This window comes from Neisseria sp. HMSC068C04 (assembly GCF_001810105.1).
Taxonomy (GTDB): Bacteria; Pseudomonadota; Gammaproteobacteria; order Burkholderiales; family Neisseriaceae; genus Neisseria; species Neisseria flavescens_B.
The window spans coordinates 1-56794 of sequence record NZ_KV799902.1; the positions used below are offsets into that span (position 1 = coordinate 1).

Below are 56794 nucleotides of genomic sequence, written 5' to 3' on the forward strand. Positions count from 1 at the left end.
TAGGGGATTTCGGGGAATTTTGCAAAGGTCTCAGTTTATGAGTATGTAAACGAGGGGGCTTTTTTATTTGGAAGGTGGTTGGGCATATCCGTTATCGGCTGGGAATGCGTCAGGTTCACTGGTTTTTTGTGTCGGATCGTACAGTTCAAAAATTGCTGTACCAATTACACCGGTGTTGTTGATGGAACCTTTATCCGAGTTTGCAGCGTAAGAGTCTTTTGGATTGCTGAATACAAAAGATGCTACAGCATCGTCACTTTTACGGAAGCCTTCGATTACCAGTGAATCATGTGGGTACAAAACATAGCCATCAGAGTATCTGCTGGCTGCTTGGCCTGAGACGACATCCAAGCCATCTACGCTGGCTACGATTTCCAAAGTTTTATTGCTATTGTTCTTATAAACCAAACGGTATGACTGACCATCTTTCCCTTGTAAAAAGTAGTTGCTGCCGTCGCGGAAGATTGGAAACAGGTCGCCATTGTCAGATTGCACGGATAATTCTACTTTACCTGCGGCTAATGAAATCGAGTTGATTTTTTTACCGCGATAATCTTTAGCAGAATAGTTCAATACGCCTTCTGCCAAAGGGTTTTTAGTAACACGGCGTAAATCTACGGAATGAACGGAAGACTGTACTTCATCTCCCCAACTGGTTCCTAGTTTTTCTGCTGTTTCTACGCTTTGGTTGGCCATTTCTGATTCGGCTGTGGCAGGAGCTTCGGACGAGGGGGATTGTTGAGAACAAGCAGCCAAAATTGCAGCCAACAGCATTGGCAGCCACAATTTAAATTTTATTTTGAACATAATCGCTCCTGAGATAATTTAATGGGTTAACAATTTGAATACGTTAGATAATATGAAAATTATCCGTATTCTATCCTATTAATCCAATTGGGTAGAAAGCCGGGCTGTAAAAACAAGATAAGTTATTTATAGTAATTAAAACATAATGGGATATCTCGAGCCGATTTGAAAATAAACCGGACTTAGATTTTATAAGTTTGTATAGCCGATTAATCTGTTTCCATATAAAAAGGCCGTCTGAAAAGTACTTTTCAGACGGCCTAAATATTTATGTTTTACAACAAAGGACTCATCAGGCGGACGGCATTTTCTACGAGGCCGCGGAGTTTGGAGCGTTGTTGCCATGATTTGATGGCAATGTAGCTGCTGTTTTTAAGGTAGCTGCGCTGTAGGTGGCAGATTTGTTTGGTGGTGTCGCGATCGTAGATGGCGAGGCTGATTTCTAGGTTGAGGAAAAAGCTGCGCATATCCATATTGACTGTGCCGAAGAGGGAGTAGTCTTCGTCAATGGTCATGGTTTTGGCATGTAGAAGACCGCCTTCAAACATGGCGATTTTAACACCGGCTTCCAGCAACATAGGGTAGTAGGCGCGTGAGGCGTAGCGAACCATCAGTGAATCGACTTTGGCAGGCAGTATCAGGGTTACTTTGACGCCGCGTTTGGCGGCAACGGTTAACGCCATGAGAAGCGGCTCGTCAGGGACAAAGTAGGGAGTGGTAATCGTGATTTGTTTGGTGGCGGCATAGATGGCGCTGATGATGGTTTCGTAGATAACGAAGCTGCCTTGCTCGGGAGCGGATGGAATAATTTGGGCAACAATATCACCTTGCTGCATTTTTTCAGGAAGGATTTGGGGCAGCAGGCTTTGGGCTTGGTTGAGGTATGTCTGTACGTTTTGGAGGTTTTCATCGGTTTCGACGGCGAGGTCGGCGAAGAAGACGGCAGACAGTTCCAAAACCATAGGACCTGTACAGCGCATCATGACATCGACCCATTCTCCGACGCCGGAGTTTTGTTTGAAATAGCGCGGGTCGACGAGGTTGAAGCTGCCGGTATAACCGATTTTGCTGTCGATAACGAGGATTTTGCGGTGGTTGCGCAGATCGGTGCGCGTGAATAGTGTACGCCAAATGCCGACAGGTAATGAGGTATGTACTTCAACGCCTGCTTGGCGCAGTATCTCTACCCAGTCACTTTCAAAAAAACTCCTGCTGCCGACGGCATCGGCCAGAATGGCGCAGTCAACGCCTCGATCTGCGGCGGCAAGAATTTCATTTAGAATTTCTTCGATGCGGCCTTTGGGCTCGATAATGTAAAAGGCCAGCAGGCATGAATGGGTTGCGGCGCGTATGTCTGCAAGCATGCTGTCGATGATGGCATCGGTGGTCGAGAGCAGGCTCATGGCGTTGCCTTTGGTTGCACCCAGCCCCGTTCCTTTTTCGGCAACTTTACTGATGCCGTGGTAACGTGATTTGACTTGGTCGGCAATGTCGAGATAGATATCGGCTAGATGGGTGGCGGCAAAGTTGCGGTAGAAGCGGTTCATTTCGCCGGTACGTTTGGCGCGGGCCGTGCCGAGACGAGGCTCGCCGATAAGGATGTAGGCGATGGTTCCGAATACGGGGAAAAGGAATAGGATAATCAGCCAGGCAAAGGTTGAGCCGATGTTTTTTTGTTTGTACAACACGCGCAGCATGCAAACGAGTGCGGCGCAGGTGTGGGCGAAGATGAAAATTTCGGTCCAGGTGATGTCTTTTAAAAAATTCATATTCGGTAGCGGGAGTAGATGTGTTTTTAAGTTTGAAGGTGTCGGCTGATAAGCTTCAGATATTAAGTATATAGAAAAACCGTCTGAAAACAAATTTACACGATAATCGTGTTTTGCTTTCAGACGGCCTTTTGAGTAGATAGTATTTTTACGTTAAACCACTAAAAGATAGAGCCAATAGGCAAATCCGCCCAGTGCCGCACCGGCAGGCAAGTCAATCAGGTAATGCTGTTTGGTAAACACGCAGGATAGTGCGATAAGGATAGGGAAAAGGAATGCAACAATGCCCAAAGATGGCAATGCGTGCAATGCGGTCAGCATGGCAACGGAAACATGCATGCTGGGGAAACAGTTGCTGGCTTGGTCGAACTTTTGCACAAATTTTAAAAACCATTCGGATGGTGTTTTACCGGGATTGATGCTGCGCCAATGCGGTGGGGTAGAAACAGGGAACAGCCAGAAGAACAACATTTGCATAAACAGCAACATCAGAAAGCTGAACGCCATCATGTTGAAATGGCGGTGGTTGGTGGCGATAAGGTTGAGATAGAGGATAGCCGGGTAGTAAAGAAAACTATATACCCACGACCAACGCGGGCGGAATGGGATTTTTTCATCTATTGGAGAATTCCAAACAATCTCTTTGCGTAAAGGATGGCGTTGGGTATAAAAGTAAAACTGATAAGCGCCGATAATCATCACGCCGCTTAATATCAGATTAACCAAATAGTCTTGAAAGGTCATGGTGTATGTTCCTAAAAATAGATTTTATTTGAAATGAGTGTGTGAACTTAAAAGAACGATATCATACCTATCTTTTGAAATATGTAAAATAAATTTCTCTATTTCTAAAAAAATAGGGTCGAGTAAAGAAGAATAATTGTTTTGCGGTTAACCCTGGCTAAAAGGCCGTCTGAAACCTGTTTGGGGAGTTTTCAGACGGCCTTTGAGTTGCTTTAATTAACGGTGATACTGACGGGACAATTCGTGTACGGTATCGACCAAAATTTTGGCGTGTTCCGGATCAGCGTGTTGGTTGATGCCGTGGCCGAGGTTGAATACATGGCCGCTGCCGTTACCGTAGTCGGCGAGGATGCGTGCGACCTCGGTGCGGATAGATTCCGGTGTACCGAAGAGGGCAAACGGGTCGAAGTTGCCTTGCAGGGCAACTTGTTCGCCGACGCGACGGCGGGCTTCGCCGATGTTGCAGGTCCAGTCCAAGCCCAATGCGTCTGCGCCGATTTCTGCCATGCTTTCCAGCCATAAGCCGCCGCCTTTGGCAAATACGATAACAGGCACGCGGCGGCCTTCGCTTTCGCGTTTGAGTCCGGCAACGATTTGTCGGATGTACTTCAGGCTGAATTCTTTAAATGCGGCATCGCTCAACACGCCACCCCAAGTGTCGAAAATTTGTACGGCTTGTGCGCCGGCATCGATTTGGGCGTTGAGATAAGAGGTAACGGCTTGGGCATTGGTGTCGAGGATTTTATGCAGCAAATCAGGGCGAGAATACATCATGGTTTTGATAGTGCGGAATTCTTTGCTGCTGCCGCCTTCAACCATGTAGCAGGCGAGTGTGAACGGGCTGCCGGAGAAGCCGATCAGCGGAACTCGGCCGTCCAGTGCTTTACGGATGGAAGTCACTGCATCAAACACGTATTGCAGTTTTTCCATGTCGGGAACTTGCAGTTTTGCAATGTCGGCTTCATGTTGCAAGGCGCGTTCAAATTTCGGGCCTTCGCCTTCGGCAAAATACAGGCCCAAACCCATGGCATCTGGAACGGTCAGAATATCGGAAAACAGAATTGCCGCGTCCAGATCAAAACGTTCTAAAGGCTGGATGGTGACTTCGGTTGCCAGCTCGGTGTTTTTGCACAAATCGAGAAAGCTGCCTGCGCGTGCGCGTGTGGCTTTGTATTCAGGCAGATAGCGTCCGGCTTGGCGCATCATCCAGATGGGAGTGTATTCGACAGGCTGTTTGAGCAGGGCGCGGAGGAAAGTGTCGTTTTTCAGAGCAGTCATGATAAATAGGCTTTCTGATTTGGTGTGTTGGACAAAGTTCAGACGGCCTTAGATATGTATTGAGGCCGTCTGAAATGATTAAATGGTTGGTTCTGTTGTAGATTTCATATTATCGCTTAATGCGAAATCAGCACATCAATTTAGCTGAGGAAGGGCTGCCGGATGTTCTTCTTCGGCTACGCTTTCCAAAACCAGATTGCGTTGTTCTTGCGCTTTTTGCGGTTGGCCGGTTTCATCAAACACGCGCGCTAGGACCAAATGTGCGGATACGCTGGGTTGCAGGGCGATGCTGGCTTCAAGGTAGCCTTGGGCTTTGCCCCAAAGTTTGCGGCCGTAGGCCAGTTGGCCAAGATACATCAACAGCGGTGCATTGTCTGGTTGTTCCTGCAGCCAAGAGTCTGCCAAATCGATGGCTTTTTGTTGCTCGCGCTCGCTTAGGAAACGTACGGATTCGACAAATGCTTCCAAAAGCTCGGGCTGGCGGGTTTGCGGATAATGGGTTTTAACCCATTTGACCGCATCGGCATACAAACCTAAACGCTCGTATTTTTCGGCAATCGCAACACACAATTCACCTGATTTCAAGCTTTCTGGAATGTGTTTCAAACAAGCTTTCAGACTGCGTGCATCGGTTACTTCGCTTAAGAGGCGGCGATATGCCCAATTTTGATACTGTTCGGCTTCGTAATCGTTGATGGCGCCGGCTTTGACCAGTTTTTCTGCTTTTGCCAAGACATCTGCAGCATCGCCGTGATCAAAGGCATAACGCAATTGCAGGCGGACCAGGCGGCTTAAGTTGCTATTGATTTTTGCTGCTGCTTCAAGGTTTTGTGCGGCAGTCGGATAATCGCGGCGGCTAAGTGCAGATTCAGCCAGCAAAAGATGACGGGAAAGCTGTTGTTTTTGTGGCAGCTGTTCGATTTCGTGCAGGTAGCGATCGCGCAATTCGAAGTTTTCAATTTGGTCGGCCGCGTGCGCGCCCAACATCAAAGCCAGGGTGCGGTTGTCGCCTGCTTCTTTGTTTTGCAAGACTTTGGCGGCTTCTTGTTCGGCTTTTTCAAAACGGCCTTCAAAATATGCCAGACCTGCGCTGTTCAAAGAGGCAGAAGCCTGACGACCTTTACGGGCAATGCCGAAGCGTTGCATACGCGCCGGAATGTTCAAGAGGCCGAACATGAATTTAATCAGGAAATACAAGACGAATACGCTCAACAGCAGGCCCAAAACAAAGGCATGCAGATTGATACGCAGCATGGTTTGTTCAACCACGACGTACACGTTGCCAGTATAAATGCCGGAAGCCAACGCTAAACCAACAGCGGCGGCAAACAGAATGACAATCCAAACGACGGTTTTCATGCTTGCTCTCCTTTAATTTTGGCAGCAGGCTTGGTTTGGTTTTGTGGTTTGGCAGCTTCGGTGGCCGGTTCTTTTTTGTTTTCAGACGGCAAAGCAGGTGCTTCCAGAGATTGAGGTGCAGAAGCGGCAGCCGGTGCGGCAGTCGTGGCTTGTTCGGTACCTGCAGCCGGAGCGGAAGCGGTTTGCTCGGCAGCTTGGGTTTGTGCGGCTTCTTCGGTCGTTATTTGTGTACGCAAACCTTCTTGATAAGCGCGAACGGCGCTCAAGCTGGCTTTCAGGCTGTCGTCTGAAATCATGCGGACATCAAGGACTTTGAGTTCGGCCAACTCTTTCAGCCATGACTGGGTAGCAGGGGATTTGCTGTCGAAGTATTGTTTTACAGTTGCTTCAACGTTGTTCAAATCGCTTTGATACACTTCGCCATTGTGTTGCAACAGGGCAATGCGCGCATCCAAAAGGCGCAGGCGCAGGTTTTCACGGATGAAGTAGGTTTGATCGGGTGAAATCAACATGGCGTCGTTGCTGTCCAGATGACGGACTTCAACCAAGCCTTTGAGGGCATTGAGGGATTTTTCCCATGTGTTTTCCCACCAAGTTCCTGAATTAGCAGCTTCGACAGGCGCGGCACCTGGTTTCAATACGCCGTCCAAAACCAAAGGTAGGCCGGAAATACCGGTTTCCAAACGGTCGATACGCAAGGCAGTAGCGGAAATATCGACATAAGGACGGTTTTTCAGTGCGGCCAAATCATTGCTGATGGCTTGCTTGATGGGGATAAGCTCAGGCTGTTCAAAACGGCTTAAGCGGCTGTCAATGTGTTCCAATACGCTGACCGCGCCTTGAAGGTTACCTGACAGCATCAATTGTTGCGAAGCAGTGTTCAACATGGATTCGGCTTCGTCGACCAGCCAGTTGATACGGCCTTTGAGTAACTCTTGATAAGCTTTCTGCATTTGCAGGATTTGATCGCTATTGCTTTTTTGACCGTTGTTCAGGCGGTCTAACTCGGCCTGAATAGCGGTTTGGCGGTTGAGGTTTTCTTTTAAAAGGCTGGCGTTTTCAGATTCGCCCAACGCAGCTTTGTCGATTTTTTGGTTGAATTCGAGCTCTTGGTTCTTTAAAACATTTTGACCCTGTACAAACAGGAATCCGCTCGCGCCTAGGCCAAGCAGTGCCAAGACGGTTGCACCTGCGGCCAAGGCTTTGCCGCCAGATTGTTTGATGATAACAGGGGCGTTGTTTTGTGGGAGATTGTTGGACTCGGGCATGCTCGCCTCCACTTGCTGAGGTTGGGTAGGTTTGATTTGTTCAGACGGCCTGGTGTTTTCAGAATGTTCAGGCGCCGGAGCTGCCGTATTGGCAACTTGTTGGGTATCTTTATTATCTTCGACTTGGTTCACTGCTTGGCTCCTTTGTGGCATGGATGAAAGTGCTGCGGATAAAGAAGTGACGGTTTCTACATGTTTGGCGCCGACAATGCGAAGCGCATCGGCAATGCGCGGATGATGGGTAAAGTATAGCAAGGATTCGAAGAATCGGGAAAATTGCGGCGGAATCTGATGGAAAAATTCGCGCGCGAGTTCGCCGGATGTGACGTAGGCGGCGGCGATGTCTTCGATTTTAAAGTTCTGCCAATCGATGGGATGTGGCCGTCTGAAATAGATTTCGGCGATGTCGATTTGGAAACCCAGTTCGGTCAGTTTGTCTGCCAGAAAATCACGGCCGCCATGGCCTCGAATAATTAAAACTCGGGAGTTGGGTGGCAGGTTTTTCCAAATAGGCATTCTCAAGACGGCTTCGCTGTCGTTGCCATCTTCGGGAGAGAAGACGGGATAGGGGGAGAATTGCGCCAAAGTATGTTGGCTGGTTTGACCTACGGTAATGTGTGCTTTGGGGCCGTCTGAAAAGTTCAGATGCGGCGCTGCGGTTTCAATAGCGGTGGGGCTGACCCAAAACAACACATCGGCTTGCTTGAATTGTTCGGGGAGTTTTTTTAGCGCCGAACGATCCGCCTCTATTTCAATCGGACTCAATACCCGAGCCTGCCAACCGGCTGCATGGCAGGTTTGGATATCTTGCTGTGGACGGTTGGACGGACGGATGATGAGTAGGGTAGGCATAATGTGGGATAATTTATTAAGGTTTAGGCCGTCTGAAAGAAGGGTTTCAGACGGCCTGTTGCTAACGTACGTTATTGATCGACGAATGCGCGCTCAATCAGGTAGTCGCCGCGAACGCCCGTTTTCGGAGAAACGGTCAGGCCGAATTCGTCCAAGACGCTACAGGTGTCTTTCAACATGGCAGGGCTACCGCACAGCATGGCGCGGTCGTCTTGCGGATTGATTTTAGGCAGGCCGATGTCTTCGAAGAGTTTGCCGCTGCGCATTAAATCGGTCAGACGGCCTTGGTGTACATATTCTTCGCGAGAAACGATCGGGTAGTAAATCAGTTTTTCTTTAACCAAGTCGCCCAAGTATTCGTGTTCGGGCAATTCTTTGGTGAAGCGGTCGTAGTATGCCAAGTCTTTTTTGTAGCGTACGCCGTGAACCAAGATGATTTTTTCGAATTGCTCGTAAACATCAGGGTCTTTGGTAATGCTCAAGAAAGGTGCAATGCCGGTACCGGTGCTCAAGAGGTAGAGATGTTTGCCCGGATTCAGGTCGCCGGCAACCAATGTGCCGGTCGGTTTTTTACTGATGAGGACATCGTCGCCGACTTTAAGGTGTTGCAGGCGGCTGGTCAATGGGCCGTCTTGTACTTTAATACTGAAAAATTCCAGATGCTCTTCCCAGTTGGCAGAAGCCACGCTGTATGCGCGCATCAGCGGTTTGCCGTCTACCATCAGGCCGACCATGACGAATTGGCCGTTTTCAAAGCGCAAAGATTCGTCACGGGTACAGGTGAAAGTGAAGTAAGCGTCGGTCCAGTGGTGTACGGACAAGACTTTCTGGGTGTTGAATGCTGCCATTGATATTTCCTGTCGGATAAGGCCGTCTGAAAAGGATAGGTCGGGGCGGCCGAGGTTAATAAAAAGAATGGAATATGGTATTCAGCTACTTGCTTGCCGGTTTGGCTGATTTTTCGCTGAGGCTGTGCAGGTCGGAATAGCGTCCGCCTGCGCTGATTAGTTCATGATGAGTGCCTTGTTCGACTACATTGCCTTCATGCATCACAACGATGTTGTCGGCTTTTTCGATGGTCGAAAGTCGGTGGGCAATCACCAATGTGGTACGGTTTTGCATCAGGTTTTCCAATGCAGTTTGTACCAAACGTTCGGATTCATTATCCAATGCACTGGTGGCTTCGTCCAAAATCAAAATCGGCGCATTTTTCAAAAGTGCACGCGCAATGGCGAGGCGTTGACGTTGGCCGCCGGACAGTTTTAAACCGTTTTCGCCGACTTCAGTGTGCAAGCCTTGCGGCATTTTTTGGATAAATTCCCAAGCATTCGCGGCTTTTGCAGCATTGATAATTTCTTCTTCGCTGAATTTATCAGCTTGAGCATAGGCAATGTTTTCAGCAATCGTACCATTAAACAGGACAACATTTTGGCTGACGAATGCCATGCGGCTGCGCAGGCTTTCGAGCGTATATTCATTGATGTTGACGCCGCCAATCAAAACCTTGCCTTCATCCGGATTAAGGAAGCGCGGCAACATATTGGCCAGGGTGGTTTTACCGCAGCCTGATGCGCCGACCAATGCGGTCACTTTGCCTTGCGGTACAAGCAGGTTAATGTGGTTCAAGCTGTTGCGTTCGGCTTCAGGATAGCGGTGTACAACATTGCAAAATTCGATATCGCCAGGGTTTGGGCTGAGAATTTGTTTGCCTTCGTTGCTTTCTTCAGGTTGATCCAAAAAGGTGAAGACACTTTCTGCCGCCGCCAAACCGCGTTGCAGGGATTGCATCACGCCGGTCATGCGTTTGATGGGGTCAAACATCATGATCATGCTCGACAAAAACGACATAAAATCGCCTGCACTGAAGCCGGAAAGCCCTGCTTGGCGGGCGGCTGCGTAAATAATCGCAGCCAGAGCAACCGAGGCCATTAATTGCGTAATGCCGGTACCCGCAGAGCTGGCGGAAACCTGTTTGAGCAGGTTGCGGCGCACATCGTCGGCAATACGGTTGAAGCGGCGGTTTTCATAATCTTGACCGCCGTAGATTTTTACAACGCGTTCACCATTAATGCTTTCGCCCAAGACCTGCATCAGCTGGCCAAGATAAATTTGGTTGTTGGCAGACAGTTTGCGCAGGCGTTTGCTGACTGTTTGGATACATACAGCAACAACCGGCAAGATGATAAAAGTAATCAGGGTCAAACGCCAGTTCAGATAAGTTAGCAAGCCCAATAGGCCGACTACGCTCACGCCGTCTTTAGCAATCACGGTAATGACGTTAAACCCTGCATCGGTAATTTGATTGACGTCGTTCAAGATACGAGACATCAAACGGCCGCCGGTATTGCTGCTGAAATACGAAGTCGGCAGGTGCATCATTTTGTTGAACATTTCACCGCGCAAGCGCTGCACCAAGTGGCTGGACAGATAAGTCGTGCAATATTCGTTAATGAAATTGAACAGGCCGCGAACGAAAAACAGCGCCACAATTGCCAGCGGCAACCATGACATGCTTTTCATGTTTTTATCGACAAAACCTTCATTAATCAAAGGTTTGAGCAAGTAACCGAAAGCTGGCATCGTACCGGCGACAATCAGCATGGCCACTACGGAGACGATAAACATCTTCCAATAGCTTTTTAAATATCCAAGCAAACGCTTGTACAGCTCCCAGTTGGATGTGGCTTGTGTTGTCTGCATATCAATCCAGATTTAGAGCAAACATGCAATTCTAAACGAAAATATCTGTCATTACAATGTTTGCAATTGAAAGTCAAAAGGAGTTGGTATTGTTTTAACGCATTGATTTTATATGATAACGACTGTAATGCGGTTGGATTGGCAATAACGCTGCCTACTTCATAAATACCAGTCGCGGCCGTCTGAAAAAGTTTCAGACGGCCTCTTCAGTCGTCAAAGACAGCCGGTTAAGCCAAAGCTTCCTTAATGATGTCTTTTACTGTCGTTGCGTTATTAGGGACAACACGGACACGTTGCGGCAGGTTTTCCAAGCCTTCCAATGCTGTCGGACGGGGGATGGCAACTTCGCCGACCGCTTCATGGATGGAGGCTTCAAATTTGGCAGCCAACGCGGTTTCGAGGCAGACAATGGTTTCGCCGGCTTCGCGGACTTCACGCGCTACTTTGATGCCATCGGCTGTATGTGGATCAATCAATTCATGGTCTTGTTCGTAAACCTGTTTGATGGCGGCAAGGCGGTTGGCATGGGTCGATTTGCCGGAAACAAAGCCATATTGTTGATGTACTTTGTTTAACATAAATTCCAAATTGAAACCTTTGCCGGAGCCTACTTCAGCCCATAAGGTTTTGATTTCGTCTGCATCGCGGTCCATCAGATCGAACACAAAACGCTCGAAGTTGGAGGCTTTGGAAATATCCATAGACGGGCTGGAAGTGACGTGGGTGTGTTCGCTGTTGCGCGGGCGGTATGCACCGGTTTTGAAAAATTCGTCCAATACGTCGTTTTCATTGGTGGCAACAATCAAGCGGTGGATAGGCAGACCCATTTGGCGGGCGATATGGCCGGCGCAGACATTGCCGAAGTTGCCGCTTGGCACGCAGAAGCTGACTTTTTCGTCATTGCTCGAAGTGGCATTGAAATAACCGGCAAAGTAGTACACGACTTGGGCGACGATACGTCCCCAGTTGATGGAGTTGACTGTGCCGATGTGGTATTTGGCTTTGAATTCGGCATCGTTTTGTACGGCTTTGACGATGTCTTGGCAGTCGTCAAACATACCTTCAACAGCGATGTTGTGGATGTTGGCATCTTGCAGGCTGAACATTTGCGCACGTTGGAATGCGCTCATTTTGCCTTCCGGCGACAGCATGAAGACATTGACACCTTTTTTACCGCGCAGGGCATATTCGGCGGCAGAGCCGGTGTCGCCGCTGGTGGCGCCCAAGATATTGAGCTCTTTGCCTTCTTTGTTTAATACATATTCAAACGCATTGCCCAAGAATTGCATGGCCATGTCTTTGAATGCCAAAGTTGGGCCATTGGACAGGGCTTGGATTTTGATGCCGTCTGAAAGTGTGCGCACCGGAGTAATGGCTTTGGTACCGAATACTTCTTCGGTGTAGGTGCGGTTGATGATGTCGCGTAAATCATCAGCAGGGATGTCGGTGGCAAACAGGCTCATGACTTCAAACGCCAGCCCAGGATAGCTGAGTGTGCGCCATTGGTCTAAAGTAGCACGGTCGATTTGAGGGTATTGCTCAGGCAGCATCAAACCGCCGTCAGGAGCCAAACCCATCAATAAAACTTCGCTGAATTGCTTGCGTGCGGTTGCACCGCGGGTGCTGATGTATTTCATGGTTTCTTCTCTATAAAAACAAAAATATTGCCGATCAAAACAGGAAACCCGCCTGCGAACCATCCCGCAAGCCGCCCTATCCCGACTTTAATCCACTATAAACTTTCAGACAACCCCGATACACAGAGGTCGTCTGAAAAACATTATCTATACAAACGCTTGAAACAAGCATTGACGGTTTTCACCGTTACCGACGCAATCGCCCGATCGCGCGAAGAAGGATTCAAAACATCCATTAACTCTTGTGCAGACACCTGATTCGGCGCCTCCTCGCTCGCGCAGCCGCAGATTTTATCTTCCCACTCGCGCTGCTTGTCCGCGCTCATCGTCAGCGCGATCAAACGCCACTCGTTGCGCTTGTTCAATTCCGAACGGCATTGATGATCGACCGCCATTTTCACCACGCTGCCGCCGATACCCGTACCGCCGCCTAAACCGCCGAACGCCGAGTCTGAATCATAAGCGCAACCGCCCAACAACGCCGCCACAGAAGCAACGGCAACAATCTTTTTCATATTCATAGCCATCCCTTGCCGCAAGGTCGTCTGAAACGCCCCGCAAAGTCTTTAAACAAACGCGTATTATACCGTAAGTGGTGTGAGATGGGGGATTGAGGAAAGTCGGGTATAATCCGTTTTTTTCTTGGGAAAATAGAGGATTTATCAATGGTTAAATCAAGAAATCAAAGAACTAGATCAAACAAAACCACGCAAAACCCTAAAGGCAATCAAGAGAAAACGGCTGACAAAGGTATTCAAGAGCATTCAGAGCATACCGCTGAAAATAAACAGCCTGAATCAAAAGACAATGTACAGAATAAAAATAAACTTACACGCTTATGTAATTTTTTTAAAAAATTATGGAATGGAGATGTTCAAGAAAAAAATAAAAACTCAAAGAAAGCGGAAGAAAATGCCGCTAAAAATAATGCTGCTACACAACAGGAGGAAATTAAACAAGCTGAGACAGTTGAGCAACCAGAAGAGCAAAGAAAACTCTCTGATTATTTAGAAATCATCAGTAAATTATTAGGGTTCTCAGCAATATTAGGAACATTTATTGGTGGATTTTTTATATATGATTATCTTAAAATCATAGATCAATTAAGCATTTTTCCTGAAGTAACTACTAATCCACCTGCTTTAATAGCTACTGCTACTATTTTTGGAGGCATAGTATTATTTTTATATTTCAAATTTTTCGTGGCATTTTTATTAGGAATAAACGCTAAATCAGGGCAAGGATGGAATACTTCAAAGCCGATCGTATCTTTTTCAATTTTTTACATATTTTCCTGTGTATTAGATTATCATTTTTTATATCCTCTTATATCAGATACACTTACATTTATATCATTTTTATTTTTTATATTTATAACATGTTCTACAGCTTGCATGTTAGGATTTGATAAAGGTTACAAAAGAAATATAAAGATTTTTATATTCTTATTTTTAACTCATGCATACGTAATTTTTCTTCATTTAATCCCAAGCAATAAACTATCACTAAACTCAGTCCATTTTGCTCGTTTTGCCGAAACCCCTGAGAATTCCTCATGGTACTTATTACATAATAATTTTCAACAAAACAATGGCTTCCAAGAAACCAGCGGAATTGACAGAAATGACTTGTTCAAGTTAAAACAAAAATTCAAATGCTCTGCACTTTCAGAAAAAGAAAAAGTAAAAAAAGGCATTTCCTGTTCTTCAATCCCCGAACAGCGTAACAACGCCCTATACGGCTATATGGCTTGGAACTTAGGCGACACTAAGGTCTTCTGCCCGCCGACTGCTGAAAACAACAAAGGAAAAAAGGAAGCCGCAAAATTAGCAACAGAATGTATCGTTATCAGTGGGAAATTCCTGCAAATTTTGAATAAAAACTATATTGATATTATGCCCAAAGAGCGTTAATCCGCTTTCAGACAACCTGCTATAATCCACGTCGTCTGAAAACCCTCTTTCACGGAAACCGCCATGTCCGACCTTTTTGCCCGTCAACCCGAAGCCCCTTTAGCCGAACGCCTGCGCCCGCATACGCTTGATGACGTTATAGGGCAGCAGCACTTAATCGGCGAAGGTAAACCTTTGCGTGTGGCGGTTGAGGGTGGAAAGCCGCATTCTATGTTGCTGTGGGGGCCGCCGGGTGTAGGCAAAACCACGCTGGCACGGATTTTGGCGCAGAGTTTCAATGCCCAGTTTCTGCCTGTTTCCGCCGTGTTTTCCGGCGTGAAAGACATACGCGAGGCAATCGAGAAAGCTGAAATTGCCTTGCAACAAGGGCGCGCGACGATTTTGTTTGTTGACGAGGTACACCGCTTCAACAAAGCGCAGCAGGACGCATTTTTGCCTTATGTCGAAAGTGGCTTGTTAACCTTTATCGGCGCCACCACGGAAAACCCGTCATTTGAAGTCAATCCTGCGCTGTTGAGTCGCGCGCAGGTGTATGTTTTGCAATCCTTATCTTCAGACGACCTCAAGAAACTGATTGCCAAAGTGTTGGCGTTGCCTGAATACCAAGAGTTTACGATTGAAGCGGATGCGCAAGAATTGCTTGTGAATACCGCCGATGGCGATGCGCGCAGATTGTTGAATTTATTGGAACAACTTTTACGCTCCGCCGACACACGTCGTCTGAAAAACTTAACCGCCGAATTTCTTGCCGACAGCTTGGGCGCGCAAATCCGCCGTTTCGACAAAGGCGGCGAGAGTTTCTACAATCAAATCTCCGCCCTGCACAAATCCGTGCGTGGTTCGCATCCGAATGCCGCGCTGTATTGGTTCTGCCGTATGCTCGACGGCGGCACCGACCCGCACTATCTTGCCCGCCGCATTGTCCGTATGGCATGGGAAGACATCGGACTTGCTGATCCGCGTGCGTTAACGATTGCCAATGATGCCGCTGCTACTTATGAGCGATTGGGTTCTCCAGAAGGCGAACTCGCTTTGGCGCAAGCCGTGTTGTACCTTGCTGCCGCTGCCAAATCCAATGCAGGCTATAAGGCATACAACCAAATGCGCCGTTTCGTCAAAGAAAATGCCAGCGACGAAGTGCCTGTCCACCTGCGCAATGCGCCGACCAAGTTGATGAAAGAATTGGGCTACGGACGTGAATACCGCTATGCCCATGACGAGCCTAACGCCTACGCCGCCGGCGAAAGCTATATGCCCGACGGTCTGGACGAACCCGATTTCTATCAACCCGTCCCACGCGGATTGGAAATCAAAATTGGCGAAAAATTAAAATGGTTGAAATCCTTGGATGAAGAGGCGCTGGATGATTAAAACAATAAATGTACATAATACAAATCTAAGATCAAATTGAATTTTTCAGACGGCCTTTGCTGTTTGAATATTTTTAACCTATACCATACACATATATTTTCATGAATATTTTTGAAGCCTTACTATTATTGTGCCTGCTGATTGTTATTAGCGCATTTGTGTCCTGTTCCGAACTCGCGCTTGCTTCGGCACGCAAAATCAAATTGCAGGTCATGGCAAAAGACGGCGGCGATACGCGTGCGCTTGACGTAATCAATATGCAGCAGCAGCCGGGCAGTTTTATTACCGTTGTCCAAATTGGTTTGAACGCCGTCGCCATTCTTGCCGGTATTGTCGGCGAGGCGGCAATACGTCCGTATTTTGGCAAACTTTTGGAGAACGCAGGCAGTTGGGGCAGCACAGTTGCCTCTTTGCTGACCTTCTCGCTGGTTACAGGCAGCTTTATTTTAATTGCCGACCTGATGCCCAAGCGCATGGCAATGACTCATCCCGAAGCGGTGGCGGTACGCATTGTCCGTCCGATGATGTTTTTGATTTTTATCTTAAAGCCCCTTGTCTGGGTTTTTGACGGGTTGGCAAACGCAATATTCAAACTCTTCAAAATCTCAACCGTCCGTCAGGAGCAGCTGACCTCGGAAGATATTTATGCCGTCGTTGATGCCGGTGCGCAGGCTGGTGTATTGAAAGAACAAGAACACTATCTGATTGAAAATATTTTTGATATGCAGGAGCGCACGGTTACTTCTACCATGAGTACGCGCGAATATATCGCCTATTTTGATAAACACGACGACAGCGATACCGTGTTGGAAATGATGTCGGAAAAACCGCACAATAAATTCCTCGTATGCGACGGCGACTTGGAACGCGTTATCGGCTATATCGAATCGCATACGCTGCTAACCTTGTTTTTAAAAGAGAAAGACGTCCGCCTGACCGACAAGCGCGTGTTGCGCAAAGCCTTGTTTATCCCCGATACGCTGTCGCTTTATGATGTATTGGAGACCTTCAAAACTTCCGGCGAAGACTTTGCCGTAGTGGTAAACGAATACGCGCTCGTGGTCGGCGTGGTAACGCTGAAAGATGTGATGAGCATTGTGATGGGCGAGCTGGTCAATACCGAAGAAGAGCCGCAAATCATCCGCCGTACCGAAGATACATGGTTGGTGGACGGTGCCACGCCGCTTACCGATGTCATGCGCGCGCTGGATATTGAAGAGTTTCCCAATTCGGAAAATTATGAAACCATCGCCGGCTTTATGATGTATTCCCTGCGCAAAATCCCGAAGCGTACGGATTTTCTGGTTTATGCCGGTTATAAGTTTGAAATCATCGATACTGAAAATTTGAAAATCGACCAACTTTTGGTTTCCAAACAAGGAAATATGGTGGGGAAAATATAATAGGTTTTAAAGGAATATTTGTAGTATCAGATGAAAACGGGCCATCTTGAAATAAGTTGCTTATGATTTATGCCTTTTCTTTAAGTTGTATAAAAGGCCGTCTGAAAATCAAATAATCAAAAAAGAAAACCGGATTTCCATCAACTGGGAATCCGGTTTGTTTTATTTTCAACTTAGAACGTCAGTCTTACACCGGCGCGGACGGAGCGGCCCGGCAATGGTGCGATATATTTGAGCATGGAGTTTTGTGGTCTTGCGGTACGGTTGGCAAGGTTGCGTGCATCGAGGAACCATTCGGCTGTCGATTTTCCATGTTTGGTGGTATGGCTCATGTACATATCCCACATGGTATAGCCGCCCAAAACAGGCTCTTTGTAGTTGGCAGCCATGTGGCCTGTATGTTTGGCAGGGCGGTAGCGTGTCAGGCTGGTGCCCAGTTGCCAGTTGCCTTTATTCCATGTCAGGCCTGCGCCGTAGCGGGATACGGGCATATTGGGCATGTAATAGCCGTTGTTGCGGACACGGTTGCCATTGCCTAATGTGCTGTTGCGCTCGTCGTCCAAATCGGCGCGGTTGTGTACGAAGTCGCCAAACAGGCGGGCTTCCAATGTGCCGTATTTATTCAGGTCAAACCATTGGTTTACCTCCAATTCCACGCCATGAAGCTGGGTGTCGCCGGAGCGCCAGTATTTGGTTGGCAGGCGTTGGCCGCCGTCATGTGCGGCATCTACTAGGAAGGTATAGTCTTTAAATTGGGTTTTATACCAGTTTGCACGGAAGCGGCCGTCTTTCCAACCGATTTCTCCGTTTACCTCCCAAGTGCCTGCTGTTTCCGAACGCAGGACATCGGCTCCCCAGTGTGATTCGGAAGCCATCAGGGCATAGTGATCGCCACCTGCATACAACTCGTTGACTTCAGGGGCGCGTTGTGAACGGCTGTATCGTGCGCCCAGTTTTAAGAAGTCAAACAAATCTACGCCTAAGGCTGCATGATAGTGGTTTAAGCTGTATTTCAGACGGCCTCTCTCTTCCAAGCCTTTTACGGTTGAGCTGTTGCGTCCAGGTTTGTAATCGCCGATGTCGACCGAGTGGCGGACTTCGCCATGTCGCCAACCCAAAGACGCATTCCAGTTTTTCCACTTGAAGTTTTCCAAAGCGAAAATGCCGTATTCTTTGCTGTCGGTATCGGGCAGGTAGGCATAGTTTCCGGTGCGTTTGCCGTTGATGCCTGAAGATTCGGTGCTGCGCTGTTTCCAATCTGCGCCCAATGTACCTTTCAACCAAGAACCTGCTTTGTGGTTGAACTCCAAACGGCTTTGGAAAGTTTTGCTGTCCAAAGTTTGCATTTTGGTGTCGCCCAAGTATTCGGATGTTGGGTTTTGCGTATAGGCGGCTTGGAATTTGATGTTTTCAATCCATGGCGTCAATGGACGGTACATGGCTTCTGCCTGCCAACGGGTTTGTTGGGCGCGTACGGAAGCGTATTCGCGTACCGGTGCTTTGCGGGTACCGCCGTGGTGGTGGCCTGATTCGGCAAAATTGTAATAGCCGAAGCCTGCAATACCGGATTTGCTCAAGAAGCGGCTGACGGATACGCCTGCATAGCTGCGTTCACCGATATGGCTCAAGCCGAAAGCAAAGTTTTGATTGCTCAGATGGCTGTTTTTCAGACGGCCTTTTTCAACAAGCATATCGTCTTTCATGGCATTGATGACTTTATTTCTAAAGTTTGGACTGCCGTCATAAAGCGGATTTTCTACCCAATTGCCCCAAAACGGTTTGTTTAATTTGTACAATTCAGATTCGTCAGGTTCCGAGCCGTCGTTATAGCGTTTCCATTGTTCAATGAAAGCCGGAATATCTTTCGCGACATAACGGTAATAGCCTTTGTTTAAGGTTTCGGTAATGTCGGGCGTAACCTGACATGCCCACATCAGGCGAGAACTATGAATATTGGCATGATCGTAACAGGCGGCCGGTTTGGAATCGCCGGGGATACGGTAATCATTGGCATGAGTGTCTGCTCCCGACAAATGCCAAGCCACATTGCCGACCTTGCCGTTTAATTTGAACGCTTCGACACGCGGCGTATTGTAGCCGCCGCTGACTTCGACTTTGCCGTTTAAATCTTTTTCAGGCAGTTCTGTAGCAATCACGCCGGTATCGACATCAACTGCGCCGCCAATCGCGTTACCGCCATACAAGACTGCTGCCGATGATTTTAAAACGGTAATCTTTTCCGCCATGAACGGATTGACCATCAGCGGCAAATCGGGGCTGACAGAAGCGGCATCCGAAATACCCAAACCATTTTCACTGATATATACGCGCGAGCCGCTCAAGCTGCGGATTTGCGGTACGCCGGTATTGGGGCCGTAAGCATTGTTTTGAACGCCGGAAACTTGTTCCACAGTCTGTCCGAGCGATACGGCGCGTTTTGTTTTTAAATCGTTTGTAGTTAAAACTTCTCCATCTCTTAGATAGTCTTTTGCGCCAGGCTGCAAACGCCAGTTACTTGAAGGCGCATTACCGACAACTTTGACTTCAGGTATATCTACTTGAGGAAGTTCTTCCGCAAATGATTGGCCTGAGAAAACAGCCAAAATGGCGCATAACATTTTATTTTTGTTACATAAAAATTGTTGTTTCACCGCTTATCCTTTATTGATATCACATTACGAAAGGCGTTATGATATATCTTTTCTACGGTAATTATCATGAATAAATATGTCTATTTTAATTAGTTTTGATTATTATCAATACTTATAAATATTTGTAAAATTCAGTATAGACTAGCTATTAATAATTAGTTATAAAATATTAAAAAGGCCGTCTGAAACATTGGATTGTTTCAGACGGCCTTTTTATGAAATCAAAAATTGCTAGAGCTAAGACTGAGACCTTTATTCGCAGCTCAAGTTTTTTGTTTTTTCGGCGAATGTATCCATGGCAATTTGGCACATGCGTTCACGTTGGCCTACGTCGGCGGCAGGCAGGATTTGGCGCAGGTATTTTGTGTTGTCGCGTTGGAACGATGCTTTATCGCCTGCTTTTTGGTAACACGCATCCGCTCGGGTAAAGTATTGCTGGCAGATTTTCGGCAATTCTTCAAAGGATAAAGGTTTGCTTTTGTGCATGCCGTGCGCGGAGACGGATAGGGAGGAAAGGGTACATAACGCAATGATTAAGGTTTTTGAAATGTTTTTCATGGTAAGCCTGTTTATGGAAGTTGTTTAAATCAATTGTTCGCCCCAATGCAGCTTTTGACGCAGGGTTTTGAAGTATTGGTAATTGGTAGGATGGAGGACGCGCAAGGGATTGTGATAGCGGCGGATGATGATGCGGTCGAAGTTTTGCACGTCGATATGGGATTGTCCGTCAAAGTGTGCGCGTGCGTCGCCGCTTTTGGTGATGAGGATTTCGATCACGCTGGTGTCGGGGATGGCAATCGGACGGTTGGTCATGGATTGCGGGCAGATAGGTACAAGTGTGAAGGCGTGCAGACCGGCCTGCATGATAGGGCCGCCGGCGGCAAGCGCGTAGGCGGTCGAACCTGTCGGCGTGGAAATAATCAGGCCGTCCGAACGTTGGGTATAGACAAATTCTTGATTGATAAATACTTCAAATTCAATCATTTGGCCTGCGCCGCCACGAGACAGTACGGTGTCGTTGAGGGCGAGGGCGCGTTCGATGGTTTCGCCGTCGCGAATGATGCTGGCTTCAATGAGGATGCGCTCTTCGGGCAGATATTTGCCCTCCAGTACGGGGCGGATGCCCTCAACCATGGTGTCGCGTGAGATTTGGGTAAGAAAGCCCAAGTGGCCTTGATTGATGCCGATGATGGGGACGGCGCGGGGGGCGACTTCGCGGGCGGCGGAGAGGAAGGTACCGTCGCCACCGAGTACAACGACGAGGTCGCAATATTTGCCCAGCTGGGCTTTGTTTACGATTTCGCAGTAGGCGGAATCTTGGATATAGACGCAGTGTTCTTCTACGCTCAATTCATCCAGATAGATGGTGAAGCCGTTTTCGCGCAGAAAAGAAACCAATGTGTGGACGGTATCTTGAATCTCGGGCGTATTGGGACGTGTAACGATACCGATGTTTTTAAATGGGCTTTTCATGATAGTAGGCCGTCTGAAATTAAGTGTCTAATCTATCCAGATATCGCGCTCGAGCCGGTCGAGGCGTTCGTTTAAGCGGGCAACGTCGTCACGCAGTTTGTCCACTTCTTCCAACCATTCGGCAAGCGTGGCTTGGTCGATAACAGGGGATTCGGGTTCGCGTGAAAAGTCGCTGATTTGCTCGGCAATGCTTTTGCCGATTTTTTTCATGGTACGGCCGATATCGCCGGCGCGCGAGCTGATGCTTTCTGCGGCCACATGACCGAATACACGCGCCAAATCGTCGCTCGGATAATAGCGTAGTCCACCCAAAATAGGAAGGACGGACATGCCCAATACTAAGTCGCCTTCGAGGCTGATGTCGCCCACGCCGGGCTGGCCGCCTTGGAGGATTTTTTGGATGGCGCTGTTGTGGAATGTGATGTTGGTGTCGGCGGTTTCGTTTGCGGTTTCAAGAAAACCTTGTTCGCTGATGCGTCCGGTCAGTCTGAAACCAGTCAGGCTGATGCAGATGATGCTGCCTGCAAATTCAGACAGCTCGCGCTGTTGCTCTGGATTTTGCTGTATCAGGTGGTTGATAAGGGGAAATAGGGCGGACATGGTTTACTCTAAATGCCGTCTGAAACGGATGAATGGGTTGAGTCGCAATTTTACAGGCTTAGCCCGTCTGCGCAAACGGTATTTACAATTTTGCCGTTGCTTTTGTCATCAACGATGAAATCAGGAGCCGGTAGGCCGAGTTTGTTTGCTTCGGCAGTATAAAATTCAGCCCGGCTTGGGTGGCGGGGTTCGACAATATTGCGGATACGTTTGCCGTCAGCTTGGCAGGCCGTCTGAAAAAGGATTTGGACGGCCAAGTCTTTATGAAGAATATTGACGGGTTGGTTGCCGCCCTGAATGCGTGTTTTTTGAACCAGCTTGGTAACGGGATGACGGTCGGCGGAATAAAGTCCGCCCAGTCGCAGTATGTCGATATGGGGGACGGCGCTTTCAAACAAGGCTTGTTCAATCTCGAGGATTTGATGGGCGGATTCGGTTTGCGGATCGGGCGGCGTGGTTTCATCGCATATGCGTGCTTGGTCGCCATACACGCTGGTGCTACTGGTAAAGATGATGTGTTGTACCTTGCATTGCTCGGCAAGTTGAATCCATTTTTTCAGGGTATCGGCGTAATGATTCAATGACGAAGGCGGAAGCAGGCAGAACCATGTCGGCTTGTTGATATGGTTTTGCCACAAGGCCGAACTGTGAAAAATATCGTCTTGATTTAAATCGATGATGTCGAGTTCAATCGGTAGATTGATGTCGTCGGAAGTCAGGTTGCGTTTGATGGCGGCCACCTGACTGCCTTGCTCATAAAATTTCTGCGCCAGCGGCAGGCCGAGATAGCCTAAGCCGAGAATGGAAATATCGGGAAGGTGCATAAATAAAGCATCCGAAAATTAACAGGCCGTCTGAAAATCGCTTTAACTTGGTTAAAGCCACGTTTTCAGACGGCCTTTGTATGGAAAAATTAATGGTTGCTGCCGATTTTTTGGTCGAATTCGGCACGGTGTTCCGGCAGGAGGTAAGGGCGTAACAGGCTGAGTGTGCGGCTGATGCCCCGTACTTTGGAATCTTCGGTCAACTTGGCGCGGCCGCGCAGGGAGCTGTCGAAGTCGAACCAGTATTTCGTCACCATCCACATATTGACGGCAAGGTCGTTCATGGCGGTTTGGTCTGCGCTGATGATGTTCAGGCCGTTGAGCTGGGTCAGCAGGTTGACCAACAGCGGGGAAACTTTGGCTTGGGTAAAGGTATTGTGTTCGCCCAATAATTCGGCACTGCGGGCAAGCAGGGTGTTCACATCGCTGAAAAGGAAACGGTATTCCCACATCACATCATAAATACCGGCCATGTAGTTGATGGAGTCTTCCACATTAGACGGCAATACGGCTTCGTTAAGGTAGGCAAGCAGGGCCTCACTGTAACGTTTGAATAATTGGACGATGATTTCGTCTTTGTTGCGGAAATGGTAGTAGAGATTGCCCGGGCTGATGCCCAAATGGGCGGCAATATGGTTGGTGCTGATATTGCGCTCACCTTCTTCGTTGAACAAGGCGAGGCTGGCATTGATGATTCGTGTGTAAGTGTTGACTTTGGCAATGCGCGGCATGGGATACACTCCTTTGTTTTATAGGCTGTATGAAGTAGGCAGCCAGTTGGGTTCTGCGTGCAATTCTACCTGAAATTGAGTAAATACTGTATTACAAACATATTGTGCCAGCTGGTGGACATCTTGCGCGGATGCCTTGTTTTTATTCACCAAAACCAAAGCCTGTCTGTCATGCACTGCCGCACCGCCGATCTGATGGCCTTTCAGACGGCATTGGTCAATCAGCCAGCCGGCCGCGAGTTTGACCGAACCGTCAGGCTGCGGATAGCGTGGCATATTGGGGTATTGCTGCAACAAATCGGCAGCTTTTTCGGCGCTGACAACTGGGTTTTTAAAGAAACTTCCGACATTACCAAGTACGTTAGGATTAGGCAGTTTACTGTTGCGGATTGAACACACTGCATCGGAAACATCTTTGGCCGTCGCCTCACGGCCTTGGCTTAGTTCGGCAACCGCTGTCGCCAAATCGCCATAGCCCAAGTTCGGCACAAAATGCTCTTTCAACGCAAATACAACCGAAACAATCACATAACGTCCCTTGCCTTCCTGTTTGAACAGGCTTTCACGATAGGCAAAGTCACAGTCGGCATTGGAAAGCTCGACAAAGGTTTCGGTATCCAAATCAAAGCAACGTACGCTATGGATAACATCTTTCGCTTCAACACCATATGCACCGATATTTTGTACCGGAGACGCGCCGACCGTGCCCGGAATCAGGCTGAGGTTTTCCAGCCCGCTTAAACCCAGTTCAACCGTATGCAAAACAAAATCATGCCAAATTTCCCCAGCCTGAGCTTCGATATAAACCAGGCCGTCTGAACGCCCAATCTCGTGTATTCCCTTGTTTTCCATATGCACGACCAGACCGGCGTAGTCTTCCATCAAAAGGATATTGCTGCCGCCGCCGAGCCATAAAACAGTATCTCGGTTGAACTCGGGCAGCCGGACGATGTCGCGCAATTCGTCGGCATGTTTGAGCGCGATAAAGGCTTGGGCTTTGGCTTTCAGGCCGAAAGTGTTGTAAGGGGTAAGGTCGGTTTGGTATTGGATGGGTTGCATGATGATTTGTGATTTTGTGGATTCAGGTCGTCTGAAAACTTACTATTTAACAATTACGATAGGTAATGGGGTTTTGGGGCGCTTTATAATTTTCTTGGGAAGAATAGGTCAGCTTATTCACGATTTCTTCATAAATGACGGAGCCTTCTGGTAACGGCTTGCCTTCAAACATCCAGCGACCTTGAATAATATCATCGGCAGAAATCCATCTTTCGATTTCATATACTGCTAATGTCCAGCCGCGATAGACTGCAACTGCATATTTTGCTTTTTCACGCCTACTTCCGATTTTCCAATATTTCCGTGTGCGCTCATAAATTTCCTTATGCCTATCGGCTTCAGGAATATTCCCTGATCTGATGTCTTTTTTCAGTTTCTCGTATTCGTTATTAATCGTAATTAAAACAATAGGTTTATCAGTTTTCAATTCTTGCGCATCATATTTTTGTTTTAATTCCGACAAGCTCATCAATCCTACTTCAGAAGAATGCGTGCCGCCTTGAATATTAGTCAGCGGCTGCTGGCTCGGCTTGACTAGGGAGAGTAGGTCTATTGCCATTGCTTCATATTCAAAAGCCTGTTTGTCTGTTTGGATGTTGTGCCGCAGAATGTAATACACGGGCTGGTTTCCGCTTTTATGTATTTCCCTAATCAAAGCAATTTTATCACTTGGCGTTTCTGTTTCTTGTAATGAACCTAGGGCATGATGGAAAACGCGATTGCCCACGCCTTTACCTACATAGAAAATATTGCCATCTCTAGGGTCAATCAAGCAATAAATATAGTAAGCAAGTTTTTCTATAATGGAAGTTGAAAACATTTTTTTCCTTAAGAGTGAATAAGCCGTAAATGAAATATCAATGGAGGTCGTCTGAAAGAAATTTCAGACGGCCTTATGCGATTTGACCATCTCTTTACTGCAAAGCTCCAGGCACCATACCAATGCGATGGCAGCAATCGTCAGTGAAACGGTCAGCGCGGTCCAGAAGCCGTAAATACTCATATCGACATGATAGGCAAGCAGGTAGCCGGGCAACAGGCCGCAACCCCAGAAAGCCACGGCATGGATGAACATCGGCATTTTGGTCACTTTATAGCCGCGCAGCGCATATGAAGCGATACATTGGGTGGCGTCTGCCAGTTGGAATAGGGAAGCGAAAAATAAAACGGTCGCGGCAATGCCTAATACGGCCGCATCGTTGGTGTACATACTGGCCAACTGAAAGCGAAAGATGACCAAGAGCAGCGCGGTGCAGGTGGCAAGTACCCAGCCCAACACCAGCGAAACGCCTGAAATATAACGCGCCCGCAAAAACTCGCGTCGTCCGAGCGAAAAGCCTACGCGCACCGTGCTTGCTGATCCGACGCTTTGTGGAACCATATATAAGATGCCCGACAGGCTGATGACGACTTGTTGGGCGGCAACATAATCCTCGCCGAATGGCGCCACCAAAAAGACGATAAACGAAAACGCGCTGGCTTCTAGAAAATAAGACAAGCCGATGGGGGCACCGATTTTCCAAATTTGTTTGAAAGCCGCCCAATCGGGTTTGCCGATTTTTGCCGTCAAGCCAAACGGACGGAAGAATTTTTCTTTGGCGATATAAAGCCACAACGCCAATGCGCTGAACCAAAATACCGCCGCCGTTGCCACGCCGCAACCTGCGCCGCCCAAAGCAGGCATACCGAATTTGCCGTAAACAAACACATAGTTCAGCGGCACATTCAACACAAATGCCGCAAAGCTGACCAACATAATCACGCGTGGGCGGTTCAAGCTGGAGGCATAAGCGTGCAGGGCGCGGTGTATCATGGCGGCCGGCATTGCCAAGCTGGTAAAGAACATATATTGCGCCATCGTGTCTTCGACATAATCGTTCAATGTCAGCCAATGACGGAAAGGCATAATCATCGCCCACATTAGCAGCATGCCGAATACGCCCAAACACAAGCCAAACCAAATGCCCTGCATTCCTGTTTTGCCGACTTCTTCGGTTTTACCTGCGCCGTACAGCTGGGCAATCATCGGGTTTAACGCCGCCATCACGCCCATAAAGGTAATGTAAATCGTGGAAAACGCGCTGCTGCCCAAAGCCACCGCGGCCAAATCTTCCTTACCTGAGCCACCGGCCATCACCGTATCGACGAAACCAATACCCACTTGCGCCACTTGCGCCAACAGCATAGGCAGGGCGAGGGCAGTAAGCAGGCGGGTTTCTTTTAAGAAAACAGGAAAGGCAAAGCGGTTGAGGTTCAGTAGCATAATTGTATGTGGATTGAGGATAAAGGCCGTCTGAAATGGAAACTTAAAATTATAAAGGGTAATGCTGATAAGCAGGCAATATGTTGTTTAATCGCTAAATTTTTCAGACGGCCTTAAATGTCGGATGTTTTTTTACTGCTTCCAACCAGCTGTCCGGTGTTTGAAACTGCATCAGGCCGTCTGAAAGCGAAACCGCGGCTTGGGTAGTCGAAGCACGGGTCAGTTTTTCGTTGGTTTCGGCATCATAAATGGTGTAATCGATACGCAGGCAGCTTTCGATTTCAACGATGTCCATATCAATGCGGATTTTTTGGCCGAAACGGGCAGGGCGGATGTATTTGAGGTTCATCTGCACAATCGGCCAGCTGTACCCTTGCCGTCCCATTTCGTTGTAGTCATAACTGATGGAAGACAGAAAAGCACAACGTGCGGTTTCAAGGTATTTGACATAGTTGCCGTGCCACACGATGTGCATGGCATCTACGTCAAAAAAAGGAACTTCGGTTTCAAAGCTGTGTTGGCAGTAGATGTGTTTTTTCATGGTTTAAAAGAGTAAGTGTGATGGTTTCAGACGGCGTCTTCGCCCCAAAAATCATAAAAATTGAACCATTGTAGCGGATTTTGCGCACATTCTTGCGCCAAAATGTCGGCAAAACCCTGCATCGCGTCTTTGACGGCAGCCTCGCGGTTACCGCGTTTCCAGCTGGAAGTATCGGTAAAGCGGCGCAGTTTCAAATGATAGCGGCCGTTTTGTTTGACGCAAAACAACGTGTTTACCTGCGTTTTTAAAAGCGAAGCCAACAGCCATGCGCCTTGCGGCATAGGGGCGGTATGGCCTAAGAAATTAATGTCGGCGGTTTTCTCGCCGCGTACAGGCACGCGGTCGGCCGCGATGGCAATCCATTCGCCGTTTTCGATACGGCTGTTCAATTCCATCATCAGGGTGGTGTCCAAATCTGTTACTTGAATCAGACGGATATGATCTGCACCGGCTTTTTGCAATGCCTCGTTAAATGCCTGTGCGTGTTTGCTGTGCACCAATACATTGAGTCTGAAATTTTTATGGTGCGACACCAGCGCACGGCAAACTTCGGTATTGCCCAAGTGCGAACAGGCAAAAATCTGGCCGCGTTCGTTGCGCTTGACTTGCGAATAGATATCGTCCGGATCTTCAATCACCAAATCTTCATAACGGATTTTGCGTTGCCACACAGCAAAACGGTCGCAAACCGCTTCGCCAAATGCGATGAATTGTTTGAATACGCTGTGTTTCGGCAGGACGGTATGGGGAAAGGCCGTCTGAAGACGGGTTTGATAGCGTAAGACATGACGGCGCGGTTTGGGCGCGGTTGCATAAAAATACAGCACCACAAACCAAATGCACGGCCTCATGAAAAAAGCCGGCAGATAGCGCACCATCAATGTGGTCAGAGCGAGAAACAGGCGGCTGCCGCGTTCGGGCTGCGCCGCCCAATGGGTTTGTTTATTATCGGTCATGGTTTCAGACGGCCTTTCCGAAAACTTTACCCAATCGGTGTTTCAACATACCGAAAAACAACCGTGTGTGCATTTTGCTGATGCGGACATTGTCGGCAAAGGCATCGAAATGGGACACGCCGTCGGCGGCGTATTGGACGGGTGTTTTAATCCAAACCGGTTTGACGTCGCGCCAGTAGAGGCGGATAAGGATTTCTGTGTCGAAGTCCATGCGGTCGCCTACAGTTTCTTCGCGGACAACGGATAGCGCGGGTGCAAGCGGATAGAGGCGGAAGCCGCACATGCCGTCTTTGATGTCGCATGACCAAGTGTGCAGCATATTCCAGAAATCGGTAATTTTGCGTCCGTAAAGCCGTGCTTTGGGCGCGTCATCGCCGTATTGCGGCCAGCCGCAAACAACGGCTTCGGGGTTTTGTTCTGCTGCGGCGAGGAGTTTGGGAGTGTCGCTCAAGCAGTGTTGGCCGTCTGCATCGACCTGCAAGACGTGGGTATAACCGTGTTCTTGCGCGTATTCCAAACCGGTTTTGACCGCTGCGCCTTTGCCGCCGTTGATAGTGTGGTAAAGGACATCAATGCCGTCTGAAACCAAAGCCTGCAATACAGGTTTGCATTCTTCGCGTGAACCGTCGTCCACAATTAAAACGTTTAAACCAAAGCCGCGCATGGTTTGGGCAACGTGGCTGATGGTGGTCGGGTGGTTATAATGTGGAATAAGGGCCAGGGTTTTCATAAATATTTTTTAGACGACGTTAACACAATGCAGAGTATAGCAAATAAACATGCCATGGCGTTTGAAAAGGCCGTCTGAAACGGCGAGGACAAAATCGTTTGATTTCGTTTTTCACTGTTTCAGACGGCCTTTGATATGCCATTAATTCAGCATTGTACATGACCGACATCGAGGCATAAATCATGGAACTCGTTGAGCGTGCTGCGGTGGCCGATGCTGATGATGATGCTGTCGGGCAGTTTTTGCTTTAAGGCACGGTAGAGCATGGCTTCGGTCGGTTCGTCCAAGGCGGCGGTGGCTTCATCAAGCAGGATGACTTTGGGCTGCGAGAGCAGGGCGCGGACGAAGGCGACACGTTGCAGTTCGCCCGGGGAGAGTTTGTGCTGCCAGTCATCGGTTTTATCTAATTTATCAACCAGATAACCTAAGCGGCAGGTGTTCATGGCTTCGGCTAACTCGGGATGCTGTTTGTCGATGTCAGGATAACAAATCGCGTCGCGCAGGCTGCCTTGCGCTGTGTACGGGCGTTGCGGCAGGAAGAGAATCTCTTGATGCGGCGGATGGCTGACTTTACCGCTGCTGCCGAAAGGCCAAAGCCCTGCCAGCGTGCGCAGCAACGAAGTTTTGCCGCAACCGCTCGGGCCGCGTATCAGCAGGGAATTGCCGCTTTTTAGGTTGATATTGATACCGTCTAATAAAACTTCGCCGTTGTGGCGGTATAGGGCAACGTTTTCCAAGATCAGGCCGTCTGAAACTTCGGTAAGGTCGGGTTGTCGTGCGGTGTGTTTTTCTTCCGTACTCAGCAAAAAGCCGTACAGACGCTCCAGTCGGGCGCGGTAGGCGGTGAATTTGTTGTAGAACATCCGGAAGAAAGACAGCGCGTTTTGCAGTCGTGCGAAGGCTTGGACGGTCTGCTGGATGTCGCCGATTTTGATTTGTCCGGCAAACAGGCGCGGGGCTTGCAAAATAATGGGAAAAAGCTTGATACCGTTGGTGAACATATCGTTAAAGCCGCTCAGGCAGACGCTTTGTCGCGCAATGCGCCAGCGGTTGCGGATAATGGCTTTAAAACGGTCGGAAAGCTGGTCGTGTTCGTGTTTTTCGCCGCTGTAAAACGCCACGCTTTCGGCATGGTCGCGCACGCGGATGAGGGAATAACGGTAGTCGCCGTTGAGCTTTTCGTTTTCATAGTTGTAACGAATCAACGGGTTGCCTATCCACATGGCGATAAAGGTCGCCAAAATCACAAAGATAAAGACGAACCAAACAATGCCGCGCGGAATGTCGAAGCCGAACACGGTCAGGATGCCTGCCAAGCCCCACAAAACAACGGCAAATTCCAGCGAGGTAACGACCGAATTGACCATGCCGCGCACAAATTCTATGGTCGAGGCGATGAAATCCTGCGCATCTTGTTGGATACGCTGGTCGATGTTGTCCGGCGCATGGCGGCGCATTTGCAGGCGGTAGTAGTTTTTGTCGGCAAGCCAGCGCGAAGTCAAAACTTCATTGAGCCGCTCCGACCATTTAATCGCCAAACCTTGATCGAGGAAGTCGTTGACGACGTTGTTAAACGCTCGCACCAACACCACGCCCGCGTTCATCGCTGCAAACATCCAAAACGCGGAGGCGTTCAAATCCTGCATCGAGTCGTAAAGCCCTTTGGACATAAAGGTGCTCAACACATTCAGCCGCACTTCGGTTAACAGCAACGTAATCATTGCCGTAATCAGCAGCAAGACTTTGACCGCGCTTTTCGGCGTCAGGCACAGGCGCAGGATATAGCCAAACTCGCGCCCGAAGCGTGTGTTGCGTGCAAAAAACAGAATGACCGTCGAGGCTGCAGCGACCATCAATAAGGTCTGCAATAGCCAAGACGGCGTGGAATAAAGCTCGATTTGCCATTTTTGCATGGAGTGTTCTCTGAAAGGATGTAAAGGCCGTCTGAAAGGACGGCAAATTTATTTGACTATGGTAACTGTAATAATAGTTTTCTGAACTGTTGTATTTTTTGTGTTTACAAACGGTTCTTATTTGTTTTTGTGGAAAGCGGAAATCTTATCAAATATAATCGCAAAACCAAATTACTTTGTAATTTTTTACTCGATATAAGAATTATTAATATTTCAAACCAGAAGGTATTTTATGAACAGCAAATTAGCCCTGATGCCGCTTTTGATTATGAGCGCATTTTCTTATGCCGCCGATGAAGCGACACCCGAAACCCCTGTGCAACAGCAGTTGCAGGAAGTCAATGTCCGCGCCGACGCCAAACGCGTCAAAGCCGCTCGTTCTTACTCCATCGCCAGCGACGGCGACTTGCGCGACCGCGTGAACTTGGGCGTATTGGGTAAAGCCAACGCCTTTACCGCGCCGATTACCGTCGTCAATTACGACGAACAAGCCCTCAACAACACCGAAGCGCGTACTTTGGTGGATGCCGTAGCGAAAAAAGACGCTTCTGTTTGGCAGTTCGGCGGCGAAAGCAACACGCTGACCGGCCTGTATTTCCGCGGTTATCAGCTTGATGCGCGCCAATTCAGCGTCAACGGTTTGGCCGGTATGTATGGCACACAAGGTACGGCCAGCGTGCAAGTCGGCTCGGCGCAATTGATTAAAGGCGCGTCCACCGCCGTAAACGGCATGGACCCTGAAGGCGCGGTATCCGGTTCCGTCAACATCGAAACCAAAAAAGCCGCGGACGAAGGCAACCGTAAAATCGGTTTGGGCTGGTTCAGCAACAACCGCGCCCAAGGTACGTTCGACTTGGGTCAACGCTTCGGCGAAAACAAAGAATTCGGCGTGCGCGCCAACGGCAAACTGCGCCACGGCGATACGCCACGCGATGGTTATAGCGAAGACAACAAAGAATTTGCTTTGAATGCTGACTACCGCGGCGAAAAATTGCGCGTAGCGCTTGACTCTATCTACGCCAAACGTAAAACCAACGGCGGTCGTGCGCGTATGCAGGATATTCAAAACGCCAACGGCCGATTGTTTGATGCACCTGATGGTAAAGTGAATTTGCTACCAAGTTGGAACTGGCAAAACACCGTCGGCCAAACCAATATGCTGACCTTTGAATGGGATGCGTTTGAAAATGCCCAAATTACCGGCGGTATCGGCTACAACAAAGCGCGCTATTACGGCACGCTGATTTCTCCGACCATATGCGGTAAAAAAGGCGCAAGCAGTCAAACCGCAACCTGCTCAAGTGCCAACCAATACCACACCGGCACGGCGCGCCTGACTGACCAATATTTCCGTACTTTGAGTATGAATTTATCCGCACGTGGCGAATTTGAAACCGGCCCGGTAACGCATAACTGGAGTACGGCTTTTGACCGTATCATTCGTCAGCGTGCGACTGTCCGTGGTTCGGCTGCAGGTAAAAGCCGCGTTGAGGTTGATGCAAACGGCAATATTGAAAATCAACTGGCTTCTTTTGTTCCTAATTACGCGACAGACTGGGAAGGCTCAGCAAACCTGGATGCCAATATTAAAGTCAACAGCCTGGCCTTGTCCGACACACTGGGCTTTGCCGACAACAAATACCGTCTGACTTTGGGCGGACGTTTCCAAGCGGTTGAATACACCAATAAAAAAGAAGGTAAAAGCGGGGATTCCAAACGCTTCAGCCCTATGTTGATGGCCGCGTGGGTGCCGCAACCTGATTTGGTCGTTTACGGCAACTACATGGAAGACTTGGAGCCTGCCGACATCAAAACCGATGATGACGACCATACCACCATGTCCAAACCGCGTGTCAGCCGTCAGTTTGAAGTGGGCGTGCGTAAAAACTGGGGCAATTTCGTGACCACGTTAAACGCGTTCCAAATCAAACGTCCGGGCTACTGGCGCGGTCAGACAACCACCAAGACAATAAATGGGGTAACAACAACAACGCTGACCTATGGCAACAATTCCGCTTTTGCCCGTTCCGGTGCTGCGGCAGGCGACGAACAAGGCATGGAACGTAGCCGCGGTATCGAGTTCAACACCTACGCGAATTTGCTCAACAATACTTTGCGTCCGACTTTGGGTCTGATGTATCTGCAATCGACCGTGAAAGACTATCCAAATTCACGCGATATGCTGGTCAGCGGCGTACAAGTCGCCAACCCACGCGTGATTGCCAAAGCAGGCGTTGAATGGGACACCCCGTTTGCTAAAGGCTTGACCTTGAACGGTAATGTTTCGTATTTCGGCAAGTCTTACCAAGACACGCAAAAAAAATACGCCTTCCCGTCCTATACCTTGGTTGACGTAGGCGCGCGCTACAAAACCAAGCTCGGCAAAAATACTTTGACCGTCAGCAGCTCGGTAGAAAACCTGTTCAACAAAAACTACTGGCAGGTACAGCGCGGCCAATACGACCGCAGCTTCGCCGTCGTCGGTATGCCGCGCACTTATTGGCTGAAAGCGGAATTGGATTTCTAATCTGATTTCGGTTTGACCGTAATAGCAGGCCGTCTGAAAGGGAATGATAAAAAACAAGAATTTGGTTTTTATCCCTTTTCAGACGGCCTGATTTGATTGCCTTATGTTTTTTGCTTGAAAAATCTTACATGTCTTTTATGGATTTCACGCGAAACAAGGTTAATATTCCATTTTCACAATACATCATTCGAGAAGACATATGAAAAAATCCATCAAATTGACCCTGTGCGCCCTCGCACTCTCACTTTCCGTGCAAGCGCAAGCGGTTACCCATGCCGTGATTGAAACCAATATGGGCAACATCCAACTGGAGCTGGATGAAGTCAAAGCGCCGAAAACCGTGGCAAACTTTGTCAATTACGCCAAAAAAGGTTTTTACGACAACACGATTTTCCACCGCGTTATCGACAATTTTATGATTCAAGGCGGCGGATTTACCGAGAATATGGTTCAAAAACCCACCGATAAAGCCATCACCAATGAAGCATACAACGGCTTGAAAAATAATGTCGGCACCATCGCCATGGCGCGCACCGGCGATCCGAATTCAGCAACCAGCCAGTTCTTTATCAATACAGCAGACAATGACTTTTTGAATTTCAAAAGCAAAACCCCTCAAGGCTACGGCTATGCTGTTTTCGGTAAAGTTACTTCCGGCATGGACGTCGTCCGTAAAATCAGCAAAGTAAAAACAGCGACACGCGGCTTCCACCAAGACGTTCCAACCGAAGCCGTGATTATCCGCAAAGTCAGCATCAAATAATTTTGCTTGTTTGAACCCAAACAACAGGCCGTCTGAAACATTCAGACGGCCTGAATTTATTTATTTGATAATAAGCGGCAATTTGGGCGATAATTCAGCATCTACCATTTAAGGAGTTGATTATGCAAACCCGCCTGCCTTTTTTCGGCGTTGTCCGCGTCAGCGGTGAAGACAGAGCTTCATTTCTTCATGGCCAATTATCCAACGATATTAATAATTTAGCTTCCGGTCAGGCATGTTACGCCACATACAATACGCCTAAAGGCCGTGTGTTGGCGAATATGCTGGTCGTCAATCGCGGAGAAGATTTACTGTTGGTTATGGCGCAAGATTTGACCGAAGCCATCGTCAAACGCCTGAGAATGTTTGTCTTGCGTGCAAAAGTCGTCTTCGAGTTGATGCCTGATTTAGCAGTCAGCGGCGAGTTGGCAGACAATGCAGAGCCTCATCCCGCTGCCGAACCGAAACTGTCTTTCCCAGCTCAAATTCAAGAAAACACCGTAGAAATTGCCTTGCCGCACACAGGCCGTCTGAAAATTTCAGCAGCCGAAAACGCAGCCGAATATCAAGCAGGAGCCGAAAACGCGTGGAACCTGCACGAAATCCGTAGCGGCTATCCGTGGATTTGCGCCGCAACCAAAGAAGCGGCAGTTGCCCAAATGCTCAACCAACACATCATCGGCGCAGTCCATTTCCGTAAAGGCTGCTACCCCGGCCAAGAAATCATCGCTCGCGCCCAATACCGAGGCCAAGTCAAACGCGGTCTGGCCGTATTAAGCGGTGATTCTTTGGAAGCCGCCGGTATTGCCGTCAAAGTCGGCGAAGAAGAAGCAGGCGTCATCCTCAACACAGCATTGGCTGAACAAGGCAGCCTCAGCCTCGCCGTTATCAAGTTTTCCGCAGCAGCAGCAGCATTAACCGATGCAGACGGTAATGCTTTGAAACAGGAAGAGCTGTTTTTTACGGTTGAGAAAGATTGATGTTAGATGATTGAACAAAAAGCTGAAATTTAAGCATTAATCAGCTTGAAATGAAAAAAGAAAGGCCGTCTGAAAATTATTTTTCAGACGGCCTTTGATATTGTGTTTTGTTGGTACATGACACAAGCTGCGTTTGCTGCCGACTGGATTACGTCATAGTTTGGAATCATTCGGTAACAACGAAAACCGCGTGCGTGGGTACGACTTACTATAGGTTTAAATCAAGTCCATCGCAGCATTATTAACTTTAAAGTCATGATAAATGGTTAAGAAATCTTGTTGTGATTTCAATACGTCACGCAAAATACCGCGTTTATGCAAAGCACAGAACAAAGCAACCGAATAGGCTTGGCAGTTAATGGATTTTTCAGGGTTAAATTCAATATCGCTGAATGCGGCATAAGAAAGCAAATCTTCATGGTATTCTTCATGTTGTTTTAAAGCATTTACATATACCCAGTCGTAATAGGCAGTTAGCGGGTTCAGGTTCCATTCTTTATCTTTTTTTCCGTTAGGGCGGAAGGCGATTAATTTTCCGGACTCTTTTAAACGAGGGTCTTTTTTAGCTTCGCGGGACGATACTTTGAGTAGATCCAAAAACTGCTTATCGCCTTCAAACACTTTACTGCTCTGAAAAACGCATTCCACGCTAGCAAGGGGTTTACCTGCTGCAGTCAAAACCATCAGGTTGAACGCACTCAAAGCTACGCCTAAAGACTCTTTTGACTTACTGGAGATTTCCAAAATCGGGTTTAGGTTTGAATCTTTTTTCAATGCGGCAGTGTGGAGAGAATGGATGGATTTTTGCTTTTGAGAAACGGAAAAACCAGCAAACCATTCAAAATCAACCATATCAGTCCTTACTAAATAATTTCCTTCAGTTTGAGGAATATAAATCGGTCTTGTTGCCATAATTATCTCCAATTGACGTTTTCCCTAAATCCATAAAAAATATGTTTGATGTTTTTTCTAACCCATTCCTCATTGGGGAAGAAGGCAAAATCGGGATAATCATCCTTTAATTTTGAAGCAACATCCCCAAGTTTCCAATGAAAATAACATTCAAAAATATAATTGGTTGATATATTATTAAAAACCAAAACTTCAGCCTGAACATCAGTTGGTAAATAAGCTTTTAAATCTACTGGGCGAGAAATATTCTCTATTTCAAATCTCGTCTCTCGAATCACCGTATCGGCAAACATGGTCTCAAAAGCAGACGCGGTTTTAAATTTTTCAACAGGTTGGTAATGTAAACCTGTAGAGGCGGCATTTGTCGGATAAAAGGCACAATCACATTCCCATAAGATATCAGGGCGTAATAATAGAAATACCCAATATTCATCAGAGTACTCCTTCCTTTTGTGCCATAACATCTTATTATTGGGAAACATAATGCTTAAGCAAGAAGCATTTTTCCCATCGGTACGATATCGGTCGGGAAAAATAAATTCCCCCTTCGAAGATTCATTTAATTGTTCTGTTTGTAGGCGAGGAATAATGCCATGTTTTAAAATGCTCTCTAGATTTTTAATATGGGTAAAATGTACCAGCCATTCAATCCCACGTTCTTCTGCCCTTGCTTTAATTTGTTCTTTATCATTATCCATATTTTCCCTTTGTATAAAAATGGCCTGAAATATCGTTTCAGGCCATTCTATCATCATTTACAGCTTTTCTCTAACCCAGCCTTCTGCTGAATCCAGCATTGCACCGACTTGGGAGGCATCTGTGCCGCCCGCCTGCGCCAAGTCAGGACGGCCGCCGCCTTTGCCGCCGACTTGTTCGGCTGCAAATTTAACCAGATCGCCTGCTTTGACTTTGCCAGTCAACGGTTTAGATACGCCGGCGCACAGGGAGACTTTGCCGTCGTTTACTGCCGCCAAAAGAATTACGGCGTTGTCGGATTTGCCGGTTAAGTCGGTCACGATTTCGCGCAGGGCTGCGGCATCGGCTTCGATTTGTGCGGCAACGAGTTTGGCTGAGCCCAGGTCTTTTGCATCGTCCAAGAGTTTGGCGCCTGCGTGGACGGCGAGTTCGGCTTTGGCGCGTGCCAATTCTTTTTCCAATACTTTGGCGTGTGCTGCGCCTGCTTGGATTTTCGCCAGTACGTCTTTTTCGGTTTGGGCTTTGGTTTCGGCAATAATGTCTTTAACCAAACGCTCTTGATCTTGCGCCCATTTGAGTGCGTTCAGGCCGGTGATGGCTTCGATACGGCGTACGCCTGCGGCAATACCGCCCTCGCTGATGATTTTGAAGAGGCCGATGTCGCCGGTGCGTGAAACGTGTGTACCGCCGCACAATTCGGTAGAGAAACCGCCCATTTGCAGCACGCGCACTTCGTCGCCGTATTTTTCGCCGAAGAGCATCATGGCGCCGGTTTTTTGGGCGTCTTCCATGCTCATAATGGCTGCGTTGACGGCAACGTTGGCCAAAATGGCTTCGTTGACGCGGCGTTCTACTTCGGCGATTTCTTCGGCAGTTACCGCTTGAGGATGGGAAATGTCGAAACGGGTGGATTCAGCGGTAACCAAAGAGCCTTTTTGTTCAACGTGTTCGCCCAATACATCGCGCAGGGCTTTGTGCATCAAGTGGGTGGCACTGTGGTTGCGCATATTGGCATTGCGGATTTCGTCATCCACTTTGGCGGTAACGCTGTCGCCGACTTTCAGACGGCCTGAAGTCTGTACGCCGAATTGGCCGAATACGGCCGCTTTGATTTTTTGGGTATCGCGTACTTCAAAGCGGTTTTCGCCTGCGAAGATATAGCCGACGTCGCCGACTTGGCCGCCGGATTCTGCATAGAACGGGGTAAAGTCGATAACGACGGCACCTTCGTCGCCTTCGTTCAATTCGTTGACTTGCTCGCCGTTTTTGTAGAGGGCGAGGACTTTGGATTCGGTTTGGCGTTCGCTATAACCTTTAAACTCGGTGTCCTGACCTTCGTAAGGCAGTTGAGCGTTGGCTTTGAAGCTTTGTGCGGCGCGTGCGCGTGCGCGTTGGGCTTCCATCTCACGCTCGAAGCCTGCTTCGTCCAGTTCGATGCCCAGTTCGCGCGCCATGTCGGCGGTTAGGTCGTAGGGGAAACCGTAGGTGTCGTAGAGTTTGAAGATGTGTTCGCCGCCGATAACGAGTTTGCTGTTGGCGATGTTGTCCATCAAGTAGGTATTCAAGGCTTCGGCAAACGGTTTTTTCGCGTCGGGAATATGGGCGGTTTCCAAAGCAGCCTGCAAATCGATATACATGCCTTCGTTCAGGCTGCCTGAAACTCGAGGACGGATAACGATTTGCTTTTTGCTCGGAGCAACACGGGAAGCGGCGGTAAATTCCACACCATCTGCGGTTTTCAATGTCAGAGGTTTGCCTACACCGTCTTGCGGCAACAAGCTTTCCAGTTTCAGGAATTTCATGCCGTTGAGCACTTGGTTGAACAAGCCCATGCCTTTTTCCAGCGTTTCGCCGAAGCGGCTTTCTTCCGCGCGCAAGGCTTCCATAATCTGTGTCTGTTTCTCTTTCAACTCAGGATACGCGGCGCCCATTTCTTTCACCAAATCGGGCACGAGTTTGTAGAAAAACGCCTGTTTCTGGCCTAGTTTGTAACCGTGGCGCACGGCGCGGCGGATGATGCGGCGCAATACGTAGCCGCGGCCTTCGTTGGAAGGCAAGACACCGTCTGCAATCAGGAAGGAGCAGGATCGGATGTGGTCGGCGATGACTTTCAGGCTGGGTTCTTCCATGCTGAAAGCTGCGCCGGTTTCGCGGGCAACGGCTTTGAGCAGGTCTTGGAACAAGTCGATTTCGTAGTTGCTGTGAACATGCTGCATGACGGCGGCCATGCGCTCCAAGCCCATGCCGGTATCGACGGATGGTTTAGGCAGCGGATTCATATTGCCTTGTTCGTCGCGGTTGAACTGCATAAATACGCAGTTCCAAATTTCGATCCAGCGGTCGCCGTCTTCTTCAGGGCTGCCCGGAATGCCGCCCCAGATTTCTTCGCCGTGGTCGTAGAAAATTTCGGAGCAAGGGCCGCAAGGGCCGGTATCGCCCATTTGCCAGAAGTTGTCGGACGCGTATTTTGCGCCTTTGTTGTCGCCGATGCGGACGATGCGCTCGGCAGGCATGCCGATTTCGTTCAGCCAGATGTTGTAGGCTTCGTCGTCTTCTGCGTAAACGGTCGCTAAGAGTTTGTCTTTAGGGATGTTCAACCATTCCGGGGAAGTCAGGAATTCCCAAGCGAAGTGGATGGCGTCGCGTTTGAAGTAGTCGCCGAAGGAGAAGTTGCCCATCATTTCAAAGAAAGTGTGATGGCGGGCGGTGTAGCCGACGTTTTCCAAGTCGTTGTGTTTGCCGCCTGCGCGTACGCATTTTTGCGCGGTAGTAGCGCGGTTGTATGGGCGTTTGTCAAAGCCGAGGAATACGTCTTTAAATTGGTTCATGCCTGCGTTGGTAAACAACAGGGTCGGGTCGTCGTGTGGCACGAGCGAGGAGGAGCGGACGATGGTGTGGCCTTTAGATTCAAAAAATTTCAGGAATTTTTGGCGTAGTTCGGTGGTTTTCATAATGTCTCGATAAATTTTTTACAAGGATTTCAGACGGCCCGGACGGCGCGTTGCGATTAAAAACGAATGGGCGTTATCTTACCGCAAAACCATATTTCAAGCTATCGGCAGAAAGGTTTTAAGTTGGCAGTAATCCGTCTTTCAGACGGCCTCAAGCGGGACGATATCTTTTAACAATGAAGCCTATCCGCTCGGGCTTGCCTGCTTTATAATGCCTCTCTATTTTCAACCGGATACGCAAGGAATGATAATGACCAAACATCTGCCCCTCATCGTACTGACTGCGCTGGCACTGGCCGGCTGCAGCGGCTCGGACAAAACTTCTGCCGACAAGGCGGCTCAAACCGATAATCAAAAGGTATTGAGCATTTACAACTGGTCGGAATATGTCGATCCCGAGACGGTTGCCACGTTTGAGAAAAAACATGGTATCACAGTAACTTACGATGTATATGACAGCGATGAAACGCTGGAGAGCAAGGTATTGACCGGCAAGTCGGGTTACGACATCGTGGGTCCTTCCAATGCGTTTGTCGGTAGGCAGATTAAGGCAGGTGCGTATCAGAAAATCGACAAATCCTTGATTCCCAACTATAAAAACTTGAATCCTCAGTTGATGAAGCTGATGGAAGGCGTCGATCCGGGGCATGAATATGCGGTGCCATTTTATTGGGGTACCAATACTTTCGCCATCAATACCGAGCGTGTGAAAAAGGCTTTGGGCACGGATCAGCTGCCGGACAATCAATGGGATTTGGTGTTTAACCCCGAATACACGTCCAAACTCAAACAATGCGGCATCAGCTATTTGGATAGCGCGGCGGAGATTTATCCTATGGTGTTGAACTATATGGGTAAAAATCCAAACAGCAGCGAAACGGCGGATATTAAGGCGGCTACGGAAGTTTTGAAGAAAAACCGTCCGTACATCAAGCGTTTTACTTCGTCCGGTTTTATCGATGATTTGGCGCGTGGCGATACTTGCGTAACGATTGGTTTTGGCGGCGATTTGAACATTGCCAAACGTCGTGCCGAAGAAGCAGGCGGTAAGGAAAAAATCCGTGTGATGATGCCGAAAGAAGGCGTGGGGATTTGGGTGGATTCGTTTGTGATTCCGAAAGATGCCAAACATGTGGCCAATGCCCATGCGTATATCAATGATTTCTTAGATCCTGAAGTTGCGGCGAAAAACGGCAATTTTGTTACTTATGCGCCGTCCAGCAAACCGGCTCAGGAGCTGATGGATGAAGAGTTTAGAAACGACAATACGATTTTCCCGACCGATGAGGATTTGAAAAACAGCTTTATCATGGTGCCTATCCAACCGGCGGCGTTGAAATTTATGGTCCGTCAATGGCAAAGCGTGAAAGCAGGGACATAAGCTGATTTGGACGTATTAAGGCCGTCTGAATGGTGTAACCGAAATGCTTGATTTCGTTTTACGGCTGTTCAGACGGCCTTTGGTTTGTGTCAGATTGGCTTGGAAGGTTTAAAAACAAAGGGCGTGTCTATCAATCACGCCCTTTGTGTTTGTTTCAGACGGCCTTAGAATTTCACGCCTTTATGCAGGGCAACAATGCCTGCGCTCATGTTGTGGTAATCCACGCTGTCAAAGCCTGCATCCAGCATCATTTGTTTCAAGGTTTCTTGGTCGGGGTGCATACGGATAGACTCGGCGAGGTATTGGTAGCTGTCGGCATCTTTGGCAATCAGTTTGCCCATAATCGGCAACAGTTTGAAAGAGTAGAGGTCGTACACGCCTTCCAAAGGTTTGTATACTTTGGAGAATTCCAACACCAGCAGGGTGCCGCCCGGTTTCAATACGCGGTACATTTCTTTCAGCGCGGCATCTTTGTGCGTCATATTACGCAGGCCGAATGCGACGGAAACCAGATTGAAATAGTTGTCGGGGAACGGCAATTTTTCAGCGTCTGCCAATGATACGGGCAGAATCATGCCTTCGTTGAGCAGGCGGTCGCGACCGACGGTCAGCATGGAGGAGTTGATGTCTGTCAGCCAAACTTCGCCTTCTTTGCCCACACGTTTCGCCCAGCCTCGGGACAAATCGCCTGTACCGCCGGCGATATCCAATACTTTGTCGCCTTTTTTCAGGCGGGCGGTATTGATGGTGAAATGTTTCCAAACACGGTGCAGACCGCCGGACATTACGTCATTCATAATGTCGTAGTTTTTTGCCACGGAGTGGAAGACTTCGGCAACTTTGCCTGCTTTTTCGTCTTCGTCAACAGTCGTGAAGCCGAAATGGGTTTTGTGGTCGCTCATAGTGTCTGCCTTCTTAAAATAATACGGATTCAGATATCGAATACGTCGAAATCGCCAACCACTTTCGACGCGGGAAATATAGTTTGTGCCTGCCGCTCCAGCATCAGGCGTTGCCCTTCTTCGGTATAACGTGTGCTGATGTGGGTCAGGTAAAGTTTTTCACATTGGCTTGCAAAGCCGGCTTGGCGGCATCGGGCACGGTCGAATGGAACACTCGTTCCGCTGTCTCTTCATCGCCTGCTGCAAATGTTGCTTCATGAAACAAGACGTCTGCGTTTTGTGCGGCGCGTACTGCCTGCGGGCAGGCTTTGGTATCGCCGAAGATGGCTACTACCCGTCCTTTTTTGGGCGGGGAGAGGAACGCTTTGCCGTCAATGATCCTGCCGTCGTCCAACGTTACGGTCTCGTCTTTTTCAGACGGCCTTTCCGCCGCAGCCGCCACTACCGCAGGAATGTGTGCGTTTGGGTTTCAAATCTTCGGCACTTGGTGTTCTGGATGCGCCGGCTTTTTTGAGGCGGTCGAGATAGTCTTGCCAAAGCGCGTCTTGATTGTGCGCCAGTCGGTAGAGATAGTCCCAGTCGTAAAGGCCGCTGTCATGGCCGTCTGAAAAAGTAATTTTCAATGCGTATTGGCCGACGGGGTCCAAATCGGTAATGCTGACTTCGGCTTTGCCTGTTTGCAAAACATCTTGGCCGGGGCCGTGTCCGCGCACTTCCGCGCTGGGTGAGTACACGCGCAGGTATTCGGCAGGAAGGCTCTTGGCACCGTCAACATAGACCAAAGTCAGTACGCGTCGCTCTTGCTGGAGGCGGATTTCTTGTGGAATTTTATCGGCTTGGGTCATGTCATGCTCCGTTCTTTTTACGCAAATAGGCAACGCGTACAGAAAAAATACCGCCAAGTACGGCAAACAGCACGATTGCGTAGAGTGAAAACCGTATCAGGCTCACTTGTGTGTCTGCCGTCAGTCCCAAAGGCAGCAACATCACGGCAACGAACAGTAAAAACGCGGCCAACATGGCGGCAATGCTGGCAAAGGCATAGCGGGTATTGGCTACTGTTTGCGGATGTTTGGTCATATTGGATAGCTTGCCGTAGGGTGGTGAGGCGGTATTTTATCAGCTTTTTGGTGCTTCATGCCGTCTGAAAACGGCTTTATTTCCATAAATAAAGTGTAATGGCACGCCTGTCTTCGCCTTCGGGCATTAAGCGGATGCTGCTGCCTTTGCTTCCGTTGACACGGATAATGATACCGCCGGCCTGCCGCTCGATAATGTCGATTTGGGTGTCGCGGTTCATGCGGTAGTTGTAGCGTTCGCATTGTTTCAAGCACCAAAAATCCTTCCAATGGATAAAATATTTTTGTCCGGATTCGATGGCCAGCGTTTCGCCGCCTTTGACGATGAAGTAAGGATAATCGGGTTTTTGCGTGCTGAATGTCCATTCGGCCGTTCGGTCTTTTCCGTTTTGACGGTATTCGAACACGGCACGGTAGTCGGTGTCGTATTCCAAGGGCTGTAAAGGAAACAGCGCAAATTGGTGTTCGGTCAGGAGGCGGTTTGGGTCATTATCTTTATCTAAGATTTTGACGTCTCTGATTTCTTTTGTGTCCTGATACAGTTTGAACGAACGCATTTTGACCGGAGGCGATTGCTCTGAGAACGCGATGCTGACCGGATTGCCGGTCATTTCATAATGCGGCATAGGGTCGGGACGTTCGCCGTGGAAAACCGGCGAGGCGAAGCTGCCTTGCGGATAGGTGATGTAAGGCCGGAGATTGCGGTTGGAAATTTCATCCGCATAAACAATGGCATGGCCATGACAGGCATCTTGATAAAACGAGCGGCTGAGGTCGGATAGGGGGCGGTTTTTTTGGCAGAGGTTGTTGAATCTGCTGTCGCCTTGATTGATGCTCAACGCGATTTGTTTGCCTTGCGATTCAAATGCTGCTCCTGCCTCGTCGATATTTTGATCGAGTAAGGAGAGACGGTGGTAAATCGCCGTCATTAGATTATCCAGCTGATGTTGGGCAGGTAGGTGGTCGTTGGTTTTTTCGTTTGGCGAATGTTGGCCGGTGCTGACGTTTTCGTGCACGCCTTTATAGGCATAACCGGCTTTGCGCGTGCGGTCGGATGGGCGTGGGCCTGTGTAAAAGGGATTGCGCGTATTATGTTCGTCATGGCCGTCGTCAGGGTTTTGCAGCAGATAGCGGGCATGATTGCGTGCGGCGCGTTCGAGTGTGTCTGAGTGCGCCAGTGCGGGCAGATTGGCTGAGGAGCGGAGGAAGTTTAAATACGCCAAGGCGTCAAAATCGGCAACGGCAGAACGATTTTGCGGCGGTTGGGCGTAGATGAGCTGGTCTTCGGAATAGCGATGGGTTTCGTAGTATTGGAATATGCCGAGGGCGACGGCAAAACCACCCAGCCAGTAAAGAATGTGTTTCATTATATGTACTGCGTTCAGACGGCCTTGAGCTACGGCTCTTTCCCCTTGAAACTCATGCCGTTAAATGATTATTTTGATAGCGGCTTGACTTGGAATGCTTCAGGATGGGATTTGAAATATTCGACAGCGATAAATCCGCCGCCAATAATAATCAACAGGGCAATGGCCATGCCGATCATCGCTAAAATGAATTTGTCCATATTTGTCCGTTTGAATGAAGGCCGTCTGAAACACTTGAAAGCGTTCAGACGGCCTTAAAGTCAGGTTAATTAACGTTCGATTTGCGATACGTCGCGTACTGCGCCTTTGTCGGCGGAAGTTGCCATTGCGCCATAGGCACGCAGGGCTGCGGAGACGTAGCGGTCGCGGTTTTCCGGTTTCCACGCTTTGCTGCCGCGTGCTTCCATTTCGGCACGGCGTGCGGCAAGCTCTTCATCGGAAATGACAAGGCGGATGCTGCGGTTTGGAATATCGATTTCGATGGTGTCGCCTTCGTGTACCAAACCGATTGCGCCGCCTTCTGCCGCTTCAGGCGAAGCGTGGCCGATGGACAGGCCGGAAGTACCGCCGGAGAAGCGGCCGTCAGTTAAAAGGGCGCAGGCTTTGCCCAAACCTTTGGATTTCAGGTAAGAAGTCGGGTACAGCATTTCTTGCATGCCCGGGCCGCCTTTAGGGCCTTCATAGCGGATAATGACAATGTCGCCGGCTACGATTTGGTTGCCCAAAATGCCTTCGACTGCGTCTTCTTGGCTTTCAAACACGCGGGCGCGGCCGGTAAATTTGAGGATGCTCTCGTCCACGCCTGCGGTTTTCACTACGCAACCGCGCTCGGCGATATTGCCGAACAATACTGCCAAGCCGCCGTCTTGCGAGTAGGCATGTTCGACATCGCGGATACAGCCTTTTTCGCGGTCGAGGTCGAGGGTTTTCCACATACGGTTTTGCGAGAATGCCTGAGTAGTGCGAACGCCACCAGGAGCGGCTTTAAAACGCTCGATGGCATGGGTGTTTTCAGGGTTGGTCACGTCCCATTTTTCAATCGCGTCTTTCAGGGTCGGCGCGTGAATGGTGTACACGTCGGTGTGCAGTTTGCCTGCTTTGTCCAATTCTTTCAGAATGGCGAAGATGCCACCGGCACGGTGCACGTCTTCCATGTAGTAGTCGTGATTATTTGGCGCGGTTTTGCAGATGCAAGGCACAACGCGGCTCAGGCGGTCGATGTCGGCCATTTTGAAATCGACACCGGCTTCGTTGGCAACGGCGAGCAAGTGCAAAATGGTATTGGTAGAGCCGCCCATGGCGATGTCCATGGTCATGGCGTTTTCAAACGCTTTTTTAGTGGCAATGCTGCGTGGCAACACGGTTTCGTCGTCTTGCTCGTAGTAGCGTTTGGTGATTTCTACAATCATGCGGCCTGCTTCGAGGAACAATTCTTTGCGGCCTGCGTGGGTCGCCAAGTATGAACCGTTGCCCGGCAGGGAAAGGCCGAGCGCTTCAGTCAGACAGTTCATGGAGTTGGCGGTAAACATGCCGGAGCAGGAGCCGCAAGTCGGGCAGGCGTTTTGTTCGACTTCTTCGACTTGTTTGTCGGTGATATTGTCATCTGCCGATTCGATCATGGCATCAATTAAGTCCAAACGGCGTTCGGGTTGAATATTGGCCACGCCGATAACTTTACCGGCTTCCATCGGGCCGCCGGAAACGAAGATGGTCGGGATGTTCAGGCGCATGGCGGCAATCAGCATCCCGGGGGTGATTTTGTCGCAGTTGGAAATGCACACCAGCGCGTCGGCGCAGTGGGCGTTGACCATGTATTCGATGGAGTCGGCAATCAAATCGCGGCTCGGCAGGGAGTAGAGCATACCGCTGTGGCCCATGGCGATACCGTCGTCAATGGCGATGGTGTTGAATTCTTTGGCAATGCCGCCGGCTTTTTCGATTTCGCGGGCAACCAGTTGACCCATATTGTGCAGGTGTACATGGCCCGGGACGAATTGGGTGAAGGAGTTGGCAATGGCGATAATCGGTTTGCCGAAGTCGGTTTCCATTACGCCGGTCGCACGCCACAATGCGCGCGCGCCTGCCATATTGCGGCCGTGGGTAGAGGTTTTGGAGCGGTATTCAGGCATTTTTGTTCCTTTGTTTTATGCTGAGGCCGTCTGAAATAGGCTGGTTGGTTGGCGGCCCGTTGTAGAAATAACTCGGTATTTTATACCAATTACGAGCGATGAAGCACGCTATTTTGTAATAAAACTAAACTGTATTTGCTTCACCTGAATTTGCTGTTCAATCTTTCAGACGGCCTGAAGTTTTCCTAAGATGAAACGCTGTCTTTCTCAGTTGCAAAAGATGTTGGCATCAAAAAGTGATATGATAGGGAACTTCTCACATTTCTAAGGATAAGACGATGAAAAAAATCATGTTTGCATTGTGTTCGGCCATGTTGGCTTCTGCTGCGTCTGCCGCTGTTTATAAAGTGGACGAGTTTCATGCCAATGCCCGCTTTGCCATCGATCATTTCAACACCAGCACCAACGTCGGCGGTATTTATGGTTTGACCGGTAATTTGGAATTTGACCGTGCCAAACGCCAAGGCTCCATCGATATCGTATTGCCTTTGTCCAAGCTGCAAACCGGTTCCGATCACTTTACCCAACACTTGAAATCTGCCGATATTTTCAATGCAGACAAATACCCTGAAATCCGTTTTGTATCCACCAAATTCAATTTCAACGGCAAAAAACTGCTTTCCGTTGACGGCAACCTGACCATGAACGGCAAAACTGCGCCGGTAAAACTCAAAGCCGATAAATTCAACTGCTACCAAAGCCCGATGGCAAAAGCAGAAGTGTGTGGCGGCGATTTCAGCACCACCATCGACCGTACCAAATGGGGCTTGGATTATTTGGTAAGCGCCGGTATGAGTAAAAAAGTAAACATCAATATCCAAATCGAAGCAGTGAAACAATAATCCTGCTTGATTTCAAAATAAAGGCCGTCTGAACAGGTAAGGCAGAAATCGTTGATTTCGTTTATCCCTGTTCAGACGGCCTTATGATTAAAGACGTTTTAGGATTCTTTATTTTTATCGGCTTTGGCTGCCCAATAAGTTGCCAAAAGCGAGCCGGAGATATTGTGCCACACGCTGAACAATGCGCTGGGAACGGCAACAACCGGCGCGGCGGCAAAGTGTGCGGCAGCAAGGGCGGCGCCTAAGCCTGAGTTTTGCATACCGACCTCGATGGCCAGCGTTTTTTGTGCATCATAAGGCAGGCCGGTCCATTTGGCGGCAAAGAAGCCGAGCAGATAGCCGATACCGTTGTGGAGTACGACAACCGTGAAAATCAGCAGGCCGCTTTCAATAATCTTGCCTTTGCTGGCGCCGACTACCGCGCCGATAATCAGCACGATGGCGGCAACGGAAACCAGCGGCAGCGCATCGGTCAGTTTTTCAGTTTTGTTGCCTAAAACCTTATGGACAATCAAGCCCAAAACGATGGGGAGCAAAACCATTTTGACGATGGACATCAACATGCCGCCCGCTTGGATTTCCAGCATTTCACCGGCAAGCATCAGGAAGATGGCAGGGGTTAGCAATGGGGAAATCAGGGTGGAAACCGAAGTAACGGCAACCGACAAAGCCACATTGCCGCGCGCCAAATAGGTTATCACATTGGAAGCCGTACCGCCCGGACAGCAACCGACCAAAATCACACCGACCGCGATTTCGGCAGGCAGGTTCAACAGTTTCGCCAGCAGATAGGCAGTCGCAGGCATGATGGCGAATTGGGCAATCACGCCGATAATGACGGCTTTGGGATGTTTGAACAAAATGTCAAAGTCGGAGGGTTTGAGGGTCAAGCCCATGCCGAACATGATCACGCCCAGTAGCCAAGGAATGTAAGGGCCGACCCATTTGAAGGTGTCAGGAGCGAAAAAAGCGATGCCGGCAAAGAGCGCGGCCCAGAGGGAAAAGGTCTTTCCGATAAAATTACTGATTTTGTTGAGGGTATTCATGATGATATGTTGTGAAGTTGTTTTTAAAGGAAACCAAGGATACACGCCTTAACCTTAATTTGCAAAATGGATTAGAATAAATAAGGCCGTCTGAAGATAAGAATTGATTTTCAGACGGCCTGTGATTTGTATTTGCTATATAGACGGCATTATTCTTTTGATAAAATATTGCGCAGCCATCGGGCGGCAGGTGCGATTTCTCCGGCGAGCATGCCGGTTTCGATTTGGCTGCTGTGTTTGATGACATCGGCCGCCGCACCATGCAGCCATACGCCGGCGCAGGCGGCTTGGAATATTGGAATGCCTTGTGCCAGCAGGCTGCCGATAATGCCGCTCAAGACATCGCCACTGCCTGCGGTGGCCAAACCGGCATTGCCGCTGGTGTTGGTATAGACTATGCCGTCTGCCGTGGCCACCAATGTATGATGGCCTTTCAACACGACGGTCGCGCCATATTTACGGCTGATTTCGGTTACGGCTTTTTGCCTGTCGGCTTGAACTGATTGGGTATCGGTGCCGAGTAAGCGTGCAGCTTCGGCCGGATGAGGTGTCAGGACGATATGTTTGTACGATTTGAGGCATTCGGCTAATTTGGAAGAACGGGCAAGCAGTGTCAAAGCATCTGCATCGAGCAATAAAGGCTGGTTATGGTGTGTAGACAGGATTTGGGGCAGCAGCTGCTCTGATAATCCGTCCAAACCAAAGCCGCAGCCGATTACGCGTGCGCTGATATCGTTGCGTTCTATCAGCTGGGCCGCAGTGGCAAGCATGATTTCAGGGCGTTCCGGAATAATGGCAAAGGGCAGCGTGGCTTGGTTGAAGCCCGCCCAAACCTTGCCGCACCCTTGATACATGGCGGCTGTGGCTGCCAAAACCACCGCGCCGCTCATGCCTGTTGCACCGCCGATAATGGCAAGCGTGCCGTATGTGCCTTTGTGCGATTCTTGGGCGCGTGGGCGGAATACGTCGGGAAATGCTAAGGCCGTCTGAAAAGCTTGAAGCGATTCGGGAAGCGTATAGATGGGCTGCATGGCGTAACCTTCCAAGATAAGAAATTTAATTTTAAATCAGAAAGTAAAAGGTAATGAAGCAAAAAATAAAAGTTTGGGACGCTCCTACGCGCCTGTTCCATTGGCTCTTGGTGTTATTGATGGGTTTTATGTGGTACAGCGCAACCCAAGGCGGCGATATGCTGGTATGGCACTTGCGTGGCGGCTTGTTGATGCTGGCGTTGGTGGTTTTCCGCTTGTGTTGGGGAATTTGGGGTAGCGATACGACAAAATTCAGCCGATTTGTGCGCCCGTTTTCCGAAATCCGCCGCTATACGCAAGGTCAGATGTCTGAAGACGAATTGGTCGGCCATAATCCTTTGGGCGCGCTGATGGTCATCGCTTTATTGGCCACCTTGGTTTTTCAGACGGCCACAGGCTTATTTGCCGCTGATGAAAATACGTTTACCAATTCCGGCTTTTTGAATCATTTGGTCAGCGAACACGCCGGTACGCTGGCGCGAAAAATCCATGTCAATTTCTTTAATGTCTTAGCTGTTTTAGCAGGCGTACATATCGCGGCTGTTTTGCTGTATCGCTTTGTGAAAAAACAGGATTTGATTACGCCGATGATTAACGGCTTTAAAACCATCGATGCCAAGCAGCCTAAATTGGCCGGAATGGGGCAACTGTTTGCCGCTTTGTTGGTGGCGATTGCTTTGGTGTGCACAGTATGGATGTTGCGCGGTTGATGTTTTAAGGCTGATACCTAAAACAAACCGACCCCGATAGCCGAAATGGCTGTCGGGGTCGGTTTCTTTTTAGGGTTTAAAAGATGATGTTCAGACGGCCTTAACGCAGCGCAAGATGCTGTGGCCGCGACCGATGCCGTCTGAAATTTCCGCTACTTTCAATCCGGCTTTTTCAACGCAACGGATCAGGTCTTCAGAGTGGAAGATTTTGCTGTTGCCGTTGGCCATGGCAGTGAAATACAGGCTGGTCATGGTCAGGCAGTAGGCGGCGGTTTCGTAGCGTTGTCTGTCCCAGAAAGGTTCCATGATGTAGAGGCTGGTGTTTTCGCTCATAGACGCAGCGGCGCGTTGAAGAATGCTGGTGGCTTGTTCTTCGGTGAAACAGTCTAGGAATTGGCTCATCCAAATCGCGTCAAAACCGGTTGGAAACGGAATTTCAGGATCAAGCAGGTTGGCCGGATGGGCGTGGATACGGTCCGCACCGTTTTTGCCTTTGGTCGCCTCGCGCATCAAGCCAATTTGTTGCGGCAGATCCATGATGGTTACTTCGACTTCGGCATTGTGGTTGACGCATTGTTCCGCCCAGCGGCCGGTGTTGCCACCGACATCGAGCAGTTTTTTAACCGGTTTGGCGAACACGGTATTCAGTGCTTCGGCGAAGGAATTGTCGGAATAATAATGGTCGAATGCAAACCATTTTTCCTGCGCGATGCTTGGCAATGAAGACAAGCCTTCGTAAATGGTCGGCCAGTTGCCGAATACTTTCAGGCCTTCGGGCTTGCCGGTTTGCAGGGTTTTTTCCAAATCAAACATGCCTTGGTAGCAGATTTCCTGCGTGAAATCCATGTTGACGCGGGCCATTTTGTCTTTGAGGACAAACCAACCGGCCTTGCTGATGAAATAGCGGTTGTCGCGAGTCAAGACAGTGCCGATAGACAGCGAAGCTTCCAGCAGGACTTGTGCCGCGTAGTTGCTGATTTTCGCTTTTTCAGCAATTTCGGCTTGAGTGAGGCCGTCTGGATGGTCGTTCAGCAAGTCCAGAATGCCAAATTTCACCATCAGGCGGGAAACTTGGAACACAATCGGTGCAAAAGCGATTTCTTGAGCCAGACGTTGAGCCTCGCCTGCGGACTGGTGTTCGTGGGAATAGCGTTGTTCTAGGGCAGGGAAGAGTTGCATATTGTTGGTTTTCCACTAAAAAGTTAATAAGTATATTCAGACGGCCTCAAACACAATCCGTCCTGATGCACACGGATGCTCTCCGTTGTTGATTTTAAAGCTCAGTTTGTTTTTACCTTCATCGTATTTCAGCTCTACCGACACTTCATCGTGAGGACGGATAAACTGCTGATATTTTAGATTTTCGATGCGGATGACGCGCTGTTTACTCCATGGCTTGGGCGCGATCAGGTTGCGCACCCATTGTAGCTCGACCACGCCGGGAACCAGCGGGAAGGTGGCAAAATGGCCGCCGAAATAAACCAAATCCAAAGGCACGCGCCCGATAAAAATTTCGGTATTGGTTTCATCGTCAGATGAAGTTTTCGACCAAACGGGCGAAGTTTGGGCAACGGTAAAGGCCGTCTGAAAATCCGCCGCGGCGATTTTGGCTTGGGCGTTGCGCGGCAGGCCATCGGTAAAACGCCAGTAGCGCGGCAGGGCGATGGTGTCCTGCGTGGCGGCCAGATGGCGTTTGAGCGTATCGGCAACCGCAGCACGGCCTTTCTCACGCAAGGCGGCGATACCGTCCGCGTTCAATGCCACCCATATGGCGATGCGTTGATGTTGCGGATGGCGGCCGCAGTGGGCGTCGGCAATCCAAGGGTGTTGTAAAAGTTCGTGTTCGATTTGGGTCAGCGAGACGCGTTTGTCCTCAAATTTAATAATGCGGTCTTGGCGACCGAGTAACAGAAAACCGTCATCTTGCGGCTCGATCAAATCGGCTGTTTGACGGCGTTCGGGCGACCAAGGCGAAGAAGCCCACAGTGCGCCTTCTTCGTTTTGTCCGATTTCCACGCCTTCGAACGGCTGCCATTCTTGGCGTTCGCAACGTGAGGCAATCACGCCGGTTTCGGTACTGCCATAGACTTCAAACGGGCGGACGGCAGCCTGTTGCAGCAAATCCGCCGTGGCTGCGGGCAATGCACCACCGGCCGAGACAATGCCTGCAATTTTATGGCCGATACTTTGCCAGTTGCGGTTTTCACCTAAGCGGTTGAGTACGGCCGGACTGGCAATCCAAACCACTTTATCATGTGCGGCCGTGCTGGAAAGCAGGTTTTCCGGATAAACAGCCTGCTGTCGTTCCATAGTCCAACCCATTGTCAGCGCGAGTGCGAAGCGGAACGTGAAGCCGTAAAGGTGTTGCGGAATCACGCTGCCAATCACGGTTTCACCATGTTGTCCAAATGGCAGCGTATTTGCCAAAGTCAGGGTTTCTGCCTGCATTTGCGCGGCGGTTTTCACAATAATCTGCGCTTCGCCACTGGAGCCTGATGTTTTCAGCCATGCTTCGGCATGGTCGGGAATTAGATGGTTTTCAGGATAAGTGTTCAGCCCTTCCAAATCTGTTTTAGCTAATATATCAGGCAAATGCCAGATGTTCAGGCCGTCTGAAAATAGTTTTTTATCTGTTGAATCCGTTAAAAACGCTTCTGCCGTTTTGCCCCACTCCAAATTGTCTTGCGCCAAATTGGGCAACAATAACACCTTTCCGCCAGAATGCCACACTGCCAACACGGCACAAGCAAACAGCGCGGCATCGTCAAACCACAACGCGGCTGTTTGCACGCCTGCCTGTTTCAGACGGCCTGACAGGTGGAAAACCGCACGGTTGAAATCAGCACGCGTCCAATTCGGATGGGCGGCGATAAGGTCGTGTTGGGGCAGGTCGGGGGATAGGATTTGGGTTAGGTGCATGATGGTTCTAAGGTTTTATAATTTTGATGTATTTGCCTTGGTATCTTCTTTGAATTGGGCCAAGCATTCATCGTATTGTTTGTTTGTCGTTTGGCGTACCAATTCGTAATCATTTGCCTGCCACTCTTCCAATGAATGGCTTTCACTTCTTTTGAAGCAATGGAGTAACCGATCGGTTTTGCCGTTTTGCCCGTCTAAAAATAGACTGACTTCATTGTTCAGAAAGAAGCGGTCTCGTTTATTGAATTTTTCATAAACCAAATAGAAACGGCCCGGTTGGACAAATAGTTTTTTATTGGCACTATTGCCTTTAAATGACCGTTTTGCCGCCCAATCGCGAACTTTTGGGGAGAATTGTTCAAAAGCAGGATTCGCAAAATTTGGTTTAATGGGCTTTCCGCTTAAACTGTGTTTGCCCAGCAGGTCAGGGCCTTCATATGCAATATGATTGCTGTTGCGGGCAAGAATCAGTAATGCAAAAGTTGCTGTAAATACGGCTGTTTGTGCAGCCCCTGCTTTTACCGTATTGGATTTCCGAATAATCATCAAATTCATGCTGCTGGTTGTAGTATCGTCAGAATAACTATTGTGTATTCGGTCAATGACGGTCAGGTTTCCCGAGCGCGTTTTGATGGTATGGCTGGCAACTTCCGTATAATTTTTCTTGTATTCGGCTTCTGCCTTTTCTTCAGGGGATAAAGGCGTTTTAGACGTTGAAGAACATGCGGTAAATGTGAAGGAAATCAGGGTAAGTAGGATGATTTTTTTCATTATGGTTATTCGTCTAATTGGTGAAATATTTTTAATGGTTTAAACCTTCAAAACCAATTTCCGATAAATCCACTCTCCGGCAAATAAGATTCCCATTAACACATACGACACAATGCCTGTATAAGCCGCCCACCAATCGTAATATTGCAAGCCTGCCAAAATGGCGGCGGTTGCGCCGTTGCAGATAAAGAACGCGCACCAGATTTGCGTAACACGACGAGTATGCAGCACACCTTCGGGCGGCAGGTCGGGATGTTGCAGTCGGGCGAGGCGTTCAATAACGGTTTGTTTGGCAAACAGGCTGCCGCCGAAAACGGTAAGCATCAGCGCGTTGACGGCAACGGGATACCAATACATCGAATCAGGTCGTCTGAAAACCAGTACTGCCGCAAAAAAGGCGGAAAGGATAATTGCCGTAATGCGTTGGGCTGTGGTTTGCGGTATGGCGGCGCGTATCAGCCATAACGCACACATGGCCGCAGCAAGCCAGAAAAATGCGCCGTTTTCCCTGCCGTAATACCATAGGAGCGGATAGGCGAGGCTGGCGAGGGTCAGTAGGAGTTTTCCTAATATTTTCATGGTTGTGATTGATTTTCAGACGGCCTTGCGGATTGACAAGGCCGTCTGAAAATATGCAGATTCAAAGCGGAATCAGGAATCTTGTTGTACTTTCAAAACCGCTTGAACCACGTCTTCTACGGTACGCACATTACGGAAGTCTTCGGCTTGCAGTTTACGGCCGGTTTCGCGTTTGATGTGGTCGATAAGGTCGATGGCGTCGATGCTGTCGATTTCCAAATCTTCGTAGAGGTTGGTTTCGGGTTTGATGCGTTCCGGTTCGATTTCAAACAGGTTAACCAGTGTATCGGTCAGCAGGGTGCGTACTTCTTGTTCGGTCATCTTGTCTCTCCCTTATGCTTGGCGGCTCTTGACGAACTCGGCCAGTGTTTTGACGTTGGCGAAGTTTTCGCGCAGGTTGTCGTTTTCACCGTCGAGCTGGAAGCCGAAGGTTTTTTGTACGGCCAAACCAAGTTCCAATGCATCAACCGAATCCAGACCCAGGCCGTCGTCACCGAAAAGCGGATCTTCGCTGCCGATGTCGGCAACAGTAATGTCTTCCAAGCCCAAGCTGTCGATGATTAATTGTTTGATTTGGTTTTCTAAATTGCTCATGTGGTTTTCCTTGTAAAATAGTCTTGCAGGTATTCGTTTAAACGGCGTGCGGCGATGGGCAGGGGTTTTTCTGCCAGCCATTCTTCAGGCAGGATGTCGTCGCCGACGGTAATTTCATAATGAATTTTTTGTGGCGGGATTTTGTACCACGGCTGCCCCTTTTTAAAATTGGGCGGCGTCATCTTGATGCACACGGGCGTGATGACTGATGCGCTGCGCAAACCGAGCGATACGGCGCCTCGGTGCATTTTAACCTGTCCGTCCCAACCTGTGCGCGTGCCCTCGGGGAAAATCAGCAAACTTTGCCCGCTTTTGAACACGGCATCTATTTCTTCCAGCATTTCCATGCTTTCGTCGTTGGGGATGTAGCCTGAAGCGATAATCTGGCTTTTCATGCTTGGGTTGTGCAACAGGTCTTTTTTAACCAGTACGTTCGGCTCCGAATAATGGCTGATCAGCAAGACGACATCCAAAAGCGAGGGATGGTTGGCAAGAATAAGCTGGCCGGGCCTGCCGAGTTTTTCCAAGCCGTTGAAGCGGACACTCAATACGCCCGACCATTGCAGGTAGCCGACAAAGAAACGCCAAACTTTGCCTATCATGCGCCTTGCTTCAAGTTGGCGTTTGATGTCGCCTTTGGTGGACTTGAGCGTGTAGGGTAAAAGTGCGATTTTGAACAATACGCCCGCAACGCCGAAGAGGATGAAGCCGAAGAGTGTGGCAAAAAAGCGACGGAAATAGTCTAAAGTCTTCATGCGTTTTTCTGCCAGTGCCAGTTTCTACCGATATAGTGTTGCGTGTGTTGCCGGCCGTCTGAAAGCAGGAAGCGTATCCACTCCAAGCTGCTCCAATAGGGCTCGACTGTTGTATCGTTAGGATTTTCAGACGGCCTTGCGGATGTGGTTTCCAAGCTTAAGGTATAGTCTTCGCCTTTAGTAATGACCAGTGCCAATGCATAGGCAAACGGCGCACGGGTAGCCAAGACGGGATAGTCTTCAGATAACGGATCATCGGCGACAATCACTAAAACAGACGGCGCGCCGTCTTGTAAAAGCGCGAATGCCTCGGTCAGCGCGGTTTCAAAGGAATCGGCGGCAACGGCCAACGCGGTATGTTCGCTCATGTCTTTGCGCAACATCGACCATTGCCCAATCGTCGCGTTGTGAACGGACAGGCCGAATGAGGTCGGCGAGACGGTATGCGTGTTCAGAAGCTCTTGCCATAATTCAAAGCTGCGGTTGCTTTCGCCGTCGTGCGAAACGTACACCGGGACGCTTTCAGGATATTGGTCGGCCAGATTCCATGCGGCATCACAAACCAAGCGCGCCGCTTTTCCCAAGCGGCGGCGTTGCATAGGCGGCAAAAAGGAGAGCGCTGGTTTGCACTCCGGCAGGGAGGCGGTATCGAGTTTTCCCTGTGCCCAGTCCTGCCATTGCTCCGGCGTACTGATTTTGCTGGAGGAGGCCTGCCATGCGGCGATATTGAAGCTGAAACGGCAAACGTTTTGAGGCATGATGTCTTTCAATGTTTTACATTTTCATACATTGTAATGAAATGGGTTAGTAAAAGCTAGGCTCTGTTATAATGCATATTGTAACGTAATTTATTCCCGGATGACATTTTATGCCTTCAATACCGAGTGCCCCGATTTATGATGTGGCTTCGTTGCTTCCGCACAGCGGACATATGGTGCTTATCGACTGTGTGAAAGAATTTGGCGATGACTACACGGTTTGCCGTGCGCCGGTTGGCGACAAGCATATTTTGCTGCAG

53 protein-coding genes and 1 pseudogene (1 of these 54 cut by a window edge) are annotated in these 56794 nt (G+C 49.0%); 10 read left to right on the forward strand and 44 right to left on the reverse strand.

Translation table 11 applies throughout. From position 1 onward, the window contains the following. Nucleotides 1-63: 63 nt before the first annotated feature. The 11 genes and pseudogenes from HMPREF2700_RS00560 to HMPREF2700_RS00605 form a co-directional block, all read right to left on the reverse strand. Nucleotides 64-807 (reverse strand): hypothetical protein, encoded by a 744-nt coding sequence (locus tag HMPREF2700_RS00560; RefSeq protein WP_070589183.1) that lies wholly within the window; start codon nucleotides 805-807, stop codon nucleotides 64-66. A gap of 275 nt (nucleotides 808-1082) precedes the next feature. Beyond that, entirely contained in the window at nucleotides 1083-2576 is a 1494-nt protein-coding gene (gene cls, locus HMPREF2700_RS00565) for a cardiolipin synthase (RefSeq protein ID WP_070589188.1), read from the reverse strand. 153 nt (nucleotides 2577-2729) lie between these two features. Further along, nucleotides 2730-3320 (reverse strand): phosphatase PAP2 family protein, encoded by a 591-nt coding sequence (locus HMPREF2700_RS00570; RefSeq protein WP_070589190.1) that lies wholly within the window; start codon nucleotides 3318-3320, stop codon nucleotides 2730-2732. Nucleotides 3321-3536: 216 nt separating this feature from the next. After that, entirely contained in the window at nucleotides 3537-4598 is a 1062-nt protein-coding gene (gene hemE / locus HMPREF2700_RS00575) for a uroporphyrinogen decarboxylase (RefSeq protein ID WP_070589192.1), read from the reverse strand. Between the two features lie 135 nt (nucleotides 4599-4733). Continuing rightward, nucleotides 4734-5957 (reverse strand): heme biosynthesis protein HemY, encoded by a 1224-nt coding sequence (locus tag HMPREF2700_RS00580; protein ID WP_070589194.1) that lies wholly within the window; start codon nucleotides 5955-5957, stop codon nucleotides 4734-4736. After that, on the reverse strand, nucleotides 5954-7225 hold the full coding sequence (locus tag HMPREF2700_RS11955) for a uroporphyrinogen-III C-methyltransferase (protein ID WP_283129658.1): 1272 nt from the start codon (nucleotides 7223-7225) through the stop codon (nucleotides 5954-5956). The genes HMPREF2700_RS00580 and HMPREF2700_RS11955 overlap by 4 nt, the downstream gene beginning before the upstream one ends. A gap of 156 nt (nucleotides 7226-7381) precedes the next feature. Beyond that, a pseudogene (locus tag HMPREF2700_RS11960) lies at nucleotides 7382-8077 on the reverse strand (uroporphyrinogen-III synthase); the annotation flags it as partial. 71 nt (nucleotides 8078-8148) lie between these two features. Continuing rightward, nucleotides 8149-8925: a ferredoxin--NADP reductase gene (locus HMPREF2700_RS00590; protein WP_003679792.1), complete on the reverse strand. Its 777-nt coding sequence runs from the start codon at nucleotides 8923-8925 to the stop codon at nucleotides 8149-8151. Nucleotides 8926-9010: 85 nt separating this feature from the next. Then, nucleotides 9011-10777, reverse strand: a complete 1767-nt coding sequence (gene msbA, locus HMPREF2700_RS00595) for a lipid A export permease/ATP-binding protein MsbA (RefSeq protein ID WP_070589198.1) — start codon at nucleotides 10775-10777, stop codon at nucleotides 9011-9013. Between the two features lie 227 nt (nucleotides 10778-11004). Beyond that, nucleotides 11005-12414, reverse strand: a complete 1410-nt coding sequence (gene thrC / locus HMPREF2700_RS00600) for a threonine synthase (protein WP_070589200.1) — start codon at nucleotides 12412-12414, stop codon at nucleotides 11005-11007. A 143-nt stretch (nucleotides 12415-12557) separates the two neighbouring features. Beyond that, entirely contained in the window at nucleotides 12558-12929 is a 372-nt protein-coding gene (locus HMPREF2700_RS00605; RefSeq protein ID WP_049229122.1) for a hypothetical protein, read from the reverse strand. Between the two features lie 150 nt (nucleotides 12930-13079). On the opposite strand from HMPREF2700_RS00605, the gene HMPREF2700_RS00610 reads away from it, so the two are divergent. The 3 genes from HMPREF2700_RS00610 to HMPREF2700_RS00620 all read left to right on the forward strand — a co-directional run bounded on the left by HMPREF2700_RS00610 (nucleotide 13080) and on the right by HMPREF2700_RS00620 (nucleotide 17101). Then, a complete protein-coding gene (locus HMPREF2700_RS00610) occupies nucleotides 13080-14327 on the forward strand; it encodes a hypothetical protein (RefSeq protein WP_070589202.1) in 1248 nt (415 codons plus the stop codon). A gap of 63 nt (nucleotides 14328-14390) precedes the next feature. Continuing rightward, nucleotides 14391-15698: a replication-associated recombination protein A gene (locus HMPREF2700_RS00615; protein ID WP_070589204.1), complete on the forward strand. Its 1308-nt coding sequence runs from the start codon at nucleotides 14391-14393 to the stop codon at nucleotides 15696-15698. Nucleotides 15699-15799: 101 nt separating this feature from the next. Beyond that, complete coding sequence (locus HMPREF2700_RS00620; RefSeq protein WP_049328971.1) at nucleotides 15800-17101, forward strand: polyamine export protein PaeA; 1302 nt, start codon at nucleotides 15800-15802, stop codon at nucleotides 17099-17101. A 173-nt stretch (nucleotides 17102-17274) separates the two neighbouring features. Here HMPREF2700_RS00620 and HMPREF2700_RS00625 read toward each other — a convergent pair whose 3' ends face one another. The 13 genes from HMPREF2700_RS00625 to HMPREF2700_RS00685 all read right to left on the reverse strand — a co-directional run bounded on the left by HMPREF2700_RS00625 (nucleotide 17275) and on the right by HMPREF2700_RS00685 (nucleotide 30842). Then, a complete protein-coding gene (locus tag HMPREF2700_RS00625; RefSeq protein WP_070589295.1) occupies nucleotides 17275-19719 on the reverse strand; it encodes a TonB-dependent receptor in 2445 nt (814 codons plus the stop codon). 285 nt (nucleotides 19720-20004) lie between these two features. After that, complete coding sequence (locus HMPREF2700_RS00630; RefSeq protein WP_049351273.1) at nucleotides 20005-20310, reverse strand: hypothetical protein; 306 nt, start codon at nucleotides 20308-20310, stop codon at nucleotides 20005-20007. 24 nt (nucleotides 20311-20334) lie between these two features. Further along, nucleotides 20335-21225, reverse strand: coding sequence for an NAD(+) kinase (locus HMPREF2700_RS00635; RefSeq protein WP_070589206.1), 891 nt, complete (start codon nucleotides 21223-21225; stop codon nucleotides 20335-20337). A gap of 27 nt (nucleotides 21226-21252) precedes the next feature. Next, entirely contained in the window at nucleotides 21253-21825 is a 573-nt protein-coding gene (locus tag HMPREF2700_RS00640; protein ID WP_049328968.1) for a ubiquinone biosynthesis accessory factor UbiJ, read from the reverse strand. A 50-nt stretch (nucleotides 21826-21875) separates the two neighbouring features. Then, nucleotides 21876-22649 carry a Rossmann-fold NAD(P)-binding domain-containing protein gene (locus HMPREF2700_RS00645; RefSeq protein ID WP_070589208.1) on the reverse strand — a complete coding sequence of 258 codons (774 nt, stop codon included), beginning with the start codon at nucleotides 22647-22649 and terminating at the stop codon, nucleotides 21876-21878. 89 nt (nucleotides 22650-22738) lie between these two features. Continuing rightward, nucleotides 22739-23380, reverse strand: coding sequence for a TetR/AcrR family transcriptional regulator (locus HMPREF2700_RS00650; RefSeq protein WP_036491149.1), 642 nt, complete (start codon nucleotides 23378-23380; stop codon nucleotides 22739-22741). Nucleotides 23381-23398: 18 nt separating this feature from the next. Beyond that, nucleotides 23399-24439 (reverse strand): UDP-N-acetylmuramate dehydrogenase, encoded by a 1041-nt coding sequence (gene murB, locus HMPREF2700_RS00655; protein ID WP_070589210.1) that lies wholly within the window; start codon nucleotides 24437-24439, stop codon nucleotides 23399-23401. 46 nt (nucleotides 24440-24485) lie between these two features. Beyond that, nucleotides 24486-25259, reverse strand: a complete 774-nt coding sequence (locus tag HMPREF2700_RS00660; RefSeq protein ID WP_070589211.1) for an LEM-3-like GIY-YIG domain-containing protein — start codon at nucleotides 25257-25259, stop codon at nucleotides 24486-24488. A 63-nt stretch (nucleotides 25260-25322) separates the two neighbouring features. Then, nucleotides 25323-26702, reverse strand: coding sequence for an MATE family efflux transporter (locus HMPREF2700_RS00665; RefSeq protein WP_070589213.1), 1380 nt, complete (start codon nucleotides 26700-26702; stop codon nucleotides 25323-25325). A 103-nt stretch (nucleotides 26703-26805) separates the two neighbouring features. Next, complete coding sequence (locus tag HMPREF2700_RS00670) at nucleotides 26806-27243, reverse strand: acyl-CoA thioesterase (protein ID WP_070589215.1); 438 nt, start codon at nucleotides 27241-27243, stop codon at nucleotides 26806-26808. 26 nt (nucleotides 27244-27269) lie between these two features. Continuing rightward, nucleotides 27270-28199, reverse strand: a complete 930-nt coding sequence (locus HMPREF2700_RS00675) for an LpxL/LpxP family acyltransferase (protein ID WP_070589217.1) — start codon at nucleotides 28197-28199, stop codon at nucleotides 27270-27272. Nucleotides 28200-28203: 4 nt separating this feature from the next. After that, nucleotides 28204-28929, reverse strand: coding sequence for a glycosyltransferase family 2 protein (locus HMPREF2700_RS00680; RefSeq protein ID WP_070589220.1), 726 nt, complete (start codon nucleotides 28927-28929; stop codon nucleotides 28204-28206). A 146-nt stretch (nucleotides 28930-29075) separates the two neighbouring features. Further along, nucleotides 29076-30842, reverse strand: coding sequence for an ABC transporter ATP-binding protein/permease (locus HMPREF2700_RS00685; RefSeq protein ID WP_070589222.1), 1767 nt, complete (start codon nucleotides 30840-30842; stop codon nucleotides 29076-29078). 232 nt (nucleotides 30843-31074) lie between these two features. On the opposite strand from HMPREF2700_RS00685, the gene HMPREF2700_RS00690 reads away from it, so the two are divergent. From HMPREF2700_RS00690 to HMPREF2700_RS00700, 3 genes are all read left to right on the forward strand, one after another. Continuing rightward, nucleotides 31075-33369, forward strand: a complete 2295-nt coding sequence (locus tag HMPREF2700_RS00690) for a TonB-dependent receptor (protein ID WP_070589224.1) — start codon at nucleotides 31075-31077, stop codon at nucleotides 33367-33369. 199 nt (nucleotides 33370-33568) lie between these two features. Continuing rightward, nucleotides 33569-34132, forward strand: a complete 564-nt coding sequence (locus HMPREF2700_RS00695) for a peptidylprolyl isomerase (protein WP_070589226.1) — start codon at nucleotides 33569-33571, stop codon at nucleotides 34130-34132. A 122-nt stretch (nucleotides 34133-34254) separates the two neighbouring features. Then, a complete protein-coding gene (locus HMPREF2700_RS00700; RefSeq protein ID WP_070589228.1) occupies nucleotides 34255-35112 on the forward strand; it encodes a CAF17-like 4Fe-4S cluster assembly/insertion protein YgfZ in 858 nt (285 codons plus the stop codon). Between the two features lie 216 nt (nucleotides 35113-35328). Here the strand turns inward: HMPREF2700_RS00700 and HMPREF2700_RS00705 are convergent, their stop codons facing one another. The 3 genes from HMPREF2700_RS00705 to alaS are packed head-to-tail and all read right to left on the reverse strand — an operon-like array spanning nucleotide 35329 to nucleotide 39671. Then, nucleotides 35329-36024, reverse strand: coding sequence for a DarT1-associated NADAR antitoxin family protein (locus HMPREF2700_RS00705; RefSeq protein ID WP_070589230.1), 696 nt, complete (start codon nucleotides 36022-36024; stop codon nucleotides 35329-35331). A gap of 2 nt (nucleotides 36025-36026) precedes the next feature. Further along, nucleotides 36027-36779 carry a DarT ssDNA thymidine ADP-ribosyltransferase family protein gene (locus HMPREF2700_RS00710; RefSeq protein WP_070589232.1) on the reverse strand — a complete coding sequence of 251 codons (753 nt, stop codon included), beginning with the start codon at nucleotides 36777-36779 and terminating at the stop codon, nucleotides 36027-36029. Beyond that, nucleotides 36780-39671 carry an alanine--tRNA ligase gene (gene alaS, locus HMPREF2700_RS00715; RefSeq protein WP_070589234.1) on the reverse strand — a complete coding sequence of 964 codons (2892 nt, stop codon included), beginning with the start codon at nucleotides 39669-39671 and terminating at the stop codon, nucleotides 36780-36782. Between the two features lie 250 nt (nucleotides 39672-39921). Here alaS and HMPREF2700_RS00720 point away from each other — a divergent pair, with 250 nt between their 5' ends. Next, a complete protein-coding gene (locus HMPREF2700_RS00720) occupies nucleotides 39922-41052 on the forward strand; it encodes a polyamine ABC transporter substrate-binding protein (protein WP_070589236.1) in 1131 nt (376 codons plus the stop codon). Between the two features lie 164 nt (nucleotides 41053-41216). Here the strand turns inward: HMPREF2700_RS00720 and ubiE are convergent, their stop codons facing one another. The 7 genes from ubiE to ilvD all read right to left on the reverse strand — a co-directional run bounded on the left by ubiE (nucleotide 41217) and on the right by ilvD (nucleotide 46529). After that, nucleotides 41217-41954 (reverse strand): bifunctional demethylmenaquinone methyltransferase/2-methoxy-6-polyprenyl-1,4-benzoquinol methylase UbiE, encoded by a 738-nt coding sequence (gene ubiE, locus HMPREF2700_RS00725; protein WP_003746386.1) that lies wholly within the window; start codon nucleotides 41952-41954, stop codon nucleotides 41217-41219. A 145-nt stretch (nucleotides 41955-42099) separates the two neighbouring features. Next, the gene (locus tag HMPREF2700_RS00730) at nucleotides 42100-42396 is read right to left on the reverse strand and encodes an MBL fold metallo-hydrolase (protein WP_210389839.1); all 297 of its coding nucleotides are present in this window, start codon (nucleotides 42394-42396) and stop codon (nucleotides 42100-42102) included. After that, nucleotides 42368-42799 (reverse strand): gamma-butyrobetaine hydroxylase family protein, encoded by a 432-nt coding sequence (locus tag HMPREF2700_RS00735; RefSeq protein WP_070589238.1) that lies wholly within the window; start codon nucleotides 42797-42799, stop codon nucleotides 42368-42370. Before HMPREF2700_RS00735 ends, HMPREF2700_RS00730 begins: the two co-directional genes overlap by 29 nt. 1 nt (nucleotide 42800) lies before the next feature. Beyond that, nucleotides 42801-43034, reverse strand: coding sequence for a cytochrome b6 (locus HMPREF2700_RS00740; protein ID WP_070589240.1), 234 nt, complete (start codon nucleotides 43032-43034; stop codon nucleotides 42801-42803). 76 nt (nucleotides 43035-43110) lie between these two features. Further along, nucleotides 43111-44400 (reverse strand): CAP domain-containing protein, encoded by a 1290-nt coding sequence (locus tag HMPREF2700_RS00745; RefSeq protein WP_070589242.1) that lies wholly within the window; start codon nucleotides 44398-44400, stop codon nucleotides 43111-43113. Nucleotides 44401-44468: 68 nt separating this feature from the next. Beyond that, nucleotides 44469-44600, reverse strand: a complete 132-nt coding sequence (locus HMPREF2700_RS11965) for a hypothetical protein (RefSeq protein ID WP_256388404.1) — start codon at nucleotides 44598-44600, stop codon at nucleotides 44469-44471. A gap of 69 nt (nucleotides 44601-44669) precedes the next feature. Next, on the reverse strand, nucleotides 44670-46529 hold the full coding sequence (gene ilvD, locus HMPREF2700_RS00750; RefSeq protein WP_070589244.1) for a dihydroxy-acid dehydratase: 1860 nt from the start codon (nucleotides 46527-46529) through the stop codon (nucleotides 44670-44672). A 278-nt stretch (nucleotides 46530-46807) separates the two neighbouring features. Between ilvD and HMPREF2700_RS00755 the strand changes: the two genes are divergently transcribed. Further along, nucleotides 46808-47371 carry a YceI family protein gene (locus tag HMPREF2700_RS00755; protein WP_070589246.1) on the forward strand — a complete coding sequence of 188 codons (564 nt, stop codon included), beginning with the start codon at nucleotides 46808-46810 and terminating at the stop codon, nucleotides 47369-47371. Between the two features lie 98 nt (nucleotides 47372-47469). Here the strand turns inward: HMPREF2700_RS00755 and HMPREF2700_RS00760 are convergent, their stop codons facing one another. Then, on the reverse strand, nucleotides 47470-48417 hold the full coding sequence (locus HMPREF2700_RS00760; RefSeq protein ID WP_070589297.1) for a bile acid:sodium symporter family protein: 948 nt from the start codon (nucleotides 48415-48417) through the stop codon (nucleotides 47470-47472). 149 nt (nucleotides 48418-48566) lie between these two features. Further along, nucleotides 48567-49448 carry an NAD(P)H-hydrate dehydratase gene (locus tag HMPREF2700_RS00765; RefSeq protein ID WP_070589248.1) on the reverse strand — a complete coding sequence of 294 codons (882 nt, stop codon included), beginning with the start codon at nucleotides 49446-49448 and terminating at the stop codon, nucleotides 48567-48569. Between the two features lie 53 nt (nucleotides 49449-49501). Here HMPREF2700_RS00765 and HMPREF2700_RS00770 point away from each other — a divergent pair, with 53 nt between their 5' ends. Then, nucleotides 49502-50158: a cytochrome b/b6 domain-containing protein gene (locus tag HMPREF2700_RS00770; RefSeq protein WP_070589250.1), complete on the forward strand. Its 657-nt coding sequence runs from the start codon at nucleotides 49502-49504 to the stop codon at nucleotides 50156-50158. A 90-nt stretch (nucleotides 50159-50248) separates the two neighbouring features. Here HMPREF2700_RS00770 and HMPREF2700_RS00775 read toward each other — a convergent pair whose 3' ends face one another. The 8 genes from HMPREF2700_RS00775 to HMPREF2700_RS00810 all read right to left on the reverse strand — a co-directional run bounded on the left by HMPREF2700_RS00775 (nucleotide 50249) and on the right by HMPREF2700_RS00810 (nucleotide 56534). Further along, on the reverse strand, nucleotides 50249-51337 hold the full coding sequence (locus HMPREF2700_RS00775) for a FlxJ family methyltransferase (RefSeq protein WP_070589252.1): 1089 nt from the start codon (nucleotides 51335-51337) through the stop codon (nucleotides 50249-50251). Between the two features lie 36 nt (nucleotides 51338-51373). After that, nucleotides 51374-53077, reverse strand: a complete 1704-nt coding sequence (locus HMPREF2700_RS00780) for an ApeI family dehydratase (protein WP_070589254.1) — start codon at nucleotides 53075-53077, stop codon at nucleotides 51374-51376. 15 nt (nucleotides 53078-53092) lie between these two features. Next, entirely contained in the window at nucleotides 53093-53848 is a 756-nt protein-coding gene (locus HMPREF2700_RS00785; RefSeq protein ID WP_070589256.1) for a hypothetical protein, read from the reverse strand. Between the two features lie 39 nt (nucleotides 53849-53887). Next, nucleotides 53888-54427 carry a COG4648 family protein gene (locus tag HMPREF2700_RS00790; protein ID WP_070589257.1) on the reverse strand — a complete coding sequence of 180 codons (540 nt, stop codon included), beginning with the start codon at nucleotides 54425-54427 and terminating at the stop codon, nucleotides 53888-53890. A gap of 72 nt (nucleotides 54428-54499) precedes the next feature. After that, nucleotides 54500-54748 (reverse strand): acyl carrier protein, encoded by a 249-nt coding sequence (locus HMPREF2700_RS00795; RefSeq protein ID WP_070589260.1) that lies wholly within the window; start codon nucleotides 54746-54748, stop codon nucleotides 54500-54502. Nucleotides 54749-54760: 12 nt separating this feature from the next. Next, nucleotides 54761-55021 (reverse strand): phosphopantetheine-binding protein, encoded by a 261-nt coding sequence (locus HMPREF2700_RS00800; protein ID WP_003680822.1) that lies wholly within the window; start codon nucleotides 55019-55021, stop codon nucleotides 54761-54763. Next, nucleotides 55018-55776, reverse strand: coding sequence for a lysophospholipid acyltransferase family protein (locus HMPREF2700_RS00805; protein ID WP_049344240.1), 759 nt, complete (start codon nucleotides 55774-55776; stop codon nucleotides 55018-55020). The genes HMPREF2700_RS00800 and HMPREF2700_RS00805 overlap by 4 nt, the downstream gene beginning before the upstream one ends. Then, nucleotides 55773-56534 carry a beta-ketoacyl synthase chain length factor gene (locus HMPREF2700_RS00810; RefSeq protein ID WP_070589261.1) on the reverse strand — a complete coding sequence of 254 codons (762 nt, stop codon included), beginning with the start codon at nucleotides 56532-56534 and terminating at the stop codon, nucleotides 55773-55775. The genes HMPREF2700_RS00805 and HMPREF2700_RS00810 overlap by 4 nt, the downstream gene beginning before the upstream one ends. A 110-nt stretch (nucleotides 56535-56644) precedes the next feature. Here HMPREF2700_RS00810 and HMPREF2700_RS00815 point away from each other — a divergent pair, with 110 nt between their 5' ends. Continuing rightward, nucleotides 56645-56794, forward strand: partial view of a hotdog family protein gene (locus HMPREF2700_RS00815; protein WP_168162734.1) — the beginning only. 339 nt of this gene lie beyond the right edge of the window; the window shows 150 of its 489 coding nt (coding positions 1-150); the start codon lies at nucleotides 56645-56647; its stop codon lies off the right edge, out of view.

Excerpts from the sequence above, each read along its gene's own strand:
- HMPREF2700_RS00745 (WP_070589242.1), bottom strand. The coding sequence starts at position 44,400 with ATGAAACACATTCTTTACTGGCTGGGTGGTTTTGCCGTCGCCCTCGGC.
- HMPREF2700_RS00690 (WP_070589224.1), top strand. The coding sequence starts at position 31,075 with ATGAACAGCAAATTAGCCCTGATGCCGCTTTTGATTATGAGCGCATTT.
- HMPREF2700_RS00685 (WP_070589222.1), bottom strand. The coding sequence starts at position 30,842 with ATGCAAAAATGGCAAATCGAGCTTTATTCCACGCCGTCTTGGCTATTG.
- HMPREF2700_RS00755 (WP_070589246.1), top strand. The coding sequence starts at position 46,808 with ATGAAAAAAATCATGTTTGCATTGTGTTCGGCCATGTTGGCTTCTGCT.
- HMPREF2700_RS00675 (WP_070589217.1), bottom strand. The coding sequence starts at position 28,199 with ATGACCGATAATAAACAAACCCATTGGGCGGCGCAGCCCGAACGCGGC.
- HMPREF2700_RS00635 (WP_070589206.1), bottom strand. The coding sequence starts at position 21,225 with ATGAAAAGCCCATTTAAAAACATCGGTATCGTTACACGTCCCAATACG.
- HMPREF2700_RS00700 (WP_070589228.1), top strand. The coding sequence starts at position 34,255 with ATGCAAACCCGCCTGCCTTTTTTCGGCGTTGTCCGCGTCAGCGGTGAA.
- HMPREF2700_RS00560 (WP_070589183.1), bottom strand. The coding sequence starts at position 807 with ATGTTCAAAATAAAATTTAAATTGTGGCTGCCAATGCTGTTGGCTGCA.
- HMPREF2700_RS00790 (WP_070589257.1), bottom strand. The coding sequence starts at position 54,427 with ATGAAAATATTAGGAAAACTCCTACTGACCCTCGCCAGCCTCGCCTAT.
- HMPREF2700_RS00705 (WP_070589230.1), bottom strand. The coding sequence starts at position 36,024 with ATGGCAACAAGACCGATTTATATTCCTCAAACTGAAGGAAATTATTTA.
- HMPREF2700_RS00710 (WP_070589232.1), bottom strand. The coding sequence starts at position 36,779 with ATGATGATAGAATGGCCTGAAACGATATTTCAGGCCATTTTTATACAA.
- HMPREF2700_RS00680 (WP_070589220.1), bottom strand. The coding sequence starts at position 28,929 with ATGAAAACCCTGGCCCTTATTCCACATTATAACCACCCGACCACCATC.
- alaS (WP_070589234.1), bottom strand. The coding sequence starts at position 39,671 with ATGAAAACCACCGAACTACGCCAAAAATTCCTGAAATTTTTTGAATCT.
- HMPREF2700_RS00630 (WP_049351273.1), bottom strand. The coding sequence starts at position 20,310 with ATGAAAAACATTTCAAAAACCTTAATCATTGCGTTATGTACCCTTTCC.
- HMPREF2700_RS00805 (WP_049344240.1), bottom strand. The coding sequence starts at position 55,776 with ATGAAGACTTTAGACTATTTCCGTCGCTTTTTTGCCACACTCTTCGGC.
- HMPREF2700_RS00760 (WP_070589297.1), bottom strand. The coding sequence starts at position 48,417 with ATGAATACCCTCAACAAAATCAGTAATTTTATCGGAAAGACCTTTTCC.
- HMPREF2700_RS00640 (WP_049328968.1), bottom strand. The coding sequence starts at position 21,825 with ATGTCCGCCCTATTTCCCCTTATCAACCACCTGATACAGCAAAATCCA.
- HMPREF2700_RS00580 (WP_070589194.1), bottom strand. The coding sequence starts at position 5,957 with ATGAAAACCGTCGTTTGGATTGTCATTCTGTTTGCCGCCGCTGTTGGT.
- HMPREF2700_RS11955 (WP_283129658.1), bottom strand. The coding sequence starts at position 7,225 with ATGCCCGAGTCCAACAATCTCCCACAAAACAACGCCCCTGTTATCATC.
- HMPREF2700_RS00780 (WP_070589254.1), bottom strand. The coding sequence starts at position 53,077 with ATGCACCTAACCCAAATCCTATCCCCCGACCTGCCCCAACACGACCTT.
- HMPREF2700_RS00770 (WP_070589250.1), top strand. The coding sequence starts at position 49,502 with ATGAAGCAAAAAATAAAAGTTTGGGACGCTCCTACGCGCCTGTTCCAT.
- HMPREF2700_RS00740 (WP_070589240.1), bottom strand. The coding sequence starts at position 43,034 with ATGACCAAACATCCGCAAACAGTAGCCAATACCCGCTATGCCTTTGCC.
- HMPREF2700_RS00795 (WP_070589260.1), bottom strand. The coding sequence starts at position 54,748 with ATGACCGAACAAGAAGTACGCACCCTGCTGACCGATACACTGGTTAAC.
- HMPREF2700_RS00615 (WP_070589204.1), top strand. The coding sequence starts at position 14,391 with ATGTCCGACCTTTTTGCCCGTCAACCCGAAGCCCCTTTAGCCGAACGC.
- HMPREF2700_RS00785 (WP_070589256.1), bottom strand. The coding sequence starts at position 53,848 with ATGAAAAAAATCATCCTACTTACCCTGATTTCCTTCACATTTACCGCA.
- murB (WP_070589210.1), bottom strand. The coding sequence starts at position 24,439 with ATGCAACCCATCCAATACCAAACCGACCTTACCCCTTACAACACTTTC.
- ilvD (WP_070589244.1), bottom strand. The coding sequence starts at position 46,529 with ATGCCTGAATACCGCTCCAAAACCTCTACCCACGGCCGCAATATGGCA.
- cls (WP_070589188.1), bottom strand. The coding sequence starts at position 2,576 with ATGAATTTTTTAAAAGACATCACCTGGACCGAAATTTTCATCTTCGCC.
- HMPREF2700_RS00650 (WP_036491149.1), bottom strand. The coding sequence starts at position 23,380 with ATGCCGCGCATTGCCAAAGTCAACACTTACACACGAATCATCAATGCC.
- HMPREF2700_RS00570 (WP_070589190.1), bottom strand. The coding sequence starts at position 3,320 with ATGACCTTTCAAGACTATTTGGTTAATCTGATATTAAGCGGCGTGATG.
- HMPREF2700_RS00605 (WP_049229122.1), bottom strand. The coding sequence starts at position 12,929 with ATGAAAAAGATTGTTGCCGTTGCTTCTGTGGCGGCGTTGTTGGGCGGT.
- HMPREF2700_RS11965 (WP_256388404.1), bottom strand. The coding sequence starts at position 44,600 with ATGGACAAATTCATTTTAGCGATGATCGGCATGGCCATTGCCCTGTTG.
- HMPREF2700_RS00620 (WP_049328971.1), top strand. The coding sequence starts at position 15,800 with ATGAATATTTTTGAAGCCTTACTATTATTGTGCCTGCTGATTGTTATT.
- msbA (WP_070589198.1), bottom strand. The coding sequence starts at position 10,777 with ATGCAGACAACACAAGCCACATCCAACTGGGAGCTGTACAAGCGTTTG.
- hemE (WP_070589192.1), bottom strand. The coding sequence starts at position 4,598 with ATGACTGCTCTGAAAAACGACACTTTCCTCCGCGCCCTGCTCAAACAG.
- HMPREF2700_RS00765 (WP_070589248.1), bottom strand. The coding sequence starts at position 49,448 with ATGCAGCCCATCTATACGCTTCCCGAATCGCTTCAAGCTTTTCAGACG.
- HMPREF2700_RS00645 (WP_070589208.1), bottom strand. The coding sequence starts at position 22,649 with ATGCACCTTCCCGATATTTCCATTCTCGGCTTAGGCTATCTCGGCCTG.
- HMPREF2700_RS00810 (WP_070589261.1), bottom strand. The coding sequence starts at position 56,534 with ATGCCTCAAAACGTTTGCCGTTTCAGCTTCAATATCGCCGCATGGCAG.
- HMPREF2700_RS00720 (WP_070589236.1), top strand. The coding sequence starts at position 39,922 with ATGACCAAACATCTGCCCCTCATCGTACTGACTGCGCTGGCACTGGCC.
- HMPREF2700_RS00735 (WP_070589238.1), bottom strand. The coding sequence starts at position 42,799 with ATGACCCAAGCCGATAAAATTCCACAAGAAATCCGCCTCCAGCAAGAG.
- HMPREF2700_RS00625 (WP_070589295.1), bottom strand. The coding sequence starts at position 19,719 with ATGTTATGCGCCATTTTGGCTGTTTTCTCAGGCCAATCATTTGCGGAA.
- HMPREF2700_RS00695 (WP_070589226.1), top strand. The coding sequence starts at position 33,569 with ATGAAAAAATCCATCAAATTGACCCTGTGCGCCCTCGCACTCTCACTT.
- ubiE (WP_003746386.1), bottom strand. The coding sequence starts at position 41,954 with ATGAGCGACCACAAAACCCATTTCGGCTTCACGACTGTTGACGAAGAC.
- thrC (WP_070589200.1), bottom strand. The coding sequence starts at position 12,414 with ATGAAATACATCAGCACCCGCGGTGCAACCGCACGCAAGCAATTCAGC.
- HMPREF2700_RS00775 (WP_070589252.1), bottom strand. The coding sequence starts at position 51,337 with ATGCAACTCTTCCCTGCCCTAGAACAACGCTATTCCCACGAACACCAG.
- HMPREF2700_RS00590 (WP_003679792.1), bottom strand. The coding sequence starts at position 8,925 with ATGGCAGCATTCAACACCCAGAAAGTCTTGTCCGTACACCACTGGACC.
- HMPREF2700_RS00660 (WP_070589211.1), bottom strand. The coding sequence starts at position 25,259 with ATGTTTTCAACTTCCATTATAGAAAAACTTGCTTACTATATTTATTGC.
- HMPREF2700_RS00610 (WP_070589202.1), top strand. The coding sequence starts at position 13,080 with ATGGTTAAATCAAGAAATCAAAGAACTAGATCAAACAAAACCACGCAA.
- HMPREF2700_RS00665 (WP_070589213.1), bottom strand. The coding sequence starts at position 26,702 with ATGCTACTGAACCTCAACCGCTTTGCCTTTCCTGTTTTCTTAAAAGAA.
- HMPREF2700_RS00670 (WP_070589215.1), bottom strand. The coding sequence starts at position 27,243 with ATGAAAAAACACATCTACTGCCAACACAGCTTTGAAACCGAAGTTCCT.
- HMPREF2700_RS00800 (WP_003680822.1), bottom strand. The coding sequence starts at position 55,021 with ATGAGCAATTTAGAAAACCAAATCAAACAATTAATCATCGACAGCTTG.